The organism is Streptomyces sp. NPDC050418 (assembly GCF_044458745.1).
Classification (GTDB): Bacteria; Actinomycetota; Actinomycetes; order Streptomycetales; family Streptomycetaceae; genus Streptomyces.
In genome coordinates this window covers 172360-229267 of the sequence record NZ_JBITIG010000010.1, presented here as the reverse complement: position 1 = coordinate 229267, position 56908 = coordinate 172360, and the positions used below count along the sequence as shown (strand labels likewise).

At 71.9% G+C, this 56908-nt stretch carries 49 protein-coding genes (2 of these 49 running past the window's edge); 18 read left to right on the top strand and 31 right to left on the bottom strand.

Translation table 11 applies throughout. From position 1 onward, the window contains the following. The 4 genes from ACIBI4_RS25090 to ACIBI4_RS25075 all read left to right on the top strand — a co-directional run. Positions 1-2107, top strand: partial view of a GNAT family N-acetyltransferase gene (locus ACIBI4_RS25090; protein ID WP_399206272.1) — the 3' portion only. It extends 797 nt beyond the left edge of the window; only the last 2107 of its 2904 coding nucleotides appear in the window; its start codon lies off the left edge, out of view; the stop codon is at positions 2105-2107. A 99-nt stretch (positions 2108-2206) separates the two neighbouring features. Then, positions 2207-2794: a DUF5998 family protein gene (locus ACIBI4_RS25085; RefSeq protein WP_399206271.1), complete on the top strand. Its 588-nt coding sequence runs from the start codon at positions 2207-2209 to the stop codon at positions 2792-2794. After that, positions 2794-3987 carry an alkaline phosphatase family protein gene (locus ACIBI4_RS25080; RefSeq protein WP_399206270.1) on the top strand — a complete coding sequence of 398 codons (1194 nt, stop codon included), beginning with the start codon at positions 2794-2796 and terminating at the stop codon, positions 3985-3987. Before ACIBI4_RS25085 ends, ACIBI4_RS25080 begins: the two co-directional genes overlap by 1 nt. Before the next feature lie 42 nt (positions 3988-4029). Next, positions 4030-4680, top strand: coding sequence for a thymidine kinase (locus tag ACIBI4_RS25075; protein ID WP_399206269.1), 651 nt, complete (start codon positions 4030-4032; stop codon positions 4678-4680). A 33-nt stretch (positions 4681-4713) separates the two neighbouring features. Here the strand turns inward: ACIBI4_RS25075 and ACIBI4_RS25070 are convergent, their stop codons facing one another. Then, entirely contained in the window at positions 4714-5574 is an 861-nt protein-coding gene (locus ACIBI4_RS25070) for an AraC family transcriptional regulator (protein WP_399206268.1), read from the bottom strand. A gap of 146 nt (positions 5575-5720) precedes the next feature. On the opposite strand from ACIBI4_RS25070, the gene ACIBI4_RS25065 reads away from it, so the two are divergent. Continuing rightward, entirely contained in the window at positions 5721-6623 is a 903-nt protein-coding gene (locus tag ACIBI4_RS25065) for a phytanoyl-CoA dioxygenase family protein (RefSeq protein ID WP_399206267.1), read from the top strand. On the opposite strand, the gene ACIBI4_RS25060 is transcribed toward ACIBI4_RS25065, so the two are convergent. The 3 genes from ACIBI4_RS25060 to ACIBI4_RS25050 all read right to left on the bottom strand — a co-directional run bounded on the left by ACIBI4_RS25060 (position 6536) and on the right by ACIBI4_RS25050 (position 11624). Then, positions 6536-7552, bottom strand: coding sequence for a formylglycine-generating enzyme family protein (locus ACIBI4_RS25060; protein ID WP_399206266.1), 1017 nt, complete (start codon positions 7550-7552; stop codon positions 6536-6538). The genes ACIBI4_RS25065 and ACIBI4_RS25060 overlap by 88 nt on opposite strands. Beyond that, positions 7549-9369 carry a DUF2264 domain-containing protein gene (locus tag ACIBI4_RS25055; RefSeq protein ID WP_399206265.1) on the bottom strand — a complete coding sequence of 607 codons (1821 nt, stop codon included), beginning with the start codon at positions 9367-9369 and terminating at the stop codon, positions 7549-7551. Before ACIBI4_RS25055 ends, ACIBI4_RS25060 begins: the two co-directional genes overlap by 4 nt. Positions 9370-9458: 89 nt before the next feature. Further along, complete coding sequence (locus tag ACIBI4_RS25050) at positions 9459-11624, bottom strand: glycoside hydrolase family 3 N-terminal domain-containing protein (protein WP_399206264.1); 2166 nt, start codon at positions 11622-11624, stop codon at positions 9459-9461. 193 nt (positions 11625-11817) lie between these two features. On the opposite strand from ACIBI4_RS25050, the gene ACIBI4_RS25045 reads away from it, so the two are divergent. Beyond that, a complete protein-coding gene (locus tag ACIBI4_RS25045) occupies positions 11818-12624 on the top strand; it encodes an endonuclease/exonuclease/phosphatase family protein (protein WP_399206263.1) in 807 nt (268 codons plus the stop codon). Positions 12625-12825: 201 nt separating this feature from the next. Next, the gene (locus ACIBI4_RS25040) at positions 12826-14454 is read left to right on the top strand and encodes an alpha-amylase family glycosyl hydrolase (protein ID WP_399206262.1); all 1629 of its coding nucleotides are present in this window, start codon (positions 12826-12828) and stop codon (positions 14452-14454) included. 58 nt (positions 14455-14512) lie between these two features. Here the strand turns inward: ACIBI4_RS25040 and ACIBI4_RS25035 are convergent, their stop codons facing one another. The 14 genes from ACIBI4_RS25035 to ACIBI4_RS24970 all read right to left on the bottom strand — a co-directional run bounded on the left by ACIBI4_RS25035 (position 14513) and on the right by ACIBI4_RS24970 (position 31603). Further along, positions 14513-17068 (bottom strand): beta-galactosidase, encoded by a 2556-nt coding sequence (locus ACIBI4_RS25035; RefSeq protein ID WP_399206261.1) that lies wholly within the window; start codon positions 17066-17068, stop codon positions 14513-14515. 130 nt (positions 17069-17198) lie between these two features. Continuing rightward, positions 17199-18617: a sulfatase gene (locus ACIBI4_RS25030; protein WP_399206260.1), complete on the bottom strand. Its 1419-nt coding sequence runs from the start codon at positions 18615-18617 to the stop codon at positions 17199-17201. Beyond that, on the bottom strand, positions 18614-20068 hold the full coding sequence (locus ACIBI4_RS25025; RefSeq protein WP_399206259.1) for a glucoamylase family protein: 1455 nt from the start codon (positions 20066-20068) through the stop codon (positions 18614-18616). Before ACIBI4_RS25025 ends, ACIBI4_RS25030 begins: the two co-directional genes overlap by 4 nt. 69 nt (positions 20069-20137) lie before the next feature. Beyond that, the gene (locus ACIBI4_RS25020) at positions 20138-20773 is read right to left on the bottom strand and encodes a hypothetical protein (RefSeq protein WP_399206258.1); all 636 of its coding nucleotides are present in this window, start codon (positions 20771-20773) and stop codon (positions 20138-20140) included. A gap of 34 nt (positions 20774-20807) precedes the next feature. Next, positions 20808-21716: a carbohydrate ABC transporter permease gene (locus ACIBI4_RS25015; RefSeq protein ID WP_399206257.1), complete on the bottom strand. Its 909-nt coding sequence runs from the start codon at positions 21714-21716 to the stop codon at positions 20808-20810. Continuing rightward, the gene (locus ACIBI4_RS25010; RefSeq protein ID WP_399206256.1) at positions 21713-22717 is read right to left on the bottom strand and encodes a carbohydrate ABC transporter permease; all 1005 of its coding nucleotides are present in this window, start codon (positions 22715-22717) and stop codon (positions 21713-21715) included. The genes ACIBI4_RS25015 and ACIBI4_RS25010 overlap by 4 nt, the downstream gene beginning before the upstream one ends. Beyond that, a complete protein-coding gene (locus ACIBI4_RS25005) occupies positions 22714-23970 on the bottom strand; it encodes a sugar ABC transporter substrate-binding protein (RefSeq protein ID WP_399206255.1) in 1257 nt (418 codons plus the stop codon). Before ACIBI4_RS25005 ends, ACIBI4_RS25010 begins: the two co-directional genes overlap by 4 nt. Positions 23971-24164: 194 nt before the next feature. Beyond that, the gene (locus tag ACIBI4_RS25000; protein WP_399206254.1) at positions 24165-25226 is read right to left on the bottom strand and encodes a LacI family DNA-binding transcriptional regulator; all 1062 of its coding nucleotides are present in this window, start codon (positions 25224-25226) and stop codon (positions 24165-24167) included. A 172-nt stretch (positions 25227-25398) separates the two neighbouring features. Then, entirely contained in the window at positions 25399-27012 is a 1614-nt protein-coding gene (locus ACIBI4_RS24995; RefSeq protein ID WP_399206253.1) for a sensor histidine kinase, read from the bottom strand. 40 nt (positions 27013-27052) lie between these two features. Next, entirely contained in the window at positions 27053-27736 is a 684-nt protein-coding gene (locus ACIBI4_RS24990; protein ID WP_399206252.1) for a response regulator transcription factor, read from the bottom strand. A gap of 71 nt (positions 27737-27807) precedes the next feature. Continuing rightward, positions 27808-28998, bottom strand: coding sequence for an ABC transporter permease (locus ACIBI4_RS24985; protein ID WP_399206251.1), 1191 nt, complete (start codon positions 28996-28998; stop codon positions 27808-27810). After that, positions 28995-29807 carry an ABC transporter ATP-binding protein gene (locus ACIBI4_RS24980; protein ID WP_399206250.1) on the bottom strand — a complete coding sequence of 271 codons (813 nt, stop codon included), beginning with the start codon at positions 29805-29807 and terminating at the stop codon, positions 28995-28997. Before ACIBI4_RS24980 ends, ACIBI4_RS24985 begins: the two co-directional genes overlap by 4 nt. Then, positions 29804-31015 (bottom strand): peptidoglycan-binding protein, encoded by a 1212-nt coding sequence (locus ACIBI4_RS24975; RefSeq protein WP_399206249.1) that lies wholly within the window; start codon positions 31013-31015, stop codon positions 29804-29806. Before ACIBI4_RS24975 ends, ACIBI4_RS24980 begins: the two co-directional genes overlap by 4 nt. Positions 31016-31021: 6 nt before the next feature. Beyond that, entirely contained in the window at positions 31022-31603 is a 582-nt protein-coding gene (locus ACIBI4_RS24970) for a hypothetical protein (RefSeq protein WP_399206248.1), read from the bottom strand. 375 nt (positions 31604-31978) lie between these two features. On the opposite strand from ACIBI4_RS24970, the gene ACIBI4_RS24965 reads away from it, so the two are divergent. Beyond that, entirely contained in the window at positions 31979-32323 is a 345-nt protein-coding gene (locus tag ACIBI4_RS24965; protein WP_399206247.1) for a GNAT family N-acetyltransferase, read from the top strand. Here the strand turns inward: ACIBI4_RS24965 and ACIBI4_RS24960 are convergent. The 3 genes from ACIBI4_RS24960 to ACIBI4_RS24950 form a co-directional block, all read right to left on the bottom strand. Further along, the gene (locus tag ACIBI4_RS24960) at positions 32320-32760 is read right to left on the bottom strand and encodes a MarR family transcriptional regulator (protein WP_399206246.1); all 441 of its coding nucleotides are present in this window, start codon (positions 32758-32760) and stop codon (positions 32320-32322) included. The genes ACIBI4_RS24965 and ACIBI4_RS24960 overlap by 4 nt on opposite strands. After that, positions 32757-33242, bottom strand: coding sequence for a MarR family winged helix-turn-helix transcriptional regulator (locus ACIBI4_RS24955; protein ID WP_399206245.1), 486 nt, complete (start codon positions 33240-33242; stop codon positions 32757-32759). Before ACIBI4_RS24955 ends, ACIBI4_RS24960 begins: the two co-directional genes overlap by 4 nt. Positions 33243-33323: 81 nt before the next feature. After that, a complete protein-coding gene (locus tag ACIBI4_RS24950) occupies positions 33324-34325 on the bottom strand; it encodes an ArsR/SmtB family transcription factor (protein ID WP_399206244.1) in 1002 nt (333 codons plus the stop codon). Between the two features lie 242 nt (positions 34326-34567). Between ACIBI4_RS24950 and ACIBI4_RS24945 the strand changes: the two genes are divergently transcribed. Beyond that, entirely contained in the window at positions 34568-35077 is a 510-nt protein-coding gene (locus tag ACIBI4_RS24945; protein WP_399206243.1) for a hypothetical protein, read from the top strand. A gap of 103 nt (positions 35078-35180) precedes the next feature. Here the strand turns inward: ACIBI4_RS24945 and ACIBI4_RS24940 are convergent, their stop codons facing one another. The 5 genes from ACIBI4_RS24940 to ACIBI4_RS24920 all read right to left on the bottom strand — a co-directional run bounded on the left by ACIBI4_RS24940 (position 35181) and on the right by ACIBI4_RS24920 (position 40433). Beyond that, complete coding sequence (locus tag ACIBI4_RS24940) at positions 35181-36269, bottom strand: SPFH domain-containing protein (protein WP_399206242.1); 1089 nt, start codon at positions 36267-36269, stop codon at positions 35181-35183. Between the two features lie 85 nt (positions 36270-36354). Next, the gene (locus tag ACIBI4_RS24935) at positions 36355-36792 is read right to left on the bottom strand and encodes an NfeD family protein (protein ID WP_399206241.1); all 438 of its coding nucleotides are present in this window, start codon (positions 36790-36792) and stop codon (positions 36355-36357) included. 251 nt (positions 36793-37043) lie between these two features. Beyond that, a complete protein-coding gene (locus tag ACIBI4_RS24930) occupies positions 37044-39017 on the bottom strand; it encodes an ABC transporter permease (protein WP_399206240.1) in 1974 nt (657 codons plus the stop codon). An 81-nt stretch (positions 39018-39098) separates the two neighbouring features. Continuing rightward, positions 39099-39899, bottom strand: a complete 801-nt coding sequence (modA, locus tag ACIBI4_RS24925) for a molybdate ABC transporter substrate-binding protein (RefSeq protein WP_399206239.1) — start codon at positions 39897-39899, stop codon at positions 39099-39101. 138 nt (positions 39900-40037) lie between these two features. Beyond that, entirely contained in the window at positions 40038-40433 is a 396-nt protein-coding gene (locus ACIBI4_RS24920) for a molybdopterin-binding protein (protein WP_399206238.1), read from the bottom strand. A gap of 203 nt (positions 40434-40636) precedes the next feature. On the opposite strand from ACIBI4_RS24920, the gene ACIBI4_RS24915 reads away from it, so the two are divergent. The 7 genes from ACIBI4_RS24915 to ACIBI4_RS24885 all read left to right on the top strand — a co-directional run bounded on the left by ACIBI4_RS24915 (position 40637) and on the right by ACIBI4_RS24885 (position 47938). After that, positions 40637-41122 carry a BlaI/MecI/CopY family transcriptional regulator gene (locus tag ACIBI4_RS24915; RefSeq protein ID WP_399206236.1) on the top strand — a complete coding sequence of 162 codons (486 nt, stop codon included), beginning with the start codon at positions 40637-40639 and terminating at the stop codon, positions 41120-41122. 4 nt (positions 41123-41126) lie between these two features. Beyond that, positions 41127-42068 (top strand): M56 family metallopeptidase, encoded by a 942-nt coding sequence (locus ACIBI4_RS24910; RefSeq protein WP_399206235.1) that lies wholly within the window; start codon positions 41127-41129, stop codon positions 42066-42068. Positions 42069-42342: 274 nt separating this feature from the next. Further along, on the top strand, positions 42343-43734 hold the full coding sequence (locus tag ACIBI4_RS24905) for a hemolysin family protein (RefSeq protein WP_399206234.1): 1392 nt from the start codon (positions 42343-42345) through the stop codon (positions 43732-43734). Further along, complete coding sequence (locus ACIBI4_RS24900; RefSeq protein WP_399206233.1) at positions 43731-44753, top strand: hemolysin family protein; 1023 nt, start codon at positions 43731-43733, stop codon at positions 44751-44753. The genes ACIBI4_RS24905 and ACIBI4_RS24900 overlap by 4 nt, the downstream gene beginning before the upstream one ends. 175 nt (positions 44754-44928) lie before the next feature. After that, a complete protein-coding gene (locus ACIBI4_RS24895; protein ID WP_399206232.1) occupies positions 44929-46269 on the top strand; it encodes a hemolysin family protein in 1341 nt (446 codons plus the stop codon). Beyond that, the gene (locus ACIBI4_RS24890) at positions 46266-47285 is read left to right on the top strand and encodes a hemolysin family protein (RefSeq protein WP_399206231.1); all 1020 of its coding nucleotides are present in this window, start codon (positions 46266-46268) and stop codon (positions 47283-47285) included. Before ACIBI4_RS24895 ends, ACIBI4_RS24890 begins: the two co-directional genes overlap by 4 nt. A gap of 164 nt (positions 47286-47449) precedes the next feature. After that, on the top strand, positions 47450-47938 hold the full coding sequence (locus ACIBI4_RS24885) for a DUF664 domain-containing protein (protein WP_399206230.1): 489 nt from the start codon (positions 47450-47452) through the stop codon (positions 47936-47938). A 7-nt stretch (positions 47939-47945) separates the two neighbouring features. Here the strand turns inward: ACIBI4_RS24885 and ACIBI4_RS24880 are convergent, their stop codons facing one another. Continuing rightward, entirely contained in the window at positions 47946-49817 is a 1872-nt protein-coding gene (locus ACIBI4_RS24880; RefSeq protein WP_399206386.1) for a potassium channel family protein, read from the bottom strand. Between the two features lie 271 nt (positions 49818-50088). Between ACIBI4_RS24880 and ACIBI4_RS24875 the strand changes: the two genes are divergently transcribed. Then, positions 50089-50385, top strand: a complete 297-nt coding sequence (locus tag ACIBI4_RS24875; protein ID WP_399206229.1) for a hypothetical protein — start codon at positions 50089-50091, stop codon at positions 50383-50385. Between the two features lie 89 nt (positions 50386-50474). Here the strand turns inward: ACIBI4_RS24875 and ACIBI4_RS24870 are convergent, their stop codons facing one another. From ACIBI4_RS24870 to ACIBI4_RS24860, 3 genes are all read right to left on the bottom strand, one after another. Then, the gene (locus tag ACIBI4_RS24870) at positions 50475-52367 is read right to left on the bottom strand and encodes a DUF2264 domain-containing protein (protein ID WP_399206228.1); all 1893 of its coding nucleotides are present in this window, start codon (positions 52365-52367) and stop codon (positions 50475-50477) included. Beyond that, complete coding sequence (locus tag ACIBI4_RS24865; RefSeq protein ID WP_399206227.1) at positions 52364-53389, bottom strand: hydroxyacid dehydrogenase; 1026 nt, start codon at positions 53387-53389, stop codon at positions 52364-52366. The genes ACIBI4_RS24870 and ACIBI4_RS24865 overlap by 4 nt, the downstream gene beginning before the upstream one ends. Before the next feature lie 98 nt (positions 53390-53487). Beyond that, positions 53488-54594 carry a substrate-binding domain-containing protein gene (locus tag ACIBI4_RS24860; RefSeq protein WP_399206226.1) on the bottom strand — a complete coding sequence of 369 codons (1107 nt, stop codon included), beginning with the start codon at positions 54592-54594 and terminating at the stop codon, positions 53488-53490. A 139-nt stretch (positions 54595-54733) separates the two neighbouring features. Here ACIBI4_RS24860 and ACIBI4_RS24855 point away from each other — a divergent pair, with 139 nt between their 5' ends. Beyond that, complete coding sequence (locus tag ACIBI4_RS24855) at positions 54734-55207, top strand: SRPBCC family protein (protein ID WP_399206225.1); 474 nt, start codon at positions 54734-54736, stop codon at positions 55205-55207. Between the two features lie 73 nt (positions 55208-55280). On the opposite strand, the gene ACIBI4_RS24850 is transcribed toward ACIBI4_RS24855, so the two are convergent. After that, positions 55281-56908 carry the 3' portion of a tetratricopeptide repeat protein gene (locus tag ACIBI4_RS24850; RefSeq protein ID WP_399206224.1) on the bottom strand. Its footprint extends 874 nt past the window's final position, so only the last 1628 of its 2502 coding nucleotides appear in the window; its start codon lies off the right edge, out of view; the stop codon is at positions 55281-55283.

The window sequence follows — 56908 nt, the reverse complement described above, 5'->3', positions numbered from 1 at the left end:
CGGCACCGCCACCGAGCCCTCCGCGCTCGAGGGCGTCCCCGCGGTCGCCTCCCTCGACGCCGTCGACGAGCCCATCGACCTCGCCGTGATCGCCGTACCGGCCGGACAGGTCCCCGCCACCGTCGCCCAGTGCGGCGAGAAGGGCGTACGGGGCCTCGTGGTCCTCTCCGCCGGCTATGCCGAGTCCGGGCCCGAAGGCCGCGAGCGGCAGCGGGAGTTGGTGCGCCAGGCCCGCTCGTACGGCATGCGGCTGATCGGGCCGAACGCCTTCGGCGTCCTCAACACCGCCCCCGACCTGCGGCTCAACGCCTCGCTCGCGCCAGAACTGCCCGCCGCCGGGCGGATCGGCCTCTTCACCCAGTCGGGTGGGATCGGGATCGCGCTGCTCGCCGGGCTGCACCGCCGCGGCGCCGGGCTCTCGTCGTTCGTGAGCGCGGGCAACCGCTCGGACGTCTCGGGCAACGACGTCCTGCAGTACTGGTACGACGATCCGCGCACCGACGTCGTCCTCATGTACCTGGAGTCCATCGGCAACCCGCGCAAGTTCACCCGCCTCGCCCGCCGCACCGCCCTCGCCAAGCCACTCGTCGTCGTGCAGGGCGCCCGGCACGGCGGCGTCGCACCCGCCGGGCATGCGGTACCGGGCACCCGTCTGCCGCATGCCACCGTGTCCGCGCTCCTGCGCCAGGCCGGGGTCATCCGCGTCGACACCGTCACCGAACTCGTCGACGTCGGACTGCTCCTCGCCGGCCAGCCGCTGCCCACCGGGCCGCGCGTCGGCATCCTCGGCAACTCCGAATCGCTCGGCCTCCTCACGTACGACGCCTGCCTCGCCCAGGGCCTGCGCCCACAGCGCCCGCTCGACCTCACCACCTCGGCCACCCCCGCCGACTTCCGCGCCGCGCTCGCCCGGGCGCTCGCGGACGACCGGTGCGACGCCGTCGTGGTCACGGCCATTCCGTGGGTACGCGAGGGCGGCGCCGCGAGCCGCGAGGACCTGGCCGCCGCGCTGCGCGAGGCGACCGCCGCGGGCCCCGCGAAGCCGGTGGTCGTCGTGGCCGTGGAACTCGGCGGACTCGCGGAGGCGCTGTCGGCAGCCACACGTACGGCGCCGGGGCGCGAGCAAGCGGGTCCGCGTACGGAGCCCGGGCACCCCGATGCGCGTACGGAGCCGGGGCAGGAGCACACAGCCCCCGTACCGCAGCCGGAACCGTCCGCGGGTGAGCCCACCGCCGACCTCGCGATCCCCACCTACCCGGCGGCCGAGCGCGCCGCCCGCGCGCTCGGCGAGGCCTGGGCCTATGCCCAGTGGCGGCGGGAGGCCGCCGAGCCGGGGAAGGTGCCCGAGCTGGAACGGATCGACGAGAAGGCCGCGGACGAACTCATCGAGGCGGCAGGTCGAGCCCACACCGAGTCCGGCGGCTTCGAACTGGACGCCGCCACAACGGCCGCGCTGCTCGGCCGCTACGGAATCGAGGTGACCGGCTCACACCCCGCGGGCGAGGAGTCCGCCACCGTCGAGGCCGCCGCGCACATGGGCTACCCCGTGGCGCTCAAGGCCACCGCCCCGCATCTGCGGCACCGGCCCGACCTCGGCGCCGTCCGCCTCGACCTCGCGAACGAGGAGCAACTGCGCGCCGCGCACCGCGAGCTCACCGTCCACTTCGGCAAGGGCGAGGAATCACGGCTCGTCGTCCAGCCGATGGTGCCGCGCGGCGTGGACACCGTCCTGCGGGCCGCGGTGGACCCCGGCGTCGGCGCGGTCCTCTCCTTCGGGCTCGCGGGCGCGCCCTCCCAGCTGCTCGGCGACACCGCGCACCGCCTCATCCCGGTCACGGACCGTGACGCCGCAGCCCTCATCCGCTCGATCCGCACCGCACCGCTGCTCTTCGGCTGGCGCGGCTCGGACCCCGTGGACACCCGCGCCCTGGAGGAACTCCTCCAGCGGCTCTCACGGCTGCTCGACGACCATCCGCAGATCGTCGCGGTCGACCTGGAGCCCGTGATCGTCGCCCACGAGGGCGCCCACGTCCTGAGCGCCCGCGTCCGGCTGGCCCCGCCGCCGGTCCGCGACGACCTGGGACCCCGGACACTGCCCCCGTACTGACCTGCGACGATGCCGACCACCCCGGCCACCTGGCGTCCCCCGGATCTCCTCCCTCACCGGAGGGGCCAGGACGTCACCTCACCCCCGTAAGATGAGCCCATGGCGAAGACCGGTACGACGACCCAGGGCCTGCGCGCGGCGATCGAGCGCAGTGGCTATTACCCGGCCCTCGTGGCCGAGGCGGTGGAGGCCGCCGTCGGCGGGGAGCCGATCGTCTCGTACCTCGTGCACCAGGAGACCACCTTCGATGCCAACGAGGTCCGCCGCCATGTCACGGTCCTCGTCCTGACCGGCACGCGCTTCATCGTCAGCCACACCGACGAGCAGGCCGCCGACAGCAGCTCCCCGACGCCGTACGCCACCACCTCCACGGAGTCCGTGAAGATCGGCCGGATCTCCTCCGTCGTGGTCAGCCGCGTCGTCGCCAACCCGGAGAAGTACCAGCCCGGCACCCTGCCCCGCGAGGTCCTCCTCACCATCGGCTGGGGCGCCGTCTCCCGTATCGACCTGGAGCCCGCCGCCTGCGGCGACCCCAACTGCGAGGCCGACCACGGCTACACGGGCAACTCGACCGCCGACGACCTGAGCCTGCGCGTCAGCGAGGCGGGCGACGGTCCCGACACCGTGCGCCAGACGCTCGTCTTCGCGCAGGCGCTGTCCGAGGCCACCGCGGCGACCCAGCGCTGATGGCCGAGCCCGCCTGGCAGGACCCGGAGCTCCTCCCGGTCGAGAGCGCACCCGTCCCCGCGTACGGCAGCGGTTCGCTGGCCGATCTGCTGCCGACCCTCGCGGCCGGTATGGAGGTCCCCGGCTTCGAGCCGCGGATCGCGGAACTGGAGCCCGCCGACCGCAACTGCGTCTTCCTCATCGACGGCCTCGGCTGGGAGCAGCTGCTCGCACACCCCGACGAGGCCCCGTATCTGACCTCGCTCATCGCGAGCTCGCGCGGCGGCACCGGCCGTCCCATCACGGTCGGCTTCCCGGCCACGACCGCGACCTCGCTCGCCTCCGTCGGCACCGGCCTCCCGCCGTGCAACCACGGCCTCCCCGGCTATACGGCACGCAACCCGGAGACGGGCGAGCTGATGAACCAGCTCCGCTGGACCCCGTGGACGTCCCCGCAGGCCTGGCAGCCGTATCCGACCGTCTTCCAGCAGGCCGACCGTGCGGGTGTGCACACCGCCCAGGTCTCGTCCCCGCACTTCCAGAACACCCCGCTGACGAAGATCGCCCTCAGCGGCGGCACCTTCCACGGCCGTCTCTCCGGCGAGGACCGCATGGACCTCGCGGCCGAGCAGCTCGCCGCCGGTGACCGCTCGCTCGTCTACACGTACTACGCCGAGGTCGACGGCAAGGGCCACCGCTACGGCGTGGACTCCGACGCCTGGCGCGGCCAGCTGATGTACGTCGACCGCCTCGTCCAGCGCCTGGCCGAACAACTCCCGCCGCGCAGCGCCCTGTACGTGACGGCGGACCACGGCATGCTCGACATCCCCTTCGACGACGAGCACCGCATCGACTTCGACCACGACTGGGAACTGCGCGCCGGCGTCGCCCTGCTCGGCGGCGAGGGCCGCGCCCGCCACGTCTACGCCGTGCCCGGCGCCGAGGCGGACGTCCTGACCTGCTGGCGCGAGGTACTCGGCGAACAGTTCTGGGTGGCCTCCCGCGAGGAGGCCCTGGCCGCCGGCTGGTTCGGCCCGCCGGGAGCGTACGACCCCCGCGTGTACGACCGCCTCGGTGACGTGATCGCCGCGGCCCGCGACGACGTCCTGATCATCGCGTCGGAACGCGAGCCGAAGGAGTCCCTGATGACGGGCAACCACGGCTCGATGACCCCGGTCGAACAACTGGTCCCGCTCCTCCAGTCCCGCTCGTAACCCCTCCCTTCCCCCTCCCCACTGAAAGGCGCTCACCTCCCCATGCCCGAGCTGGTGTTCTTCTCCGGAACGATGGACTGCGGAAAGAGCACCCTCGCTCTCCAGATCGAGCACAACCGCTCGGCCCGCGGCCTGCAGGGCATGATCTTCACGCGTGACGACCGCGCGGGCGAGGGCAAGCTGTCCTCCCGGCTCGGCCTGGTGACGGACGCCGTCGAGGCCGGAGCCGGCTTCGACCTGTACGCGCACGTGGTGGCGGAGCTCTCGCAGGGCGGCAAGGTCGACTACGTGATCGTGGACGAGGCCCAGTTCCTCGCCCCGGACCAGATCGACCAACTGGCCCGGATCGTCGACGACTTGGACCTAGACGTCTTCGCGTTCGGCATCACGACGGACTTCCGCACGAAGCTCTTCCCCGGTTCGCAGCGCCTGATCGAACTGGCCGACCGCATAGAGACCCTGCAGGTCGAGGCGATGTGCTGGTGCGGGGCACGGGCCACGCACAACGCCCGTACGGTCGGCGGCGAGATGGTCGTGGACGGCGAGCAGGTCGTGGTGGGCGACGTGAACCGCTCCCCGGAGGAGATCAGCTACGAGGTGCTGTGCCGTCGGCATCATCGGCGGCGGATGACGGCTGCAGGGGCTCGGGCGGGTGCGCTTTCGCCGGATGTGCTGCCGGTCGGCACTGCCTGAGCCGAAGCCGGACCGGCTCCTCGCCTCGGTTTGTCACGAGGCCGGCTTCGGCCAGTGCGCCGCACGGTATTCGCGTGGGCGCATGGCTTTGAGCTCCAGGAAGCGGCGGTTGAAGTTGGCGAGGTTCTGATAGCCGCTGCGGGATGCCACATCGGTGATGGGGAGTTCGGTGGTGGTGAGCAGGCGGCACGCTGTTTCGATCCGCAGCTGGTTGACGTACTCGGTCAGGGTGCGGCCCATGGTGCGCCGGAAGAAGCGGCTGAACGACGTCGGGGCCATGTGCGCGATCGCGGCGATGCCGGAGAGCGTGACCGGGCGGGTGTGGGCTTGCTGCAGGTGGCGGCAGACGTCGTCGATGCGGCGCCGGGCGTCGGTGTCCGGGGTGGGCGCGTAGCCCTGGCCGGTGATCGGAACTGCGCCGGTGTCCTTGGCGAGGTGGCTGAGGACGTCGAGCAAGGTGATGGTGGCGGCGGCGCTGTCGGCTGCCTGCGGCAGACGGGCGAGCTGTCCGCGCGCCGTCTCGGCGCAGGTGCTGAACAGCAGTCCTCGCGCAGAGCGGTCCAACATGTGGCCTGTCGCGCGGAATTGAGGCAGGCGGAAGAAGTCGGGCCCGAGGCAGTCGTGGCGGAACTGCAGGACCGTCGCCCGGGCCGGCCCGTCGTCCGGCTCGGACGTGAAGGTGTGCGGCAGGTCGGGCCCGATCAGCATCAGGTCACCTGGTCGATAGGGCTCCACAGTGGTACCCACATAGCGGGTGCCGGCTCCCTCGGTGATCAGGACGAGCTCGTACTCGGCGTGGTGGTGCCAGCCGAACTCGAAGGACGGCTCGCTGCGGTTGAAGCATTTGAACGTGGTGTCCGGAGGCAGACCCCACTGCTCATGGCGTGGTCTCACCCGAGGCAGGCTACTTCCGGGGGAGAGCCGTCGTACGGGCCAACTGAGTACCGGAACCGGCCAGCGCAGGCGTGGTCCCTTCGGCCCGCTCGCGCGACTGTTGCTGATGGCAATCCGTAAGCATCCAGACCAAGGAGAAGGCAAGCATGACCGCGATCGCCGATTCCCGCGCCTGCGAGTTGGATCTCCCCTATGAGGGCCTGCCCGAGACCGCGACCGCCGACTTCCACCGCGACGGTTTCATCCATCTGTCCCGGGTGCTGTCGCCGGAGACGATCGCGGAGTACGAGCCGACGATCACCTCCGAGGTGATCCGGCTGAATACCCAGCACCTTCCGCTCGCCGAACGGGATACGTACGGAAAGGCATTTCTGCAGGTCACGAATCTGTGGCAGCAGAACGAGCAGGTCAGGCAACTGGTGTTCTCGCGGCGGCTGGCGAAGATCGCCGCAGATCTGCTCGGGGTGCACGCCGTCCGGATCTACCACGACCAGGCGCTCTACAAGGAGCCCTCCGGCGGCATCACGCCCTGGCACGCCGACCAGTACTACTGGCCGCTGGCGAGCGACCGCTGCCTGACGATCTGGCTTCCCCTGCAGGAGACCCCGCTGGAGATGGGCCCGCTGGCCTTCGCCCGGGGCAGCCACAATTTCGCGTACGGCCGCGACCTGCCGATCTCGGACGAATCGGAGGAGCAACTGCAACGTGCAGTGGCGGAGCAGCACTTCGACGACGTGGTCGAGCCCTTCGCCCTGGGAGACGCCAGTTTCCACCGGGGGTGGACCTTCCATCACGCGGGTCCGAACCGGGGGACGGTGCCACGACGCGTGATGACTGTCATCTACATGGACGCGGACATCCGGGTCGGCGAACCCACCAATGACCACCAGCTCGCCGACCGCAACTGGATGCCTGGCGCCGAGATCGGTCAGGTCCCGGACACCCCGCTCAATCCTGTGCTCTACGACGGCAGTCGGAGCACCACGCGAAAGCCGGTGTTGCCGCTGGAGCTGTCCGGGGTGTTTCCCATGCGGGCCGAGGTGCGGTAGCGCAGGCAGTACGACTCGTGGCACATGTGTGAGCCGCCCTTGAGCACGCGGGCCTGTCCGAACTCCGGGCCGGTCGGGTCGATGCGCGGGCCCTGCTTGTGGGAGTCCGGGCTGAACCAGTCGGCACACCACTCCCATACGTTCCCGGTGGTGTTGAACAGTCCGTAGGCGTTGGGCTCGAATGCGTCGACCGGGCAAGTGCCGGCATAGCCGTCGGCCGCGGTGTTGCGGCCCGGGAAGGTGCCGCGCCAGATGTTCATCCGGTAGCCGCCGCCCGGGTCGCGCTCCTGGCCCCAGGGATACGGCATCGCGGTCAGGCCGCCACGGGACGCGTACTCCCACTCGGCCTCCGTCGGCAGCCGCGCGCCGGCCCAGCGGCAGTAGGCGAGGGCATCGGCGTGCGAGACATGCACCACAGGGTGGTCCCACCGGCCGGAGCGGTGGCCGCGGCTGTCCAGATCCGAGCCAGGGCCTTCCGGCCGGCGCCAGTGTGCGCCATGTACCTGCCGCCACCACGGGGTTCCCACCGCCGCCCGCGTCGGCGGGAAGTCGCGGGGCAGGAAGCCGGCGAAGACGAAGGACCAGCCGAACCGTTCGGCGTCCGTCGTGTGGCCGGTGGCGTCCACGAAGGCGGCGAACTCCGCATTGCTGACCGCAGTGGCGCTGATCGTGAACGGGCTGACGGTGACGTCACGCACCGGCCCTTCGCCGTCCGCCGCGTACGGGCCGTCTGCGCAGCCCATCAGAAACGTGCCGCCCTCCAGCGCACACCAGCCCCTGTGCGGCCCCTTGTCAGCGGGCGTCGCAGCGCGGGTGGACAGGCCCAGGAGCGGTGCGGATACGACGACTGCGTCGGTGGCGATCCCGCCTCCGGGATCGCGCTGCGGTGCGCAGCAAGCAGGCCGGTCCTCGGGTTCGATGGCGCTCATATTCCTCTCGCAGGAGAAACGGTGGCGGCGACGGTGGTCAGGTGCGCGATCTGTACCTCTCCGCCGGGCCAGGTGATGTGCACCGCCGGGCCGTTCACCTGCACATCGGGGAGGGCTGGGGCCGTACCGTGCCCCGGTTCCGACAGGGAGGCGCAGTACACGAACAGGCCGTCGCCGACCGTGCCTTCGGCGACGGGCATGCGGGTTGCCTCCGCGTAGGCCGTGCGGCCGACGGGGACAGAGGCCGCGGGGCCCTCGAAGCCGTGCACAGGGTGCAGGGCGGAGACCGCACGGTCGCCGTCGACGGCCCAGCCGGACGCGCGCACACGGGTGCCGGGAACGGCACCCTCGACGCGGTGGATGCGCACCTCCGCCGCCCCCCGTGCAAGGGTCATCGAGGCGATGCGCGCGCTGCCTGCAGGAGCCCGCTGGACCGAGGCCGCCCAGCCGTCCCCCGAGCCGAGCGGTGTGATCCGGCCGCGCCGTGTGATGCCCCCGTCCTCGACGAGGCCGAAGTGATTGTCCGGTGCGGCATCCGGCTCGGTGGGTCCGCTGTGGGTGGAGTACGCGAGCCGGGCGTACAGCGGGTCATCGCACTCGGGGCGGACGATCTGCCCGTCGCTGCCGTGGTTGTGCACCCGCACGACACCGTCGGCCGCCGTCGACTGCACCAGCCAGCCGGGTGCGGACAGTGCGGTGACCGAGTCCTCGGCCTCGACGGGAGCGGGGCGCTCGACGGCCGTCCACTCGGGGTGGTCCGCCGGCAGGAGCAGACCGATGAACGCCTTGGCGGCCCAGTACGGTGACGCGGGCCCCGAGTACTCCTGCAGGACCGCCGGGTACGGGCCGTGCCAGCCCAGGGAGAGCAGCCCGTCGGCGACTGCTCCCCGGTCGGTGAAGTAGCGCAGCGCGCCCGAGGAGATCCGCCGGGTGGCGCCGGTGGCGAGCGGGGTGTGCCCGGTCAGGGCGCCCGCCCAGAGCGCGGACGTGGTCGCGAAACGGTAGGTCAGCGAGCGCCCGATGGCGAGGGGCGAGCCGTCCGCGCCGAACAGGCGGGAGTAGTCCGCCAGAAACTCGTGCAGCCGGCCTCCGTACCGTGCGAGCAGTTCCTCGTCGCCGCTCAGCCGTGCGTGCAGCACCGGGTAGAGGTGCATCGCCCAGCCGTTGTAGTGGTCGAAGGACCGCTCCGGGCCGTCGGTGTACCAGCCGCCTCCCACGTACCACTGCTCGATGTGCGCCAGACCGCGCCGGATCGCGGCGCGGGATGCCTTTTCGTGGTGGCCGGCCTCGGCGAGGAAGCCGCCGACGGTGAGCGGGAAGAGCCACCAGTTGTTGTTGACCGGGGGAGTGCCGAGCACCTCCGACAGCCAGTCGGCGGCGCGCGTCTGTACGTCCTCGGCCAGGTGGTCCCAGAGCCACGGTCGGGTCAGACGCAGGCCGAGCGCGACCGACGCCGCCTCCACCCAGGCCTGGCCGCACTCCGAGGGACGCGGCCAGGACTCGGCGTCGTCCCGTCCCGGAGTACGGGTGCCCGCGGCGAGGCCGTCCGCGTAATGCGGCAGCATCCCGTGCGGATCGGCGCCGCCGGCACCGGCGACACGGAACGCGGCCATCAAGAACGTACGGGCGTAGCCCTCGAGACCGTCCGAGCGCGGGCCCGACGAACTGGCCCGCCCCGGAAGGGAGATCAGCGCGCCACCGGGCGAGGCGTACCCGCGCACTGCCGTGAGCAGACCGTCGGCGACGGCCTCCCAGTGGGCGCGGGTCCAGCCGGTGTGCGGACTCGTCGTGCGGTCCTCGGGCGGCAGTTGCCACATGGGGTCACTCCGGGAACGGGGGCGGGTTCCGGCCAGGTCGTACGGGAGAGGTGCCGTCCATCCGCAACGGTGGCGGGCGGCCCTCGTGTTCAGACCAGGCGCAGGCTCGCGCGGGACTGCGCCTGGCTGCTGGTGCCGGCGTACACGTCGATACGGCCGCGCTCGACCAGGTAGGTACCGGACGGGTCGTTGGTCCAGAAGCCCAGGTCCTCGGCGCCGAGACGGAAGCGTACGAGGCACTCCTCGCCCGGCTCCAGCGCCACCCGCTCGAAGCCGCGCAGCTTCCGCACCGGCTGCGCGACGCTCGCCGCGACGTCGTGGACATACACCTGGACCACCTCGTCGCCGGCCAGCGAACCGGTGTTGGCGAGGCTCACCGTGACCTCGACGCTCTCGCCGCGCTCCAGTGCGTCCACCGGGATCTCCTCGTGGCTCAGCTCCGGCGCGCCGGTTGCGAACGTGGTGTAGCTGAGCCCGTGGCCGAAGGCGAACTGCGGGCCGTCGGGCAGGTCCAGGTACTTCGACACGTACTTCTCGACCTGGTCGTACGGCCGGCCCGTGGACTCGTGGTTGTAGTAGATGGGGATCTGACCGACGTTCCTCGGGAAGGAGACCGGCAGTTTGCCGCCGGGGTTGACCTTGCCGAAGAGCACATCCGCCACGGCGTGGCCGGCCTCGATGCCCGCGTGCCAGGCCTCGAGGATCGCGGGCGCGCGGTCGACCCAGCTGCCGATGGTGAGCGGGCGGCCGTTGACCAGCACGACCACGAAGGGCTTGCCGGTCGCGGCGACGGCCTCGATCAGCTGCTGCTGTCCCGCGGGCAGGTCGATGTCGCTGCGGGCGGCGGCCTCACCGCTGATCGCCGAGTCCTCGCCGACCACGACGACGGTGAGGTCGGCGGCATTTGCGGCGGCCGCCGCCATGGCCGGATCGGAGCCCGAGTGAAGGATGTCGGCGTCCGGTGCCGCTTCGCGGACAGCGGCCAGGATGCTGACCGACTCGAAGTGGAGCCGGCCGGGACCGGCCCAGGTCCCGTGCTGGTCGACGGAGTCGGCGTGCGGCCCGACGACCGCGATCGAAGCGGTGGCGGGGCTGATCGGCAGCACGGCGCCGTCGTTCCCCGGGAAGTCGTCGTTCTTCAGGAGCACCATCGAGCGGGCGGCGGCGTCCCGCGCGGCCGCCCGGGCCTCGGCGGTGGGCTCCGTGATCTCCTGTGCCATGTCGGTGTACGGGTCGTCGAAGAGACCGAGCGCGAACTTGAGGCGCAGGATGCGGCTGACGGCGTCGTCGAGGCGGTCCATGGAGATCCGGCCCGCGGCGAGCAGTTCCTTGCCGTGGTCGAAGATGTGGGTGGAGACCATCTCCATGTCCAGGCCGTGGTTCAGGGACAGTTCGGCGGCGTGCGCGGCGTCCTCGGCGAAGCCGTGCGCGACAAGTTCCATGACGCCGGTGTAGTCGCTGACCACGAACCCTTCGAAGCCCCACTCCTCTTTGAGGATGGTGTTCATGGTGTGGTTGTTGGCATGCGCGGGTACGCCGCCGACGGTGTTGAACGCGGCCATCACCGTGGTCGCACCGGCGTCGAGCGCGGCCTTGAACGGCGGCAGGTAGTGGTTGCGGAGCCGCTGCTCGGATACGTCCACGGTGTTGTAGTCGCGGCCGCCCTCGGCCCCGCCGTACGCCACGAAGTGCTTGGCGCAGGCGGCGACATGGTGCTTGGAGGCGAGGCCGGAACCGTCGGGCGGACCCTGGTAGCCGAGCACCTTGGCCACCGCGAGTGCGGCGTTGAGGTACGGGTCCTCGCCACAGGACTCGGCGATCCGGCCCCAGCGCGGCTCATGGGTGACGTCCATCATCGGCGAGAAGGTCCAGCGCACACCCTGCGAACGGGTTTCGACGGCGGAGACCCGCGCGTCGGCCTCGGCCACGGCCGGGTCGAAGGCCGCGGCCTGCGCGAGCGGGATCGGGAAGGTCGTCCAGAAGCCGTGGATGACATCGAAGCCGAAGAGTAGCGGGATGCCGAGCCGGGACTCCTCGACCGCGAGGCGCTGGAGGTCGTTGGTCCACTTCGCACCGTGCAGGTTGAGGACCGAACCGAGCTTGCCCGCGCGGGCCGCCGCCTCGATCTCGGCGGTCTGGCCGCCGCCCGGACCGGTGGCTCCGGACCATGTCAACTGCTGGACCTGGCCGAGCTTCTCCTCGGTCGTCATCCGGCCGAGGAGTTCCTTGACCTTGTCGTCGTGCGTGCGAAGCATGTCGCGTCCTTCTGGGGCCGGGGTGCAGGGGGCCGGTGGGGTCATTGCCGGACGGGGACCGTGGCGGTTAGTGTCTCCGCAGCAAAATGTAAGCGCATTCAGATCAGGGATCAAGGGTACGTCGCCACCTCGTCGCTCAATCCGGCCCGGGCCGGCAGACGGGAGTTCGAAGACCGGACCCAGGAGGTGCCCCATGGGCTCAGACGCCGGACACGGCAGCGCGCTACGGATCATGAGCTTCAACCTGCAGGTCGACTGGGAGGGGGCACCGCACCCGTGGAGCACGCGCAGGGAGGCGGCCGTTGCCCTCCTGCGTCACGAGCGGCCCCATCTGCTGGGCACTCAGGAGGGGTTGCACTCGCAGGTCGGCGACGTCCAGGAAGGACTCGGTCCCGACTACGCCTTGATCGGTGAGGGCCGTGAAGGCGGCGAGAGAGGAGAGCACATGGCCGTCCTCTACGACCGGAACCGCCTCGAATCCCTGGACCACGGTCACTTCTGGCTCTCGGACACCCCGCACGCATCGGGTTCCGAGACCTGGGGCGGCGGCTGTCCACGCATGGTCACCTGGGTCCGTATGCGTGACCTTGCCACCGGCGGCGAACTCCTCGCCGCCAATACACACCTCGACCATGAGAGCGCTTACGTGCGGGCGCGTTCGGCGGCTCTTCTCGCTGAGCGCCTGGACGTCCTGGCCGTGGACGTTCCCCGCCTGATCACCGGTGACTTCAATACGCCGGCAGGCGACCCGGAGGTGCACGGTGTGCTCCGCGCGCGGGCCGGCCTGGAGGACACCTGGGACACCGCCGAGCGCCGCGGCCGGACGTACGGCACCTTCCACGACTACGGCCCGCTCCGCCCCGACGGCGCGCGCATCGACTGGATCCTTGCCTCGCGCGGCACGCGCGTACAGGAGACGTCCGTCGTGCTGCCCGCGCCGAACGCCGCCCGACCCAGTGATCACCTTCCGGTACGGGCAGTCGTCGAGCTGCCCCGCTGACCACACTGTCCGGTGGAACGAGGTCGTCCCGCCGGACGAGACCGACCCACCGGACGAGACCGACCCACCGGACGAAACCGACCCGCCGGACGAGACAGACCCACCGGACCTGTAGGACCCGTCGGCCCGGCCTGCCCTTGTAGCGCCGTCAGCCCTGTGTCCCGCAGCCGGTCCCCTGGATCACCCGCCTCAAGGAGTCCCATGCCGACCCGCCGTCCCGCCACCGAGTGGCTCGCCGACGCCGTGCTCTACCAGATCTATCCGCAGTCCTTCGCCGATTCCGACGGTGACGGCATCGGCGACTTCGCCGGTATCGAGGCGAAGCTCGACCACCTTCAGTGGCTCGGTGTGAACACCGTCTGGTTCAACCCGTGTTTCGCCTCACCGTTCGACGACGCGGGCTACGACGTGGCCGACTACCTCAACGTCGCCCCGCGCTACGGCACCAACGAGGATCTCGCCCGGCTCACCGAGGCCGCCGGACGCCGCGGCATCCGGGTCCTCCTCGACCTGGTCGCGGGCCACACCTCCGACCAGCACCCCTGGTTCAAGGCTTCCGCGAACGACCCGTCCGACCAGCGCTTCATCTGGGCCGCGACCGACGAGGCCCCGGAGGGCTTCGTCGCCTCGCCCGGCAGCCGCCCCGGCTTCTACCAGCCGAACTTCTTCGAGTCCCAGCCCGCCCTCAACTTCGGCCACGCGCGCATGGATCCGGCGGAGCCCTGGCGTCTTCCTGTCGACGCAGACGGTCCTCGCGCCAACCGTCAGGCGCTGCGCGACATCATGGACCACTGGCTGGGCCTCGGCCTGTCCGGCTTCCGCGTCGACATGGCCGCCTCGCTGGTCAAGGACGATCCGGGCCACGTCGAGACCGCCAAGCTGTGGCGCGAACTGCGCGACTGGCTGGACGAGCGGCACCCGCAGGCCGCCCTGCTCTCCGAGTGGGGCGACCCGCAGGTCTCCGTCCCGGCCGGCTTCCACGGCGACTTCTTCCTCCAGTTCGGCCCGCGCGATGACGGGGCCGCGCTGAAGTCCCTCTGGAACAACGGGGAGGGCACCGTTCACGAGGCATGGGAGCCCCTTGAGCCGTACTTCGGCGCCAAGGGCGAGGGCACCATGGCCGTCTTCCTCGATGCCTGGCGCGAGGCGACGGAGATCATCGGTGACGCGGGCTTCATCTCGCTCCCGACCGCCAACCATGACTTCTCGCGCCTGGCCACCGGCCCCCGCACCGCCGAACAACTTCCCGCCGCCTTCGCCTTCCAGCTGACCTGGCCGACGCTCCCCGCGATCTATTACGGCGACGAGATCGGCATGCGTTACGTCCCGGACACTCCCACCCACGAGGGCAGCCGCCTCGGCCCCCGCTACGACCGTGCGGGCTCGCGCACCCCCATGCAGTGGGACGACACCGTCAACGCGGGCTTCTCCACCGCCCCCGCCGAGGACCTCTACCTCCCCCTCGACCCGGACCCGTCCCGCCCGAACGTCGCCGCCCAGCGCGCCGACGAAGGCTCCCTGCTCCACCTCGTCCGCCGTCTGATCGCCCTCCGGAAGGCCACGCCCGAACTCGGCTCGTCCGGCAGCACGGAGATCCTGCATGAGGGCTATCCCCTGGCCTACATCCGCGGAGGCCGCTACCTGGTCGTCGTGAACCCGCGCCGCGAAGCTGCGCGGATCGCCGCACCGGAAGGCGTCGTCGCCACCCCGCTGGAAGCCGCGGGCGTCACGGTCGCCGACGGCCACATCAGCGCCGAGGGCTTCGGCTACGGCGTCTTCACCCTCGACCACCCGACGCGTACCGACCCCGCCGAGCGCCACTCCGCGTAAGAACGGACGTAAGGGGCCCTCCCGCAGCCGCGGGAGGGCCCCTTCGCCGTGTGCCGGATCAGCCCTTGCGGACCGTGAACTCCCGGCGCCTGACCCGCAGTACGGTCCGGCCGCCCTCGGACCTGGCCTTCGCGCCCTCCGCTCGGGCCGGCCCGTCGATCGCGACGACCGCCTCGTCACCGAGCGTGCGGAAGGTGACCTCGCCGTCCTCGGCCCCGACGATCTCGGCTGTCGCGTACGCGATCCGCATGCCGCCTGCTTCGAGGCCGAGCGGCAGGACGGCCGAGCTGCGGCCCGCCAGGTGGAGCCGCTCGCCGCCGAAGAGCGCCTTGCCCTTCTCGGTCGCGGTGAAGGACTCGCCGTACCCGGAGGTCAGGTTGAAGGCGTGCATCACGCGGCCGTGCTTGCCCTTGCTGGTGAGCAGCAGGACGGCGGGCCGGGTGGCGGAGTGGGTGATGGCCGGCCTGGCGTCGAGCGCGGCCATCGCCTTGCCCCAGAACTCCAGGTCACCGCGGTAGTTGCAGGTCACCACCACAGCCCGGCCCTTTCCGACGGGGATGTCGAAGCCGCAGCCCTTCTTCGTCGTGTACTCGCGCAGGACGGTGGTGCCGCGCTCGGCCGTGCACAACTGGGTCTTGTCGAGGCGGATCTCGGCGATGCCGTCCGCCCAGCCGTGCGCGGTGACGGAGAGCCGGAAGCGCTCGGCGCCGGTCAGGACCTTCTCGGGCCGCAGACCGAGGGCGTCGCGCAGAGCGGTGTACTCCGAGCCGTCCATGTCCTTGCCGGGGACCAGGCCGGACAGGAGCAGCTTGCCGCCCGCCTTCAGGTACGCGACCAAGCGGTCCTGAACCTTACGGCCCAGGTACTCGCCGGTGGCCAAGGCGATGAGGGGCCGCTTCGCCGGGTCGAGCTCCGTGGCCTGCAGGTCGACGCTGTCGTAGCGGAAACCGCTGAAGAGCAGCGAGCGGGACAGGGCCGCGCGCGGGCCGAAGCCGCGGATGCTCTGCACGTCGGCGAGTACGGCGTCGACGGACTCGCGGCCCGGCGGGTGGTACTCGGTGAGGTAGTGGTCGGGGACGAAGCCCAGGGTGACCGGGTCGTGTTCGGGCCTCATCGTCGCGAGCAGCGGCGCGAGCGCCCGCACCGCGTGCGCGCTCGCCTTCGTCGGCTCGAAGCTGACGCCCCGCCGTCCCTCGGGATCGACGGGCGCGGCGAACCCGTGCCGCTCGCCCGTGTGCCCGATGCGGTCGTTGCCGTTGCCGACGGGCTTGTCGAACTTCGGGTTGAAGCCCCCGGCGAACAGGTAGTAGTTGAACATCTTGACGCCTTGGGCCAGACACAGGCTCGTCTTGAGCCAGGTGCTCTCGGCGTCCGTCTGGTTGGCGTTGTCGTTGCCGTAGTCCGCGTGACCGGCGTCGAACTCCAGGACGGACAGCGGCTGTTCGCTGCCGCTGACGGCCGTGGTGAACGCGTTGATGAGGTAGAGGTCGGTGACGTTCTTGACGTCGAGGCTGCCGAGGTAGAAGTCGGATCCGGGGATGATGTCCGGCTTGCCGGCGAAGGTCTCCATCAGCTGGCTGACGCCGATGGGGTACTGCAGGGCGTTGTTGCTGCCGGTGCCGTGGATGTTGATCAGGAACGGGATGCCGGTCACGCCGGCGGCCTCCGCGTACCCCTTCAACTCGGCGGTGTAGCGGGCGAACCGGCCGCGCATGAAGGTGCCAAGGTCATGCATCAGGGCGGCGGCGTACGCGTTCTCGGGCTTGCGTATCGCCGCGTTGCGGTTCTCGGCGGCCTTGCCCGCGAAGGGGTAGCGGTCACCGAGCTTGTCGCCGTAGGTCTTCTCCAGCCAGGAGTTGAAGTCGCCGAGGAGGTGGTCGGTGAGGTCGGGTCCGTTGCTCACCCAGGCCAGCATGCCGATCTCGTTGCACAGCTGGTAGGCGATGACGCCGGGCTTGTCCTTGGTGTGCAGGCGTTCGGCGATCACCGGGTTCACGGCGTCGTACCAGCGCTTTGTCTCTTCGAGGAAGGCGGGCGCGAGGTAGTCGACCGTGGGGGTGGTGGCCTTGCGGCCGTCCCAGCCGGTCGCGTTGATCTCCGGGTGTTCCTCGCGGACCCGCTCGGGCACACCCTCGCCCTCCAGCTCGCCCATCGTGAACGGGCCGGGGCGGGCGATGATCATGAAGCCGTTCTCGCGGCACAGATCGAGGAAGGCGCCCAGGTCGCGCTCGGGGCGGGTCTTCCCGGTGAGGTCGATGTCGCCGTCGGAGGTCTCGTGCCACATCCACGGTATGTACGTGGCGATGGTGTCGAGGCCGGCCTCCTTGGCGCGGTCGAGCCGGGACTGCCAGTCGGCCTTCTTCAGGCGGAAGTAGTGGATCTCGCCGGCCATGACGACGCTCGGCTCGCCGTCGATGAGGATCTGGCGGTCCCGGAAGGTGACGGCGGGACGGGCGGCGGGCCCGGCCGGTGCACCGGCGGGCGTGGCGGGTACGGCGGCGGTGGCGGGCTGCGCAGCGCCGAGGACGCTGCCTGCTGCGGCCAGGGCGCTGCCGGCCGCGAGCACGGTTCTGCGGCTCGCGCCGCTCGGGATGGATGTGGCCTCGTGCGTCATGTGCGGCTCCAGACGTCAGGTGTGAGGGGGATCCGGATACGGCTCACCCGCCCCGGTCGCGGCGGACCGGGGCGGGGAGGTGCGTGCAGTGATGCCGGGGTGCGAAGGGGAGCGGTGGTGCCGGGGTGGCTCAGACGTGCTCGGGCTTGTCCCCGTAGTGCAGTTGGAGCGCGGTGAGCTGCTCGGTCAGCTCCTTGACGAGCTCCGCGTACGCCGGATCCGCGTACCGGTTGTGCAGCTCGTCGGGGTCGGCGACCAGGTCGAACAGCTCCCACTCGGGCGTGCGTGTCTCGTCCTTGGCGCCGACCTGACCCGAGCCGTGGCCCGGGTAGTGGATCAGCTTGTGCGTGTGGGTGCGGATGCCGTAGCTGGCCTGGACGTTGTGGCACACGTCGAGGTGCTCGAAGTAGCGGTAGTACATCGCCTTCCGCCAGTCCTGCGGCCGCTCGCCCGAGAGCAGTGGCTTGAGGCTGCTGCCCTGCATCCGTGGATGCGCTTCCACACCCGCCATGTCGAGGAAGGTCTGCGCGTAGTCGACGTTGACGACGAGTTCGTCGCAGGAGCTGCCGGGCGGTGTGACGTCCGGCCAGCGCACGACGAGGGGGATACGGAGCGACGGGTCGTACATGAACCGCTTGTCGAACCAGCCGTGTTCACCCAGGTAGAACCCGTGGTCCGAGGTGTAGACGACAGCCGTGTCGGACTCGAGCCCGGTGACGTCGAGGTAGTGGAGCACCCGGCCGACGTTCTCGTCGAGCGCCGCGATGACCCGGAGGTACTCCTTGATGTAGCGCTGGTAGCGCCACTCGCGCTCCTCGCGCTCGCTCAACCCCTCGGGGACCGGCGCCTTGAGGTCGTGCGGCTGAAGATCGCGCATCCGCATCTCTGCTTCGGCGGCGGCGTGGGCACGGTCGCTGTAGTCGTCGTGGAGGGTGGCAGGGGCCGGAATCTCCACGTTCTCGTACAGGTTGCGGTGCCGCTCGGCGGGTTCGAACGCGCGGTGCGGGGCCTTGTGCTGGATGAGCAGCGCGAACGGCCGGTCGGGGTCGCGCTTGTCGAGCCAGTTCAGGGCCAGGTCGGTGATGAGGTCGGTGACGTAGCCGGTGTACTGCTTCTCGCCGTCCCGCGTCACGAAGGACGGGTCGTGGTAGACGCCGTGTTCCGGCAGGACCTCCCAGTAGTCGAAGCCGACCGGGTCGGACTTCCCACCGTGGCCCAGGTGCCACTTGCCCACGATCGCGGTCTGGTAGCCGTCCGCCTGGAGCATCTCGGGGAAGGATGGCTGGGTGGCGTCGAACTTCTGGCCCTGCTGCTCCAGCGTCGTCATCCCGTTGACGTGGCTGTAGGTCCCGGTCAGGAGCGACGCGCGGGCGGGCGAGCAGATCGAGTTGGTGCAGAAGGCGTTGTCGAAGCGCATGCCTTCGGCGGCAAGGCGGTCCACGGCGGGCGTCTTGTTGATGACGCTGCCATAGGCGCCGATGGCCGGCACGGCATGGTCGTCGGTCATGAAGAAGACCAGGTTGGGGCGCTGGTCGCGGGCCGCACTCACAGACCGAAGTCCTCCTTGGCGAGCGTGGTGTTCAGGCGGCGGGCACCCGCGCCCCGCAGGAAGGGGCGCTGCAGCAGACCCGGCTTGAGCACCTGCGCGAAGGCGGCAGCGGCCATGCCCTGGTCGAGCGAGAGCATGCGGTCGCTGACCTTGCCCGTGCTCACGTTGACGGAGTCGTAGAAGCCCATGCCGTCCTCGTAGGAGTCGAAGTCACGGGCGATACGGCGCAGGTTGTCCATCGCGTCCTTGGGCCGGATCATCAGCGCCATCGCGCCGGCGTGCGGGGTGACGACGCCGTTCGTGTACGCGGAGGGGTCCGGCATCGGCTCGCCGTACGGGACGTAGGTCCGGTCGGTGTTGGAGCAGTAGCCCTCGGGCGAGATGCCGAGGAACTGCACGCCGTACTCCTGGTAGCCGCCCTCGGGGACGTTGCACGGGGAGAAGCCCCAGTAGCCGTACTCGGTGTCGATCAGACCGTGGTCGCGCTGGCCGAGCACATGGTGGGTGAGTGTGGTGCGCCAGGAGGAGCTGAGCTTCGCGGAAGGGACGAACAGCTCGGGCATCAGCTGGCCGAACATGTCGCCGCCCCAGCCGGGGACGACGTTGCGGCCGCGGTAGGTGTAGTGGCCGTTGAAGTAGCGCACGCCGTCGCGTGTGACCCACTCGCCCTTGGGCGGCATCTCCTGCTTCTGGTCAGGGGCGAACGTGCGCAGCATGTGCCAGTAGTGGCTGGTCGGAGCGGTGCCGTCGGTGATGGCGAGATAGCCGGCCATACGGGTCTCGGAGACCAGGGCGCCGTAGTGGTACGGAGTGAGCGTGTTCTCCTCGACCTTGAAGCCGGTGTGCATGAGACCCGGGTGGGCGACCGGGTCGGCGGCGTCATAGGCGTTGTAGAAGAAGGACCAGTCGATGCCGGCGCGCAGCTTGCGGATGCGGGCGGCGAGGGCGGGCTCGGCGGCGTCCTCGGCGATCCGAAGGCCGACGTCGAGCCAGGCGTTGTCGACGGTCGAGAGCAGCAGGTTGACCTTGGCGCCGCTGCCGGGCCACTCGCGCAGCACCTCACCGGTGAACGTGTTGTACCAGTTCACCCAGAAGCCGTGGAAACGTTCCAGCTTCTCGACGGTCGTGATCGTACGGGTGAGGCGGCGCTGCATCTCGCGTTCGGTGATCACGCCGAGTCCCGCGGCGGCGACGGTCGACCACATCCAGCAGCCGATGTTCGTCGTCGAGGTGTTCTCGGTGAGCACCGGCTTGTCGCCGCCGAGGTTGATGTTGTCGGCGGGCAGTCCGCTCTCGGGGACCATCGCTTCGAGGGAGCGGTACGTGTCGGCGAACCAGCGGCGCAGCTGCGCCTCGGTGTCCAGGCCGCGCGCGGAGGCCATGGAAGGGGAGCCCAGGGCGAGGGCGGCCGAGGTGCCCGCGGTGGCGGCAAGGAACGAGCGTCGTTTCACGGCTGTTCAACTCCTGTGGTGGGAGGAAGGGTTCGTGGGGGGACGGGATCGTGCGGGAGGGCGGGATGGTCAGACGCGGGTCAGGCGCAAGGTGCGGCGGCCCGGCATGGGCAGGACGAGAGAGGTGCGGCAGACGCCGTCGTCGGCGGCGCGCAGGGTGTGTTCGCGCGCTGCGTCACCGGCGTGCACGCGATAGGGCGCGCCCGGCTCGAGTCCGCGGACCTCGACGGTCGCCTGTCGTTCGAGCAGAGGGTCCGGCGAAGCCCCCGTACGGTCCGGGGCCGTGTTCACGAGGAGCACTTCGATCGCGTCCTCGCAGCCGCCGGCAGTCGCCCTCACCAGGGCACGTGCCCCGTCTCCTGTGACGCGGACCGTGTGCGGGTCACCGGCGTCGACGGCGACCCGCACGGCAGCCGGCCTGCTGCCCCGCGCGAGCGCGCAGCCGCGCACGGTGTCCGGCAGCGGCGGCTGCGTGCCGCGAGCGGTCCGGGGCGCGACCCGGTACCAGTAGCCGTGGCCCGCCTCGACGCGTGTGTCCGCGTACGGCGGGCGGTCCACGCCTGCCGGGTGCAGTGGTGCGTACGGGCCCTCGTACTGGTCGGCGCGGTGCACGAGATAGCCGAGCGCGCCGTCCACCGGCTCCCAGTCGAGCAGCACGTGACCGATGCCGTCACGTGAGCGCAGCACCGTGCGATACGGGGGCATGGTCAGCCTTTCCAGAGCCGGTGTCGGACGGGCTTCACTTGAGGCCGGAGGTGGCGATTCCCTGGGTGAAGTGGCGCTGGAGGAGGACGAAGACCGCGATCACCGGGAGCACCACCAGGAAGGCGCCGGCCATCATCACGCCGTTGGAGCCGTCGGCCAGGGTGGGGTCCGTCGCGAAGGTCGCGAGGGAGACCGGCAGCGTGTACTTGTCCGGGTCGTTGGTGACGACCAACGGCCACAGGAAGTTGTTCCACGAACCGAGGAAGACGAAGATCGTGAGCGTGGCGAGGGCCGGCTTGACCAGCGGCATCACGATCCGCCAGAAGATGTACCACTCGCGGGCACCATCGATCCGGGCCGCTTCGAGCAGCTCGTCGGGGATGGCCATCATGAACTGCCGCATCAGGAACACCCCGAACGCGCCTGCCGCGAACGGCAGGATGAGCGCCGCGTAGGAGTCGATCAGCTCCATCTTGCTCATCATCACGAACTTCGGCAGCAGCATCAGATTGCCGGGCACCATCAGGGCGCCGAGCACCACGGCCAGTACGTACCGCTTGCCCGCGAAGTTCAGCTTGGCGAGCGCGTAGCCCAGCATCGAGCAGAACACCACATTGCAGACGGTGACGGCGGTCGCGACGATCGCCGAGTTGGCGAACGCCTGACCGAAGTCCATGAGGTCGAGCAGCTTGCGGAAGTTCGCGAGCGTCCACTCGGTCGGGATCCACACCGGCGGGCTCGCGCCCAGATCCTTCTGTGTCTTGAAGGCGGAGACCGCCATCCACAGGAAGGGGGCGGACATCACGAGCAGGCCGATGGTCAGCAGCGTGTACGTGAGGGCGGAAGAGCCCGGCGTGCGCGAGGTGGCCGTCCGCCCCTTCCGGGGCGCGCGGGAGTCCGCGTCCGCCTGCTCGCGCGCGTCTTCGAGCTCGGTGGCGCTCATCGGGTCTTGTCCTTCAGCAGGCGGAACTGGAGCAGCGTGACGGCCAGGACGATCGTGAACAGGACGTACGCCATGGCGCTTGCGGAGCCCATATGGAAGAAGCTGAAGCCCTGCTCGTACATGTGCAGCGACACGGTCAGGGTGCTGTCGCCGGGGCCGCCGTTGGTCATCACGAACGGTTCCTCGAAGACGTTCAGGAAGCCGATCGTGGTCATGACGGAGACGTAGAGCATCGTCGGGCGGAGCAGCGGGACCGTGATCCGGCGGAACTCCTGGAACGCTCCCGCGCCGTCGAGCTTGGCGGCCTCGCGGACCTCGGTCGGGATGGCCTGCAGGCCGGCCAGGAAGAGAACCATCGCGGTGCCCATGTTGCGCCAGACGGCCATCACGATCAGGGACGGCATGGCGAGCGTCTCGGAGCCGAGGAAGTCCGGGGTGGAGAAGCCCAGTTGAGCGCCGAGCCCGGCGATCAGACCCTCCGAAGGGTCGAGCACGAACCGCCAGATGACAGCCACCGCGACGATCGCGGTGACCACCGGGACGTAGAAGCCGACCCGGAAGAACGTCCGGAAGCGCTCGATGCCCGAATTGAGCAGGACGGCTGCGACCAGGCCGCTGCCGATGGTCAGCGGTACGCCGAGCACCACGAAGTACGCCGTGTTGAACATGGCCTTGACGAACTTCTCGTCGTCGGCGAGCGCGGTGTAGTTCTCCAGACCGACGAACTCGGCGTCGAGCGGATTGGTGACGTTGCGCAGGCCGAAGTCCGTGAAGCTCATCAGGAGAGTGGCCACGATGGGGAACGCCATGAAGGTCAGGAAGAAGACCAGGAACGGCGTGGAGTAGAGCCAGCCCGCGAGGTTCTGCCGGGAGAGCCGGTCGGGGCGGAACTTGTGGCCCGCACCGGCCTGCTTCCCGTCGGAGCCGCCGGCCGGGGCCGCGGCCCCGGCCGGGCGCCGGGCCCGGTCCTGGGCCGCGGCCTTGGTGGCGGCGTTGCTCACTTGGAGATCAGCCCTTCGGTGGTCTTCTGGAGCTTCTTCGCCTCGGTGGCCGGGTCGCCGCCCTGGGCGATCTTCTCCAGGGTGGCCTCGATCTGCGCGGCGATCTCGTTCCACTTCTCGAGCGCGGGGACGGCCTTGCCGGTGTCGAGCGTCCTGCGGAACACCTCGAGGCTCTCGGCTTCCTTGCTGTCCGTGAGCTGAGGCTGGTCGAAGGCGGCCTTGTTGGCCGGGATCGACTTGGCCATCTCGTACCACTTGCCCTGCATCTCGGGCGTGGTCAGGTACTTGGTGAACGCCTCGGCCGCGGCCTTGTGCTCACTGTCCTTGAAGGTCACGAGCGAGGCGCCGCCGACCCAGGAGACCGAGCCCTCGGGCCCGGCCGGCAGCGGGGCGACCTTCCACTTGCCCTTGATCTGCGGCTGCTGGTCGTTGAGGTTCTGGACCATCCACGGGCCGGACATGAACGTCGGTTCGTCGCCCGACGCGAAGGTCTTGGCCACGTCGGCGCCGACCTGGAAGTTCTTCTTGGCGAGGCCGTCGGCGAAGTAGCTGCCCCACTTCTCGAAGGCCTTCACGGCCTCGGGGGAGCCGAGTGCGGACTTGCCGTCCTTGTCGACGATGTCGCCGCCTTCGCCGTACAGGAACTGCAGGAAGCCCTGCCAGGCGCCGGTGTTGCCGGGCTGGAGGGCGGTGCCCCACTTGGAGCCGCCCTTCTTGTACGCCTCGGCGAGCTTGTGGTGGTCCTCCCACGTGGTGGGGGCCTCCTTGACGCCCGCCTTCTCGGCGAGGTCGGTGCGGTAGTAGAGGCCGCGTACATCGGCGTACCACGGCACGCCGTAGGCGACGCCGTCCGCCACGTTGTTGTTCCAGGTGGCCGGGAAGAAGTCGGACTTCTTGAAGGTCTTCTCGTCCACCGGCTCCAGCGAGTCGAGCGCGATGAACTGGCCCATCATCGTGGAGCCCATCTGCGCCATGTCCGGGAGGGTCCCGGCCGCCGCGGCGGAGGTCATCTTCTGACCCACGACGTCCCAGCCGACCGGGGTCACCTTCACGGTGATGTTCGGATTGTCCTTCTCGAAGTCCTTGGCGACCTCGGAGAGCCGCTTGGCTTCCTCGCCCATGCCCCAGACGGTCAGCGTCTGCTTCGCGTCGGCGGTCTTCTGTTCGCCGCTGCTGCCGCCGCAGGCGGTCAGGCTGAGAGCGGTCACCACCGTGACGGCTATGCCGACAACGGGCTTGGCCAGGCGTGCCATACGGCTCCTCCTAGAGCTCATGTATGCGCTCCCTGAAAGCGCATACATGACTTTGCAGCACGCAATGGTTCCGCTCAAGGGGAGTGCGCGTAACGCTTGCGTAACGCGCGGGTGGCGCAGCTGTTTTGGTGCGGTCGGCCTGGTTGTCGGCGTCGTACGGCGGGTTCAGAGGCCGCCCGTACCCCGGGAGCTGTCTACGCCGCCGGGCTCGGCGGGCACCCGCAGCTCTCCCGGTACGTCGCCGACACCGGCAACACCCTTGCTTCCGTGGGGCGTTCGCGCTGCTCGAGCCGTGCCACGAGCAGCTCGACGGCCGCCACACCCAGCTGTCCCATGGGCTGGCGCACCGTCGTGAGGGTCGGTCGCACCAGGCGGCTCAGCGGAATCCCGTCGAATCCGGTCAGGGCGAGATCGCCGGGTACGGAGAGGCCGCGTTCCTGGAGGGCGTGCAGCGCCCCCACGGCCATCTGGTCGTTGGCGCACACCAACCCCTGTGGCCGCGGCTCGCGTCCAGGCGCACCGAACAGTTCCTCGACCGCCTTGCGCCCTGCCGCCTGTGTCAGGTCGCCGCGCGCGTCGGGGCGCTCGGGCAGCGGGAGACCGGCCTCCAGGTGCGCCGCCTGGAAACCGCGGAACCGGGCCTCGCCGTCCGGGGAGTCGGGCGGTCCGCCGATGAACGCGAGACGCTGCAGCCGGTGGGTGGTGAGGAGATGCCTGGTGATCTCCAGCAGGCCGTCGAAGTTGGCCACCTCGACGTGGTCGAGACCCTCGAGGCGGTGGCCCGCGAGCAGGGTCACCGGCAATCGGCGCGCCACCATGTCCAAGGCCTCGTCGGGCATGGACTGGGCGAGGACGGCGAGCCCGTCCACGCGACCGGCGACCTCCGCGAGGCGCGTTCCCGCGTCGTCGGCGTGGGCGGCGGCGATGAGCAGGGCGTAGCCGTGCCGGCGCGCCGCCCGCTCCATGCCCCTGATGACCTCGTCGGAGTAGAGCGTCACCTCGCCGGGGTCGGCCTCGGGCGCGCTGTCGGCTTCCGAGTCGTGGAAGTCGGGATAGCACAGGCCGAGGACGCCCGTGCTGCGGCTGGCCAGACCGCGTGCGTTCCCGCTGGGGACGTAACCGAGCTCCCGCGCGCTGGAAAGCACTCGCTCCCGCGTCTGTTCGCGGACCGAGTCGGGGCTGCGGTAGACACGCGACACTGTCGCGATGGAGACACCCGCTCGCTCGGCGACGTCGTACACCGTGGGCGCGCTCATCGCGTCGCAGCACCTCTTCCTCTGATGTGGTGATGCGCCCAGGCGAGCGCATTCATGGTGAAAGCGCATTCAGCGTAGGTGGCGACCACGTGCCGCGGCAAGGCTGTGCCGTGAGAGCGGGGCAGAGCGTGGACCGCCCTGGTGAGAGCGTGTTTCGCGGGACACCCTAACGTCACACCGTGGCCAGCACGATGGTGAACGTCGTGCCCTCGCCCACCGTGCTCTCCACGTCGAGCGTGGCCCGGTGGTCGCGCAGGATCTGGCGGGCGATCGACAGGCCGAGGCCGCTGCCGCCGGTGTCCCGGCCGCGGGCCGCGTCCGCGCGCCAGAAGCGGTCGAAGAGGTGCGGGAGGTGTTCGGGCGGGATGCCCGAACCGGTGTCCTCCACCCGGACGATGACCAGTTCGCCGTGCGGTACCAGGCGCAGCGTCACCGTGCCGCCGGCCGGGGTGTGGCGCAGGGCGTTGCCGACGAGGTTGCCGAGGGCCTGCCGCAGCCGGCCTGCGTCGGCGAGGACGGTCGCCCGGCCCTCCGTCTCGGCTCGCAGCGTGATCTCCGCGGCCCCCGCCTGCGCCGCGTAGGCCGCGCGGCAGGCTTCGAGGAGCTCACCGAGTTCCACCTCGGAACGGTGGTACGTGAGGGCGCCCGCCTCGGCGAGGGCCAGATCCTGGAGGTCGTCGACGATCCGCTGCTGCAGCATGGCCTCCTCGTGGAGGGAGTCGAGGAGTTCCGGTGTCGGCTCCACGACACCGTCCCGCAGCGCCTCCAGATAGCCCCGCAAATTGGCCAGCGGGGTGCGCAGCTCGTGGGCGATGTCGCCGGTGAGGCGGCGCTGGCTCTCTTCGCCGGACTGGATGGAGCCGGCCATCCGGTTGAAGGTGCGCCCGAGTTCGGCGATCTCGTCCCGGCCGGAGACGGGGACCCGCTGGCCGAGATCGCCCTCGCCGAGCTGCCGGGCGGCGGCCGTCATCGCCCGGATCGGGCGCAGCACGGCCCGGCTGAGCAGCAGCGCGCCGAGGATCGCGGCGAGGGCGACGCCCGCGGCGACGGCCACCGTGGGGGCGACGTTCAAGGTGGGCGGTGCCTGGTCGCGTACGCCGAGGCTGACCTGGAGCCGGGGCGGTGCGGTGCCAGCGATCCGTTCGTCGAAGGCTCGTTGCAGACAGGGCTGGGGGGCCGGCTCCTTCATACAGGGGTCGAGCGCGGCGAGGTCCGCCTCGACGAGGGACGGCTGCTCGTTCCAGACGCGCCGGCAGCCCGGCGCCTTCCCGTTCGCGGTGACCTCGGGCATCCCCATCTTGCCGGTCACGGTGGTGACACCTGCGCCCGCCTCGGTGAGGCAGGCCGCGTACGGCGTGGTCGAGCGGTAGTTGAGGATCGCGCTCGATGCGAGCTTCGGCCAGGACTGCGGCTGTACGTCCGCCGGCAGGTCGAGGCGGGGCCGCGGATCCACGGACAGCGGCGGGCGGCTGCTCACCGGGCGGGGTTCGCGGCCCGTCAACGCGTCGGAGTCCGCGAGGAGTGCGCCGTCCTCCGTGGCCACCCGGATCCGCTGCCCGGTGTCGCGGGCCAGCCCGGCGACCGTCGCTGAGACGCCCTCCCAGGTGCCGTGCGTCCAGCCGTACTGCCTCAGCTCCCCGGTGATCCGGGTCTCCTCCTGCTGCCCCGCGGCCACGGAGTCGCGGACCTGGCGGTTGACCTGGCGCAGAGTGAGCCAGGCGGTCGCTGCGGTGGCGGTCAGGGCGACGAGCATGAGCAGGGCGAGCGCCCGCAGGCGGAAGCTCACCGCGCAACCTTTTCGGCAGGCCTCATCGTGGAGGTCGCGGTCACGAGGCGGCCGTCCCGTCAGAGAGCCGGTAGCCGCGTCCGTACACCGTCTCCACGTACGCGGTGGTCCCCAGCTTCTTGCGCAGGTTCATCACATGCGCGTCCACCGTCCGCTCCAGTACGTTCCGGTCGAAGCCGAAGACGCGGTCGATGATCTGCGCCCGGGTGAAGACCCGGCCCGGCTCCTGCGCCAGCGTCGTGAGGATCTCGAACTCCTTGCCCGTCAGGACCACCGGCTCCCCGGACACCCGCACCTCGAAGCGCGCGGTGTCGATCTCCAGGCCGCCCACCCGCAGGACGGCCGGCGCCGCCGTGGACGGCTTGGTGCGGCGCAGCAGCACCCGCACCCTGGCGGTCAGTTCGCGGGGGCTGTACGGCTTGGTGAGGTAGTCGTCGGCGCCGAGGTCCAGGCCGAGCAGCATGTCCTCCTCGGTGGCGCGGGCGGTGAGCAGAAGGATCGGCACCTCGGACTCGGCGCGCAGGATGCGGGTCACGTCGAGGCCGTCGACGTGCGGCATCATCACGTCGAGCACGATGAGGTCGGGCCGCGCGCCGCGTGCCCGCTCGAGGGCGGAGCGGCCGTCGGCGACAAGTTGCACCTCGTGGCCCTCGCGCTCGAGGTAGATCCGGATCAGCCGGGCCTGCTTGACGTCGTCCTCGGCGACCAGGATGCGGGCACTCACAGGTCTCCCCTCATACGTTCTTGCGTCCGGCTCGTACGTCCGCTGCTTCCCGTGGGCAACCTAACCCCCCGCTATGGCGCCGCCAGCGCTTCGGTAGGCGCAAGCCGTCCGGCCCGCAGCGCCGGATAGAGCCCGGCGACCGCCCCGATCACCAGTGTGACGGCGATCCCGGCCGCCGCGGCCCACAGCGGTACGGCGGTGGGCCAGCCGCGCATCGACGCATAGCCGCCTGTGATCGCCGTGCCGAGTACCGTCCCGCCGAGGCCGCCGAGTGCCGAGAGCAGCAGTGACTCGGCGACGAACTGGCCGCGGATCTGGCCGCTGGTGGCGCCCAGCGCGCGGCGCAGGCCGATCTCGGGGCGGCGTTCGAGGACGGAGATGACCATGGTGTTGCCGACGCCCACTCCGCCGACAAGGAGCGCCACCCCGCCGAGGCCGAGCAGCAGTCCGGTCAGTGCCGACTCGGCGGCCTGCCGGGCGGCCAGGGCGTCGGAGGGCCGGGACACGGCGACACCGCTGGGATGGGCGGGGTTGGCGGTCGCCGCCAGGACATCCCGTACCGCCTGTACCCGGTCCTCGCGGGCCCGTACGTAGACGGTCGAGGCGTGCCCGTCGAAGCGCTGGTACGTGGTGGCCGCCTGCCGGCCGATCAGTGCGGAGGTGTCGATCTCCGGTGCGAGCGGCACCGGTTCGAGCACGCCGACCAGGGCGAACCACCTGCCGCCGAGCCACAGCCGCTGCCCCGGTTCGTGCACGTCCAGGCGTTGGGCGGCCTTCGCGCCGAGGACGACGGCCGGGTATCGCGTGGTGGCCTCGGTCAGCCAGCGGCCCTCGCGCACCCCGGCGCCGAGCGTCTTGAGCAGCCCGGCGTCGGCGGCGGCGACCTGGATGCTGCCGGAGCGGCCTGCGGGGATGTGCTCGTTGCGGTACACGCGGGCCTCTGGCAGGACACCGATGGCGGCCGCCCGCTCGACCGGGCCGACGCGTTCGATCATCGGCACGGCCTCCTCCGGGAGCCGGGTGAGCTGACCGTCCGCGGTCTCGCCCGGGGCGACGCGGAGCAGGTTGGTGCCCAACGCGTCCAGGCGCCGGTCCACTTCGGCCCGGCCGGAGCCGGAGATCCCGACGACTGCCACCATGGCGGCGACGCCGATCGCGATCCCCAGGGCGGAGAGGAAGACCCGCAGCGGGCGCGTGCGCAGGCCCGTACTGCCGAGGCGGAACAGGTCCGCCGGGGTGAGGCGGGCAGGGCGGAGGGTCATCGGGGGAGCTCCTGGGCGTGCTGTGCGACCTGTGCTTCGGGTGTGTCCTGGAAGGACGGGGCCGTGGCCTGGTCCAGAGCCGCGCCCGGCGGGCGGCTGTCCGCCACGATCCGGCCGTCGCGCAGTTCCACCCGCCGGTCGAAGGACCGGGCCATGTCACGGTCGTGGGTGATGACGACGACCGTGGTCCCGGCCTCGTGCAGCTCGTTGAGCAGCTGCAGTACGGCGGCTCCGGAGGCCGAGTCGAGATTGCCGGTCGGCTCGTCGGCGAGCAGCAGTGCCGGTTCGCCGACCACGGCACGGGCGACCGCGGCACGCTGGCGCTCGCCGCCGGAGAGCTGGTGCGGCAGATGGCCGAGTCGGTGCGCGAGCCCGACCCGGGTCAGTGCCGCCTCCGCCCGGCGACGCCGCTCCTTCACCGGCACGCCCGCGTACAGCAGTCCGTCCGCGACGGTGTCGAGGACCCGGACGCCGACCGCGAGGTGGAACTGCTGGAACACGAAGCCGATGTGCTGGGCCCGCAGGGCGGAGACCGCACGGTCCGAGAGCTCGTCGACCGCGTGACCGGCGACCGTGACACGGCCGCCGGACGGCCGGTCGAGGGTGCCCATGAGGTGCAGCATCGTGGACTTGCCGGAGCCGGAGTGGCCGACCACACAGACCAGTTCACCGTGCTCGATGACAAGGTCGGTGTGGTCGAGTGCGGTGACGCGGCCGGGGTAGGTCTTGGTGACGGACTCGAAGCGGACCACGGGGCCGGTGGCTGTCCGCAGGGCCGTGGCGTCGTGCGGGCGGCGGCGGTGCCTCACTTCGGGATCCTCACCTTCAGGCCTTCGCGTACGCCGGGCCCGCTCACCTCGACCTTGCCGTCCGCGAAGAGCCCCGTCTCGACGGCCACGAAGCGGTCCCCGTCGGCGAGTTCGAGTCCGTGCCCGCCCTCCGCGAGTGCGACGAGGGCGGCGACGGGGACGGCGAGGACGTTCTCGCGCTCCTTCACGACGTGGCGGACCGTGACCGGTCCCGACTGCAGCCGGCCGAGCTTCTTCTGCGCGGCGAAGGTGATCGTGACGGAGACCTCGGCGGCGGACTTGCCGCCGTCTTCCTCCGCGCCGCCGCTCGTCTCCCCGCCTCCGTCGGGCGCGGTGGCGTCCTTGCCCACCGCGCCCACCTCGCCGCGGACCGTACGCCCGTCGGGCAGCTCGACGTCCACCTCGGTGCCCCGCCTCGCCCAGCCGGTCTCCGCCGCGGAAGCGGAGACCGTCACCATGCGCTTGGTGCTCGTATGGCTGAGCGGTGTGCCCGCGGCCTCCGCTCCGACGCGCACCGCGCTGCCGGAGATCCGGACGGCGCCCGGTGCGTACAGGATGTCCCCGACGCCGACCCGGCCGGTCCGCGGCAGGCCGAGGTCCTCCTGCCACTGCTTGACGGCCCGGGCGGTCAGCTCGGAGTAGGTGTCGTCGACCGTGAAGCCGGTGTAGCCGAGGGCGGCGAGGTTGGTCTCGAACTGCTTGACGTCCATGCCGCGCATCGGTGCCGAGGTCCTTGGGGTCGTGGGTGTACCGGTGGTGCCACCGGCCTCGGTGCCACCGGTTCCCTTGCCTCCCGTCCCCGCACCTCCTGTGTCCGTGCCACGCGGCTCCCGCGGCGGGGTGACGCCGAGCTCCCGGTACACGGGCAGGGCGCCGTACATCAGCACGACGGGCTTGTCGTCGACCCGCAGCACGGCCTGCCCGCGCTTCACCTCGGCCCCGGTCCCCGGCAGCCAGGTCACCGTTCCGGCGGCCTTCACGAGAAAGGGCACCTCCGGTCCGTGCCCCAGGTTCCCCGCCAACTCGGCCTGGTCGGTGAGGGTGGTACGGGCCACGGCAACCGTCCTGCCGGCGCGCTGCTGTGCGGCGGCTTCCCCCTCGCTGCCGTCGCTGCCGAGGCCGAGCGCCCCGACACCGCTGACGGTCGCGACGAGGACGACGCCGATGCCTATCCAGAGCGGGCCGCGCCTGCGCTTCGTCTTCTCCACCGCCGCTCAGCCCTTCGGGACGACGGTGGAGGTGTCGACTCCGTACACGGACTTGTCGCATGTACGGGAGGCGCGCTTCGCGCCCGCGGACGTCTGGTTCCAGTTCTCCTCGACGAAATAGCCGTCATCGCCCACGTCGGGGAAATCGGGAGTGCCGTTCTCCTGCATGCAGGAGGCGTACTCGCGCCGCTTGGCGATCTCCTCCTTGGTCGGCTCGGGCTGCATCGCCTTCTCCAGGGCATCGGGCAGCGTGGGGTGCTCGTCGGCGCAGTTCATCTGCGCCTCCGTGTACTTCGGGTCGCTCTTCCACTCCTTGGGCGGGATGTCGATCTCGACCTGCCCCTTGGCATCGGGGTCGGGCAGATCGACCCCGGCCTCACGCATGCAGGCCACCCACGCGCGCATGCCCCCGACGTACTCCTCGAGCTCCGACTCGATCTGCTGCGCGGAGGACGTGGCCGACGGCTTACCGCCCGCGTCGGCGACCTCCTCGCGCGCGGTGTCCCCCGAGCTCCCGGAACACCCGGTCACAGCCGCTGCCAGGGCCACCGCCGCAAGCGCCTTCCGTCCCCATCGCCGTACGCGCATCAACCCGGCTCCTCACGCCCCACTGCCCCGCCCGGCCCTTCGCCGGACGGCGGCAGGCTGCGAAGGTAGGTGCGAGCCGATGAAGAACCGATGAAGAAGCCGTCAAGAACCGTTCCCTCCTTCCCGCGTTCGCTCCTTCCCGCGATACCTCCTTCCCGCGATCCCATGAGGACGTGGGTGGTGACACCCATGGACAACCCGCCCCCGCGGGAGTGAGGTGGGGGTTCGGTACCGCGGACGTCAGGAGTGGAGCCGGTGGCGGATGCTTCGTGGAGAGCGGGAGGGGTGCGTGGGCCGGCCCTGGGGGCGGGTCGGTCGGCGAGGGCGTTTCTCGCGGGTGTGGTGCGTCGGTGCAGTGGCGCGCCGTCCGCCGATGTGACGTACCGCAGGGAGGCGTCGGGGCGCAGTCAGGTGATCGTCGTGGTGGGCCCGGGCGGCCGCGTCGTCGGTCAGCTCGTGTACGAGGTCTGCCACGAGTGCCGTACGGGCCACATCCACAGCGTCGCCATAGTTTCCCCGTGGCAGCGGCGGGGCCTGGGGCGTGAGGCCGTCCACCGCACTGTCCTGCCCTTCGCCCACTACACGTGGACGACGTCCCGGCAGTCGGCGGCCGGAAGGCGGTTCTTCGCCGTGCTGGAGGGGGAGTTGGATGTGCGGTTCGGGGTGGGGCGGGGTGAGTGCGGGCCTGCGGGCGGCGCGTGCCCGCCCAAGGACCGCTAGCCGTCCAGCTCCGCGTTCGCCCGCGATGTGACCGTCGCCAGCACCCGCCCCGCCGTCGCCAGCTCCTCAGGCGTGAAGCCCTCGTAGAGGCGCGCCGCGATCGTGGGGCCGAGGGGGCTGGTCTCCTGCTGGAGGGATGCGCCGCGCGGAGTCAGATGGACCGTGGACGGGTCGGTGGCGTCCGGTGCGAGCAGGCCCGCCGTGAGGAGTTCGGTGACCGGGGTCAGCGCTGCCTCGTGGTCGATTTTGAAGGCCTCCTGCAGGCGGTCGGTGATCTGGGTGCGGGTTACGGAACCGCCTTGTGCTGCCGCGAAGTTCAGGGTCAGCGACTGGAGGTAGGTGAGGCCCGTCGGTGCGAGGGCCTTTTCGAGGACGGCCTTGGTGGCGTAGTGGGCCAGGGCGACGGTCTGGCCGTTCACTGCGGGGGCTGTGGTCATGGTGAGGGCTCCTTGGTGGGAGGGGTGAGAGGGACGTCGAGGAGGGTGCGGAGGTCGCGCGTGAAGGCCGCGGTCCCGGGGCCCGTGAGGCCGCCGAGCGGGGTCAGCAGGTCGTCGAGCAGGGCTTGCACGACGGTGATGGCCTCGGTGGCCGTCGTACGGCCCTGTGCGGTGAGTGCGAGTCGGACCGCGCGGCTGTCCGTGGGGTCCTTGGTGCGTTCGAGCAGGCCCGAGGTCTCCAGGCTCCGGACGAGTTTGGAGACGTAGAGCGCTTCGAGTCCGGTGTGGTCCGCGAGCTGGCGCTGGCTCGGGGTGCTGCCGCCCGCGGTCATGCCGTACAGGGAGGCGAGCAGTGCGTACTTGGCGTGGGTCAGGTCGAGGGGTGCCAGCGCCCGGTCCACCGCCACGCGCCACTTCATGGACAGCCGCCATACGAGGAAGCCGGGGGTGGGGCCTGACATCTCGGGTGGTTTCGCGCTCATGGAAGTACAGTACATGGCGATAGTTGCCATGGCTAGTAAATAAGGGAGGTCAACTCCCGGACCGGGCGCGCGACTTGAGGTCTAGCGCCCCATGGCACCGCTGAGCAGTGCGTCCCCCAGTGCCGTCCGGCGGTGGCGTACCTCGTTCGCCCGTCGTTCCGACGTGATCAAGCCCGCCTCGCGCAGCACCGACGCGTGGCGGCTCGCGGAGGAGAGGGCCAGGTCCAGGTGGTGGGCCAGGCCCGTGGTGGTGAGCGGGTGGTCGAGGGCCTCCAGGGCCAGCGCGCGGGCCGGGCCGATGAGTTGGCCGACGGGGAGGCGGGCGGCGTCCTGGGGTGTGGCCGCCTGGGAGTGGGCCAGCCAGCCCGGTGCGGGAGTGAGGGGCTGGACCAGGACCGGCGGCAGGGCGGCGTCGGCGAGCGTGACCGGGTAGCGGACACAGAAGAAGGACGGGACGATCGTCAACCCGCGGCCGCGGAGGGCGAGTCCGCGGTCGAGGGGGTAGGGGACCTCGGTGGTGCCGAGGTCGTGCGTCGTGGCGCCGTAGCTGGTCAACAGGCCCATCGGGCCGTGGCGCAGGGATGCTTCCGCCCGGATCGCGCGGTCCGTCGTCACCGCTCGGTGCACCGCCGTCGCGTACGGCGCCACGGCCACCGCGTGGTAGCGGCGCAAAGCCTCCCCGAGCCGGCGCAGCGCACCCGGCTCGCCGTCCGCGAGGCGGCGGGACGCGGCGCAGGGTGTGGCGTGCGCGTACAGCCGGGTGAAGTCCGCGCGGAGCCGGCGGCGCGGTGTGCGCAGGACGCGCTCGATGCTCGTGTCGAGGCAGTCGCCGCCCGCGCCGGGTGTGAGGAAGTCGGGGAAGTACGCGGCCCAGGGGGCCAGCCGTTTCAACGTACGGACCAGCGGGAGCAGTTGCTCCTTTGCGAGCGCGCGGTGGACCGCGCGGCGCCACGGGTCGAACCGCACCGCCTCCTCGCGGTTCTGCAGGAGGTGCAGGCTGAGCACGGTCTCCCACATCGGATCGGGGCCGTCGGCCAGTCGTAGCCGGGTGAGATCCCCGAGGTCATAGTTGAGCAGCAGCACAGACGCCCCCCGCGTGTGTTCCCCCGAACACTGCCTCTTCAAAGTAGCGAGGGCGGTCCGCGTGTGCACAGTGTTTGCGGCGTGGCCGAAAGTTCCGCCCGCGCGCGTACCGCATGGGGGGCGGGTTCGCCGGTCCTTGCAGCAGGGGCGAAGCAGTTGGCGGGGCGGGCCGGTTGGGCCCAGAGTTCACCGGAGTACACAGGAGCGGCGCACCAAGGCCGCTCGGAAACGGGGGAAACGACATGCGATTCGCACGCAAACCGGCCATGGCGGCCATGGGTGTCGCGCTCGCCACCGGGGCGATGCTGGGCACCGCGGGGACGGCGCACGCCGCCGGGATGAGCATGACCAGCCCGCAGTACAAGTCGACGAGCGGATGTCCTTGCACCATCGGGGACTACCACGACGGTACGCACTACAAGCACGACGCGGGCGGCAAGGGCGGCCGCGCGTACTTCAAGAAGAGCGGGGTCTCGGGCTATACGGGGAAGGTCGAGTTCCACCCGTACAACGAGGAGATCTGGCTGTACGACACCCGCAACGACAACGACACCGTCTACGTCCGGTACATGTACTACCGGATCATCGACGGTGTCGCGCGGCCGTACTGGAGCGGTTGGGCCGAGCCCAAGAACGGCCGCGGCCCGGCCATCGACGCCTCCATCTCCGAGGGCAAGCCCGTGACGGTCGTCGTGTACGACACCAGGGGCGATACGTCGAGCAGCATCGGCTCTCTCAAGGTCACGGCCTGACCGAGGGCTGTCCGACCCCGGCCGACAGAGGGTCGCCGGCCGGCCGGCGGGTCCCGTCGCCGTCGCACTCGGCGGGACCCGCCACGTCCGGCCCGGCCCGCGCCTACTCGTCCGCCGCACGCTCCGGCAACTGACCCGCCCGCTCCGGCAGCTGTCCCGTCCGCGCCGCCTCCGCCTCGGCCTTGGCGTCGTCGACCACGGCGGCCGCCTGGCGGGCGACCTCGTCGGCGGCGGCCGCGGCGCCGAGCGCCAGGGTGGAGCCCGGCTCCAGTTCGGGGTCGGGCGAGGGGGCCTCGGTGGTGGGGGAGGCGGGGGCGGCGTCCTTCTGGTCGCCGAACGCCGAGGTCACCGTACGGATCGCCTCGGTGAGCTCGCCGGGGATCACCCAGAACGTGTTGTTGTCGCTGCGCGCCAAGTGCGGCAGCGTTTCCAGGTACTTGTACGCGAGGACCTTGGCGTCGGCGTTGTTGCGGTGCACCGCCTGGAAGACGCGCTCCACCGCCTTCGCCTCGCCGTCGGCCCGCAGGATCATGGCCTGCTGGGTGCCCTGCGCCTCCAGGATGTCCTTCTGCTTCGTGCCTTCCGCCGTGAGGATCTTGGCCTGGCGCTCGCCCTCCGCGTGCAGGATCGCCGCGCGCTTGTCGCGCTCGGCCCGCATCTGCTTCTCCATCGCCTCCTTGATGGTGTGCGGCGGGTCGATGGCCTTGATCTCGACGCGGTTGACGCGGATGCCCCACTTGCCGGTGGCGTCGTCGAGCACCGTGCGCAGCCGGGTGTTGATCTCCTCGCGAGAGGTGAGCGTCTCCTCCAGGTCCATGCTGCCGATGACGTTGCGCAGCGTCGTGACGGTGAGCTGGTCGATGGCCTGCAGATAGTCAGCGACCTCGTACGCCGCCGCCCGCGGGTCGGTGATCTGGTAGTAGAGGACGGTGTCGATGTTCACGACGAGGTTGTCCTCGGTGATCACCGGCTTGGGGTCGGAGGAATACACCTGCTCGCGGACGTCGAGCTTGGTGTTGATGCGGTCCGCCACCGGCAGCACGAAGTTCAGGCCGGGCTGCAGCGTGCGCCGGTAGCGGCCGAAGCGCTCGATGTTGTAGCGGCGTGCCTGCGGGACGATCCGTACCGTCGCGGCCACCAGGAAGATCACGACGAGAGCTGCCACGAGAATCGGGATGACGAGCGGGTCCATGGTTCCCTCCGTAGCTCTGGAGTCGGCAGGTGGCGTCGGCGGGGAAAGGCCGGTGGCGCGGGGCGCCGTCAGTCGGCGGGCCCCGTCACGGCAGCAGCTCCCGCGGGTAGACGACGGCGGTGGCCCCCTGGATCTCCATCACGTCCACCAGCGACCCCACCGGGATCACATGGGTCTCGTCGAAGGCGCGGGCCGACCACTCCTCGCCCGAGATCTTGATCAGTCCGTGGGTCGCCGTGACCTCGCGCGTGACCTCGCCGCGCTTGCCGATCAGCGCGTCGCTGCCCTCGTACGTGAGCGGCTGCCGCTGCATGGCCCGCAGCACGATGGGGCGGCCGATGACAAGCCCGGCCGCCGCGGCCGCCGCGAGCGCCACCAGCTGTCCCAGCAGCCCGACCCCCACCCCGGACACGACGGCGGCGACCAGCGCCGCGCCGGCCAGCAGTCCGAACACCAGCGTCAGCGTGAAGAACTCCGCCGCGCCGAGCACCCCGGCTGCGAGCAGCCACACGAACCACGGCATGGGATCAGCCTCCTCCCGGCTCCCGCGGGGGACTTATCCACCACGCTACGCCGCGGAACCCGGACAGAACAGACTGATCGCACCCCCACGGTGCCCACGGACCACCGGAATCACGGCCTCCGGCCCCGTCGGTCCCGCGTGCCCCGTCCCAGTGGCCTCACGGGCCCCAGCAGACCCGGGCCTGCCACGGCACCGGCAGGCCCGGCAGGCCCGGCAGGCCTGGCAGCCCCGGCCGTCCGAGGCAGGCCCGCTCAGGTCGTGACCAGCGTGACCTCGGTCGCCTTGACGCTGGTGAAGACGGACGTGCCGTCCGCGAGCCCCAGCTCGGCCGCCGCCTGCGGGGTGATCTCGGCGACGAGGTCCGGTGACGTGTCCCCGGCGACGAGGACCCGCAGCCGGCTGCCCACCGCGGTGATCTCGCGGACCGTGCCCGGCCACACGTTGCGCGGGCTGCCCTCGGGGTGCGTACGGTGCAGCGAGACGGCCTCGGGGGCGATGATCGCCAGCGCTTCCGTGCCCGCGGGCAGCGGATCCGCGGCCACCAGACGTCCGCCGTCGGCCAGTTGGAGCTGACCGTCCGAAGTGCCGGTTCCGGCCAGGGCGTTGCGGCCCAGCATCCTGGCCACCCATGGCGAGCGGGGGTGGCGGGTGACCTCGGCGGGCGGCGCGTCCTGGAGGGTGCGGCCGTCGGCGAGGACGAGGACGCGGTCGGCCAGCGAGACCGCCTCGACCGGGTCGTGCGTGACGATCAGGCAGACCCCGCCGAAGCCCGCGAGGTGTGTACGGAGGGTGTGGCGGACATGTGCGCGGGTGGTCTGGTCGAGGGCCGCGAGGGGTTCGTCGAGGAGGAGAAGGCGGGGGCTGGGCGCCAACGCGCGGGCGAGCGCGACGCGTTGGGCCTGTCCGCCGGAGAGCTGGTGTGGTCTGCGCTGGGCGAGGTGGCCGACACCGAGCCGGTCCAGCCACTGGCGGGCGCGTCGGCGGGCCTCTGCGCGCGGGACGCCGTGCGCACGCAGCCCGTACGCGGTGTTGGACAGGGCGCTCAGGTGCGGGAAGAGCGCGCCGTCCTGCGGCACCCAGGCGACGCCGCGCCTGTGCGGCGGCAGTGCTGTCACGTCGGTATCGCCCAGCTTCAGTCCGGCGTGGGCGCGCGGGGTGAGGCCGAGGAGGGCCCGGAGCAGGGTGGTCTTGCCCGCGCCGTTCTCGCCGACGACCGCGATGGTGGTGCCCGGCTCGGCGTCCAGGGTCAGCTCGGTGAAGCCGGTGAGATCCGCGTGCAGGGGCCAGCGGTCGGTGGCCCGAGGCGGCTGCGCGGCTGCGGACCCCGCCTCCGCCGGAACCGCGGTGGTCTCATCTGGCTCGGGCACGTGACCCGCAGGGTCCGCGGACGCCCGACGCCCCGTGCGGTCCGCCGCACCCCCCGTCCATCGTCCTCGCAGCGCGATGAGGACGCCCATCGCGATGACGAGCAGCAGCAGCGATACGGAGGTCGCGGCCTCGGGCTGGTCCTGCATCAGCAGATAGACCTGGAGCGGCAGGGTCTGTGTGGTGCCGGGCAGATTGCCCGCGAAGGTGATCGTCGCGCCGAACTCGCCGAGCGCCCGCGCCCAGGTCAGGGCCGCACCGGCGGCGAGTCCGGGCGCGACGATGGGCAGGGTCACGGTGAAGAACACCCGCACGGGTGAGGCGCCGAGCGAGGCGGCGGTTTCCTCGTAGGAGGGGCGCAGCCCGGCGAGCGCGCCTTCCAGGCTGATCACCAGGAACGGCATCGCCACGAACGTGGCCGCGATGACCGCGCCCGCCGTGCTGAACGGAAGCACGATGCCGAAGGTGTCCTCCAGCCACGGCCCGAGCAGCCCGCGCCGCCCGAAGCCGAGCAGCAGCGCCACACCGCCGACCGTCGGCGGAAGCACCATCGGCAGCAGTACGAGGGAGCGGACCAGCGCCTTGCCCGGGAAGTCCACCCGGGCCAGGAGCCAGGCCAGCGGGACGCCGAGGACCAGCGCCAGACCGAGCGCCCAGAAGGACACGTACAGCGAGAGCTTGAGCGCCTCCGTGGTGCCCGGGCTGGTCAGATGGCCGCCGAGCTCGCCCCAGTCGGTGCGGGCGAGGATCCCGAGCAGCGGCAGCAGCAGGAACGCGACGGCGAGCACCGCCGGGACGGCCAGGGCCACAGGGGTACGGGGGCCGGGCCGTCGGGGTGTGCGCCTGGTGGTGCTCTTCATCGCGGGGTTCCTGCCGGTTCGTACGGGGCGATCAACCGGGAACGTATACGGGGGACTTGCCCGTACCCTCCCGCCACACTGTTACGGCTGCTGGAAGCCGGCGTCCGCGAGGATCTTCCGCGCCTCGGCCGAGGACAGCCACTTCACGAACTCGGCCGCGGCGTCGGTGTTCCTGGATGCCTTGAGGGTGGCGGCCGGGTAGGCGGCGATGGCGTTCTGGTCGTCGGGGATGTCGACGCCCTCGGCCTTGCCGTCGGCGGCGGTGATGTCGGTCTTGTAGACGATGCCCGCGTCGGCCTCACCGAGTTCGACCTTCGACAGGACGGCCCGCACGTTCGGCTCCTGCGAGACCGGCTTGACGGTCAGCTTCCGCGCGTCGAGTACCTGCTGGCTGTAGCGGCCGACCGGCACCTCGGGCGCGGCGAGCACGACCTTCAGCCCGCTCTTCTCGAGGTCCTTCAGGTCCTTCACGTTCTCCGGGTTGCCCTTGCCGACCGCGATGACCAGGCGGTTCCTGGCGATGACGGCGGGGGTGCCGGTGTCGTCCTTGAGGCCGTCCATGGTCTTCTCGTCCGCGGTGACCAGCACGTCGGCGGGGGAGCCCTGCTTGACCTGCGCGGCGAGCTCCTGCGAGCCGGCGAAGGAGAACGTCACGGTGGTGCCGGGATGCGCCTTCTCGTACGCGGCGCCCGCGGTCTTGAACACATCGGTGAGCGAGGCGGCGGCGAGCACCGTCAGCTCGGTCTTCTGTCCGTCCTTCTTCGTGCCGGCGGTGTCGCTGCCGTTGTCCTTCGTGCCGTTGCCGCAGGCGGCCAGCGGGACGAGGACGGCCGCGGTGAGCGCGGCGGCGGTGATACGGCGACGGGTGAACAGCGGGGACATGGCGGAACTCCTCGGATCCGCACGCCGGACGAGCGGCGCGCGAGCGACAGGGCCCGAAGGCCGGAGGGACCAGCCGTGCCGGGGGACGGGCGGCGCGACAAGGACGTGACTGCGGCGGTGCGACGACGCAGGTGGTGCTCAGGTGCGGTCGATGTGCACGCTGGTCGACTTCACGCGGGCGGTGGCCCGCATGCCGACCTCGAGACCGAGCTCCTCGACCGCCTCACGGGTCAGCAGCGACACGAGCCGGTGCGGGCCCGCCTGGATCTCGACCTGGGCGGCCACGTCGCCGAGCTTCACGGCGGTGACGATCCCGGGGAACGCGTTGCGGGCGGAGGTGTACGACGCGTCCTCCTCCTCGCTGCCGCTCTGTGCGACCTCGATGGAGAAGGCGGCCAGATCCCGCCCGTCGATCATGCGCCGGCCGCTCTCGTCGCGATGGGTGGCGACCCGGCCGGCGTCGGCCCAGCGCCGCGCGGTGTCCGGGCTGACGCCCAGCAGACGTGCGGCCTGGCCGATCGTGTAGGACTGCATGTGCGCCACGTTAGAGCCATCAGCCTCGCATTTACAACTCTCCGGCGGAATCTCCATGGCAGGTGCCAGGCTCCTGGATGATCGCCCCACGATTGAGAGCTCGCTCGCGCCGCGGCCCGCGCGGCTCCGGCCGTACACCCCCTGATCAGTACGATGTGGGCTTGCACGCCGCGCAGGGGCGGACCGGTCGGAGGGAGGCGGGGATGGGGGCCAGGGGTGAGAGCGGTGATCGTTCCCGGCGACGGGGGCAGGGGGAGCTCGAAGGCCAGGTGCTGGCCGTGCTCGGGACCGCCGGAAAGCCCGTTTCCGCCGGGTGGGTCCAGGAGCGGCTCGGCGGGGACCTCGCCTACACGACCGTCCTGACGATCCTGGCGCGGCTGATGGCGAAGGACGCCGTCACGCGTGAGCGCGACGGACGGTCGTTCGTCTGGACCTCCGCCGCCGACGAGGCGGGACTCGCCGCACTGCGGATGCGCAAAGTGCTCGACGGCGAGAACGACCGCGAGGCGGTGCTCGCCAGCTTCGTCACCGCACTGCCGCCGGGCGACGAGCGGCTGCTGCGGGAGCTGCTCGGCCAGGCGGAGGCGGACGAAGAGCCGGACCTGGGGGAGGGCCTGGATCCGGAGGCGGACGCCGACGCCCACGACGAGCCCGGTGGGGACGGACCGGGCCGGGAGGCGGGCGGCTGACGCCATGGGAGTCTTCGTCTTCCTGCCGCTGGTCCTGCCGCTGTCGGCCTGGCCGGTCGCCCGGCTCGCCGAGCACCATCTGCACCCGCGCACCGCGACCCGGCTGCTCACCGCCGTCGCCGCCGTCATGGCGCTGTGCAGCACGCTGTGCCTGGGGCTCCTGATGGTCGTCGGCACCGCACAGCTGCCCGGCAACCCGCTGCCCGACGGCTGGTCCGACCCCGAGGTGCGCCAGGCCGTCCCGTACGACGAGATCGCGGGCAAGGCGGCCATCCCCGCGCTGCTCGCCGTCGCGCTGGTCTGCGGCCGGCTGGCATGGCGGCACCGCCGTGTCCGCCGGCGCGCGCAGGCCGCACTCGGCGAGCTGCCCGGCCGCGGCGTCGCGGTGCTGCCCGACGCCGAACCGTACGCGTACGCGTTGCCCGGGGGCGGGCGCGCGGGAAGGGGCCGGATCGTCGTCACCACCGGGCTGCTGCGGCAGCTCGCGGCGGGGGAGCGGCGGGCCCTGTTCGCGCACGAGCGCGCGCATCTCGCGGCGGGTCACCACCGGTACCTGCTGGCGGTCCAGCTCGCCGCGCGCGCCAACCCGTTCCTGCGGCCGCTGCGGACGGCGGTCGCCTACACCGCCGAGCGCTGGGCCGACGAGGAGTCGGCCCGCGTGGTGGGTGAGCGCAGGGTCGTGGCCCGCGCGATCGGCAAGGCCGCGCTGCTCTCGCGCGGCGCCCCGGTGCCGAGCCTCGCGGGCTTCGCCGCGCCCGGCCCCGTACCGCGTCGAGTTGCCGCCCTGCTCGGGCCCGCGCCGGCGCTCCGGGTCCGGCCGCCCGCGTTCACCGCGATGGGCCTCGCCCTGTGGGCCGCGGCGGCGGGCACCCTGCTCTCGGCGATGTCCTCCGCGAACTCGGCGGTCACGATGGTGCTGATCCTGCGGGCCGCGACGCCGTTGTAGGACGGGCGGCCGTGCCGCCTCGCGCGCACCCGTCGCACCCGCCCCAACCTCTACGGTGATGTAGAAATCAGCAGGCCGGGAACATCCAGCAGGCCCCGTGCGTTTTCTACACCTGCGTAGAACAATGGTGGCCCGCCGCCGCACCGCGCGGTCCCGAGTGCCGCGCCGACCCGAGAAGGAGTGAACGACCCGCGATGGGTGAACCTCCCAGTACCAGCTGTGCCCTGCCCTGCCCGTCCACCGGATCGAGCCAATGGGGATCGGGGGTGGCGCGGTGAGTGAAGTGCTGTTGCTGGTGCTCGCGGTCGTGCTCACGCTGGCCTGCGCGGTCTTCGTCGCGGCCGAGTTCTCGCTGACCACCGTCGAACGCGGCGCCCTGGAACAGGCGGCCGAGGCGGGCGAGCGGGGCGCGGGCGGTGCGCTGCGCGCCGTACGGTCGCTGACGCTCCAGCTCTCCGGCGCGCAGCTCGGCATCACCGTCACCTCGCTGGTGATCGGCATGCTCGCCGAGCCTTCCCTGGCCTCGCTGCTGCGCGGCCCCCTGACGGCGCTCGGCCTCGGCGGCGCGGCCTCCACCGTCGCCACGGTGCTCGGGGTGGCGCTCTCCACCGTCGTCCTGATGGTCGTCGGCGAGCTGGTCCCGAAGAACTGGGCGATCTCCCGCCCGCTCGCCGTCGCCAAGGTCGTCGCGGGCCCGCAGCGCGGATTCACCACGGCGTTCGGCCCGTTCATCCGCCATCTCAACGGCACCGCGAACCGTTTCGTACGCCGCCTCGGCCTCGAACCCGCCGAGGAACTTGCCTCCGTCCGCACCCCCGACGAGCTCATCGCCCTCGCCAGGCACTCCGCGGCCGAAGGCGCCCTCGAAGAGGACGCGGCCGAACTGTTCGTGCGCACCCTGCACTTGAGCGAGCTCAGCGCGGAGAACGTGATGACGCCGCGCGTGGACGTCCGCGCGCTGGAGGCGCACACCACGGCCGCCGACGCCGCGAACCTCACGTACGCCACCGGCCTGTCCCGCTTCCCCGTCTACCGGGGCGGCCTCGACGAGGTCATCGGCACCGTGCACATCCGCGACGTCCTCGCCCTCGAACCGGCCGAGCGCGCCACCACCCCGATCACCGCCCTGGTCACCGACCCGCTCCTGGTCCCCGACAGCCTGCCCGCCGACCGGCTCCTGGAGCGGCTGCGGGCGACCCGCACGATGGCGATCGTCATCGACGAGTACGGAGGGACGGCCGGGGTCGCCACGGTCGAGGACATCGTCGAGGAGGTCGTCGGCGAGGTCCGCGACGAGCACGACCCCGTCGAGACCCCTGATCTGCGCCCCGCCGGCACGGACGCCACGGGCCGTGTGCAGTGGGAGGCCGAGGGCGGCGCCCGGATGGACCAGCTCGCCGGGATCGGACTGCGCGCCCCGGAGGGGCCGTACGAGACCGTGGCCGGTCTGGTCGCCACCCGTCTGTCGCGCATCCCCGACCAGGGGGACGCCCTGGACGTCGGCGGCTGGCGCGTGGACGTGCTCGCGGTCGAGCACCACCGGGCCGGCCGCGTGCGGATCACCGCACCGGCCATGTCACCTGATGCCGCCGCGGCGGCCGCCGTGCCGGCACCGGACGCACCGGACACACCGGACGCCCCGATGGCCCAGGAGGCCCTGCGATGACCACCCTCCAGCTGGCCATCGGCGCCCTCACCCTCCTCACCAACGCGTTCTTCGTCGGCGCCGAGTTCGCGCTGATCTCCGTGCGCCGCAGCCAGATCGAGCCGTACGCGCACGACGGCAACAAGCGCGCCCGGCTCACGCTGTGGGGCCTCGAACACCTCTCGGCCCTGATGGCCACCGCCCAACTGGGCATCACCGTCTCGTCGCTGGTCCTCGGCGCCGTCGCCGAACCCGCCATCGCGCACCTCATGGAGCCCGTCTTCGAGGCGGCGCACGTGCCCGGTGCGCTCGTCCACCCGATCGCGTTCGTGCTCGCCCTGACCGTGGCCACGTATCTGCACATGCTGATCGGCGAGATGATCCCGAAGAACATCGCGCTGGCCGCCCCCGCCCGCACCGCGCTGCTGCTCGGCCCGCCGCTCGTCGCGCTCACCCGCACGCTGCGTCCGGTGGTCTTCGGCATCAACGCCTTCGCCAACGCGCTGCTGCGGCTGCTCCGGGTCGAGCCCAAGGACGAGGTCGAGTCGGTGTTCACCGACGACCAGCTCGCCCGCATGGTGGCCGACTCCAGCGAGGCGGGGCTGCTCGCGCCCGCCGACGGCGAGCGGCTGCGCGACGCCCTGGAGCTGGGCACGCGCCCGGTCGGCGAGATCCTGGTGCCGGCCGGCAGGTTCCTGACGGTCGGCGCGGAGATCACCCCCGCGCGCCTGGAGCGGGTGGCCGCCGGTGCCGGGTTCTCGCGCTTCCCGGTGACCGGCGCCGGCGGTGCGCTGCTCGGCTATCTGCACATCAAGGACACCCTCGGCGCCGCCGACCGCGACCTGCCGTTCCCGCCCGACGCCTTCCACGCCGTGACCCGCGTCCGCATCGACACCCCGCTGGACGACACGCTCACGGCGCTGCGCGCGGAGGGCAGCCATCTGGCCGCGGTGACCGGCGACAAGGGCACCGTCCTCGGCTTCGTCACGATGGAGGACGTGCTGTCCGAGCTGGTCGGCCCGGCGCCCGCCCTGGCGTGAGCCCCGCCCCTGATCCGCTCGCCGGCCCCCAGGCCCGGCGAGCGGAGGCGCCGCACGCCGAGGGCGCCGAGAATCGATCCCACGAGCCACCCGTCCCGCCCCCGTCACCCACGTATCGGAGAGACTCCTTGTCCGCCAGACCGACGGACCTCGCCCCCGCCCACCGGGGCACCCCATGCTGAGCGCCGCCCTCGGACTGCTCGCCGTGCTCGTCCTGACCGCCGGCACCGGCTACTTCGTCGCCCAGGAATTCGCGTACGTCGCCGCCGACCGTCTCGCGCTCGCCCGGGAGGCCGAGGCGGGGGACAAGCGGGCGGCCCGGGCCCTGAAGGTCCTCGCCCGCCTGTCGTTCATGCTGTCCGGCGCCCAGCTGGGCATCACCGTGACCGGTCTGGTCGTCGGCTTCCTCGCCGAACCCTCCGTGTCCGGGCTCCTGAAACCCCTGCTCGACGGCAGCGGACTCTCCGCCGGCACGATCTCCGTGATCTCCGTCGTCGTGGGCTTCGTGGTGGCGACCGTGCTGCAGATGGTGCTCGGCGAACTGGCGCCCAAGAACCTCGCGCTCGCGGTCCCGGAGCGTCTCGCCAAGGCGCTGGCCGCCTCCACGCTCGCGTATCTCAAGGTCGTCGGCCCCGTCGTGCATGTCTTCGACTCGGTGGCGAACCGGCTGCTCCGCAAGGTCGGCATCGAGCCCGTCGAGGAGCTCCACCACGGCGCCACCCTGGAGGAGCTCGGCCATCTCATCGGCGAGTCCCACGAGGAGGGCCATCTGCCCCGGCACACGGCCGAACTCCTCGACCACGCCCTGGAGTTCTCCGAGCGCACCCTGGGCGAGGTCCTCATCCCGCGCGCCGATGTCACCTTCGTCCGCAAGGACGCCACCGCCGACGAGGCGGTCGGCCTGATCGCGGCGCACGGGCACTCCAACTACCCGGTCATGGGCGACCACCCCGACGACGTGGCGGGTGTGCTCGGCGTACGGGAGCTGATGCGGCTGCCCGCCGCCCGCTTCGAGCGGGTCACGGCCGGCGAACTGGCCCGCCGCCCCCTCCTGCTGCCCGACACCCTGCCGCTGCCGGACGCGGTGACGCGGATGCGGGAGCGCGACGACGAGTTCGCCGTCGTGCTGGACGAGCACGGTGGAGTCGCGGGCATCGTCACCTACGAGGACATCGCGGAGGAACTCGTCGGCGACATCGCCGACGAGTCCGACCGGGTCGTCGAGATCGCCGTCGCCGACGGACCCGGCTGGCTGGTCGACGCGGGCCGCCGCCTCGACGAGGTCGCCGAGGCCACCGGCATCGAGCTGCCCGAGGAGGAGGACTACGACACCGTGGCCGGCCTGATCATCGACCGCCTCGGCCGCTTCCCGGCCATCGGCGACCACCTCAGCGTCGAACTGCCGGACGGCGGGCGCGCCGCGGTCGACGTCCTCACACTCGACCGCCACGTACCCGAGACGGTGCGCCTGCGTACGGAACCCGCGGCGGCCGCCGGCGAGGAGGACCCGGCATGAGCTTCCCCATGGCCCTCTTCGTGACGCTGCTGCTCCTGGTCGGCAGCGGCTTCTTCGTCGCCGCCGAGTTCGCCCTCGTCGCCGCCAGGCGGCACCGCGTCGAACAGGCGGCGGCCGCCGGGCAGCGCGGCGCCAAGGCCGCGCTCGCCGGGATGCGCGAGCTGTCCCTGATGCTGGCGGGCGCCCAGCTCGGCATCACGCTCTGCACCCTGGGTCTCGGCGCGGTCTCCAAACCGGCCATCTCCCACGAGCTCGACCCGCTCCTTGCGGACCTCGGGCTGCCCGCGGGGCTGAGCTACGGCATCGCGTTCGCCGTCGCCATGATCCTTGTCGTGTTCCTGCACATGGTGGTCGGTGAGATGGCGCCCAAGTCGTGGGCCATCGCCCACCCGGAGCGCTCGGCGATGCTGCTCACCCCGGCCTTCCGCGCGATCGTCAAGGCCGTACGGCCCCTGCTCTGGGTCCTCAACAAGGTGAGCAACGCGCTGGTACGGCTGTGCCGCGTCACCCCGCGCGACGAGCTGGCCTCCGTGCACAACCGCGAGCAGCTCACCCACCTCGTCGAGGAGTCGGAGCGCCTCGGCCTCATCAGCGAGGCCGACTCGGGCCTCCTGACCCGCTCGCTCACCGCACCCCAGACACCCATCTCCGCGCTGCTGGTGCCGACGGCCGCGATCACCTGGGCACCCGCCGCGGCGGACGCCGAGGAGATCCTGCGGATCGCCGCGGACAGCGACCGCACTCGGCTTCTCGTGCGGGGCGACGGCGGCGTCCTCGGTTCCGTGCACGCCCGCGACGTCCTGGTCGCCCGGGCCCGCGGCCGCTCGGCCACGGCGGGCGCACTGGCCCGCCCGGTCGCGGAGTTGAAGCCCACGGACACGGTCGCCCACGCGGTGGAGGAACTCCGCCGCCACCGCGCCACCCTCGCAGTGGTCCGCGACCCCGCGGGCCACCTCTCGGGCCTCGTCAGCCTGGACGACCTGCTGGCGCGGCTGTTGCATCAGGATGCGGTGTGAGGGTGGCGGCGTGGGGCGGCTCGGTGTCCGCCGTCTGCTGAAGCGTGCGGCGGTGTATCGAGAGCCGTCGTGCGGGCGGTTTGCCGGAACGGCAAGTCCGTTGGCCGGGGCCGCCGCCCGCTGCCGACACTGGGGGTCCACCGCCGCTGAAGGAGGCGCACCCCATGCCCCGCACCACCCGGCGCGACCAGCCACCGCCCCGTACCGCCGACAGCGAAGCCGACGTCCTGCGCGGATTCCTCGACTACCTGCGCAGCTCGGTCGCCGCGAAGGTCGCCGGCGCGCCCGAACCCGAGGTCCGCGGCGCCCAGGTGCCCTCGGGCACCAACCTCCTCGGGCTGCTGCACCACCTCGACCACGTGGAGCGCGCGACGTTCCTCGGCGAACGGATCACGAACTGGCAGGCGACCTTCCAGGCGCCGCCGCAGGACACCGTCGAGGACGTCGTCGCCCGCTACGAGGAGACGGTCCGCCGCGCCAACGCGGTCCTCGACCGCTGCACCGACCTCGCCGCCCCCGTCCCCACCGCCCCCGCCGGCCGCCGCGCCCCCAGCGCCCGCTGGGCTCTGGTGCACCTCATCGAGGAGACCGGCCGCCATGCGGGCCACGCGGACATCCTGCGCGAACGGATCGACGGCGCGACCGGACGCTGAAGGCGCCCTACTGCGGACCGGCCGTGCGCGGCGCCGCCACCCGGCCCGACTCCTGCCGGTGCCCGAGCAGTTCGGCCAGGCCACGCCGCGTCGCCGCGACCACCACACGGTCCTGCGCGGTGAGCATCTGCCCGGGATGCAGATCCCATACGAGGCCCGAGGCATGGCCCTGGGAGTACGGGGACGGGCCGGCGGAGAGGTCGGGCAGGCGCTGCGCGGGGGCCGAGGTGTCCAGGGCGACCACGCGCCACGCGCCGGGCCGGAAGGCCTCGGCGACCGTACGGTCCCGCAGTTCGGCGTGGTCGGCGACATCCAGCGCGGCGAACAGCAGCACCTTGCGCTCCACCGGGATCGCGCCCAGGATCGAGCGTCCCATCATCGCCCCGGCGAACGCGGGCGCGGCCAGCGTCGTGACGCTGCGGCTGCGGGTGTTGGCGCCGGGGTGCGCGGCGCGCAGGGTGCGGAAGACGGCCGTGGCGAACTCGTCGTCGTACAGCCGCAGGACGACCCCCAGATCCGGCTTGACCGACCGTGCGTACAGGGACGCCTCCAGGTTCGTCGTGTCGACGCTGGTCAGCGCGAGCAGGGCGTGCGCGCGGTGGATCTTCGCCGCCTCCAGGACGCCCTCCTCGGTCACGTCACCGAGCACCACCGGCACGCGGAGACGCCGTGCGTGCGGGATGCCGCGCGCCTCCGGGTCCTCCTCGACGCAGACGACGGGGATGTCGAGCTCCCGCAGCCGGGTCAGGACACGGGTGCCGATCTTGCCGAGGCCGAGCAGCACGACATGGCCGGAGAGTCCGCGCGGCGGGCGCCGCAGCGCCGAGGCCGTACGGAACGTGCCGAACGCCTCCAGGGCGGCGGCCAGCAGGACCGGGAGCAGCAGCAACCCGGCCAGCGCGGCGAGCAGTTGGAGGATCTGGCGGCTGTGCGGCTGGTCCGTCGCGGGATCGTTGAGCGCGAACAGGTCGAGCAGCGTCAGATACGTGGCGTGCAGCGGGTGGTCTTTCGTGGTGATCCACGACGCGACCGCGAGGCCGAGCACCGCGGCCAGGAGACCGGCCAGCGACCAGCGCAGCCGTCGCGAGAACAGTTCCCGCAGCGGAGCGCTGCGCCCGGCGAGGCGGCCCGGCGCGACCGGCGGCGCGAGGTGGCGGACGGCCTGCAGGACGACGGTGCCGCGCCCGGCCGCCGCCTCCACCGCCGCGTCATCGGGCAGCAGTTGGGGCCCGTCCTCGCCTCGCGTGCCGGACAGCAGCGCCAGCGTGCACAGTCCGTCGGAGGCCGTCCCGTCGCGGCCCGGCTGCTGCTCGACGGCCTGCAGCAGCAGCCCGTCGGCCTGCAGCACCTTGCGTGTGCCGGCCACCGCGGCGGCGGCCAGGGCGGGGGCGGCGGTGTCGGCATCGGAGAGCACCGTCGTCGACACGTCCCGCGTGGCGAGCTCCGGATCCGCCAGCAACGCCGCCTGATCCAGCAGCTCGGCCAGATGCTGGCCCAGCTTCCGGTTGTACAGCCGGATCACGAGCCGCAGTCGCGGGTTGAGCCGGCGGGCGGCGAGCGCCGCGCGGATATTGGTCTCGTCGTCGTCGTTCACCAGCGCGAGCGCGGCCGCCCGCGCGACGCCCGCCTCGGCGAGCACCTCGTCCGTGAGCTCGGCGGCCTCGAGGAGCCGCTCCCCGTTCGCCGTCTGGGGCGCCCCGCCGCGCCCGAGCGCCGCCGAGAACCGCCCGAGCAGCGCCCCGGCCCGCTCCCGCCCGGTGAGCGGCAGTGGCGCCCGGCTCCCCGCGGGCGGCACCACAAGCGTCACCCGCTCCCGGTACACCTCCCGCAACTCCCCGGCCAGCCGCTGGGCCAGCGCATCATCACCGCACACAACCATGCGGCCGGGCACGTCGGTTGGGGCCTCAGGAAGATCGGACACGTTGCTGAAGGGTGCCGTATGGGGGGTGGTGCTGCCAAGGGTGGGCGGGGTGGGCGGAGTGTCGGGCTCCTGCCGGCCGCCCGCCCTTGCCGACTCGCCCGAACGCGCCGAGGGCACGCCCTGCGCGGCCGCAGGGAGGCAGGATGCCTGGCGGCGGACACCTCTCGTGTTCCCGCCGCCGGGCACCCTGCCGCCCAGGGTTGCGACGCACACCCACCAGGAGCACCGCATGACCACCGCACACGCCCCCCACGCCGCCCACGCCCACCAGCACGGCGACGGCTGCGGGCACGTGGCGTTCCCGCACGGGGACCACATGGACTACGCGCACGACGGCCATCTGCACCGCGTCCACGAGGACCACATCGACGAGTGCGAACCGGCCGCCCACAGCACCCACACCGACCACGCCCACCAGCACGGCGCGGACTGCGGCCACGTCGCCGTACCGCACGGCGACCACGTCGACTACGTGCACGACGGCCACCGGCACGCGGGGCACGACGGGCACTGGGACGACCACTGAGCCCGAGTGATTCCCCCGACGGAGCACGTGGTGCGTGACGCGGCGTGAACTAGCCGGTGGGGGCGGGCCGTTGGCGGTCCGCCCCCTTGTCATGCGTGGGTGACGGTCACCGGGCCGAACGAGATCCGGGTGCGTGCGCCATCGGCCCAGCCGACCTGCACCTCCCGCGCGGACGCGGTGGTCTTCTCGACCACCCCGCCCAGGGCGACCGGCGTCCCCGTGAGCGCCGCGAGGCAGGCATACAGCCCGTTCCCGCCCTCCCCGCTCAGCCGCGGCACCACCGCCCACCGCGTGAACGCCGTCCCCTGCGGCGCCCGTTGCTCGTCCGCCGCCGACCATCCGTACAGCGGATGCAGTCCGGATCCGAGCCCCTCCTCCGGCCCGACCGCCCACCCCGTCTGCTCCACCCGCGCTCCGGGCGGTGCGCCGAGGACCCGGTGCACGCGCAGCTCGTACGGTCCGTACGCGACCGTCACCGACTCGACCCGCAGCCCGGGCACCATCGGCGGGCCCGACGGGAACACCGGCCGGTGCCACGAGGCCGCCCAGCCCCAGCCGTCCCCGCCGCCCGCGCCGAGCGGATGGATCCGGCGCCGGACGCTGCGTACTCCGTCACCAGACGTCGGGGCGAGCGAGACGGCGAAGTGGTTGTCGGCCGTGTTGGCGGCCGAAGTGGGGCCGGTGCGGGTCGAATAGTGCTGACGGCCGTAGAGCGGATCGTCCTGCGCCGCGGACTCGCCCTCCTCGGGCCGTACGTGATCACTGCCGTGGTTGTGCACGCGCACGATCCCGTCGGCCCGCGTGCTGTGCACCAGGAGGCCGGGGGCGGGCAGCGCGAGGCAGTGGTCCTCGCTCTCGCTGGGCGCGGGCTCCTCCTCGGCCGTCCACAGCGGATCGTCCTCGCCCGCGAGCAGACAGACGAACGCCTTCGAGGCCCAATAGGGCGAGGCGGGACCGGAGTAGCGCTGGAGCGAGGCCTCGTGCGCGCCGTGCCAGCCGAGAGTCAGCAGACCGTCCGCGTCCACCGAGCCGCGGTCGAGGAAGTAGCGCAACGAGCCGCTGATCAGGCGGCGGGAGGTGCCGGGGCTCCACGGGGTGTCGCCCGTGACCGCGCCGAGCCCCACGGCCGACGCGGCCGCGAACCGGTACGTGAGCGAACGGCCCATGTACAGCGGCGCCCCGTCCCCGCCGAACAGCAGCCCGAAGCCCGCCAGATGCTCCCGCAGCCGCTCCCCGTGCACCCCGGACCCCGACCCCGCCAGCTGCGCGTCGAGCAGCGGATACAGGTGCAGTGCCCAGCCGTTGTAGTGGTCGAAGGCCCGTCCGTCGCCGTCCGCGTACCAGCCGTCACCCCGGTACCAGCTCTCCAGGAGCTCGAGACCGCGCTCGCGCGCCCGCGCCGTCTCGGCGTCCCCGCGGCCCACGGACTCCAGGAACCCGGCGACCGTGAACGGGAAGAGGTACCAGTTGTTGGGCGCGGGGAGCCGGCGCAGCGCACCCCGCAGCCAGTCCTCGGCACGGTCCTGCACAGCGCCGTCCAGACGGTCCCACAGCCACGGCCGGGTCATCCGCAGTCCGAGTGCCACGGACGCGGACTCGACCATCGGCTGGCCCGCCACGTGGATGTCGCGGATGACCGGCCACGACTCCGTGTCGTCGCGCCCGGGCGTACGGGTACCGGCGGCGAGCCCTTCGGCGTACCGCTCCAACCAGCCGTGCGGATCGGCCCCTCGGGCCCCCGCGACGCGGAATCCGGCCGCCAGGAACGTACGGGCATACCCTTCCAGGCCGTCCGAGCGCACCCCGGACTGCGACGGTCTGCCCGGCAGATCGAGCAGCGCGCCGCCCGGAGTGGCCCACCGCCATGCCGAATCGACGAGACCGTCGGCGACGGCCTCCCAGTGCGCGCGCGTGCAGCCGGTGCGGGGGCTGAGGGTGCGGTCCTCCGGGGGCAGGGCGAATGCGGGCGTCGCAACGCTCATGCGAGGAAGGCCGATCGTTCACGTCCTACGGAATGGGCGAAGCCGTCGCCCGCGGCCCAGCGCCGCAGCTCCTCGACCGCGAGGTCGGTGAGGCGTGCCCACTCGTTGCCCTGGGAGCCGGCGAGATGGGGGGTGAGCGTGACGTTCGGGCAGGTCCAGAGCGGGTGCTCGGGGGGCAGCGGTTCGGGGTCGGTCACATCCAGTACGGCGCGTATCCGGCCGGCGAGAGCTGCCTCGGTGAGCGCGTCGTGGTCGACGACGGGACCGCGCGCGGTGTTGATCAGCACGGCGTCGTGCCGCAGCGCACCGATCAGCTCCCGGCTGACAAGGCCATGCGTCCCGGGCAGCAGCGGACTGTGCACGCTGACCGTGTCGCTGAGCGCGAACAGCTCGTCCAGGCCCATGAGTTCGGCGCCGAGCGCGGTCGCCTCGTCGGCCGTGACGAACGGGTCGTACAGGAGGATCCGCAGATCGTACGGGCGCAGCAGCTCGATCACGCGACGGCCGATCAGCGACGCGGACAGAATGCCGACCGTACGCCGGTAGTTGCCCACGCTGTACGGCACGAGCGACCAGTCGACCGCCGTGCGCGCGGTGCGGAAGCCGCTGGTGGTCTCCAGGACGCGTTTGCCGCTGAGCAGGATCATCGCGACCGTGTACTCGGCGACGGGCAGCGCGTTGGCCGCGGCGGCCGAGGTGATCTCGATCCCGCGCTCCCAGGCGGCGTCGGTCATCAGGCCGCGTACCGAACCGGCCGTGTGTACGACCGACCTGAGCCGGGGCGCGGCGGCGAGCACGTCCGAGTCGAGGGGCGGACAGCCCCAGCCGGTGATCAGTACCTCGGTCGTGCTCAGGACCTCCCTGGCCGCCGGACTGCCGAACTCGTGCAGGGGCTCCGGCGCGAGCGCACAGACCTCGTCGAAGGCCGCGACGGCCTCCGGGGTGAGGAGCGCACGGGCAGCGCCGGGGGAGAAGGCGAAGGCCGCGGAGGGCCTTTCCGGCGTACGGGGAATTGCAGGCATTCGGGATTCCCTTGGCTGCTGATGACGTACGGGAATCGTCGGTCGCTGCCGGGCCGGGGTCAATGCGGCGAAGATCCGAAAGGGAAACAGTCAAACGATCAGAGAGGGTCTGCGCAGAGCCCGGTCGACTCCCGTACCTCCAGCCGCGGCAGCAGCTCAAGGCGCTGCGTCGGCCAGACGCCCACGCCCGCCGCCACCTCCCCGATCCGCCGCAGCAGCAACTCGGCGGCCATCCGGCCCACTTCGGCCTTGGGCGGCGCGACGGCCGTCAGCGGGGGATCGGCGAGAGCAGCCACCACATCGTCGTACGCGATCATGGAGCAGTCCTCGGGGACCCGCACCCCTGCCCGTGTCAACTGACGCACAAGCACCAGGGCATCGGCGTCACTGTGGCCGATCACCCCGGTCGCACCCTGTCCGGCCAGTACGGCCGTGAGGTCGACCCCGCGCCCCGACGCGTGCGGGGCGGATCCCGCGTCGGGGGAGCTGAGGACCGTACCGGCGGACACGACCCCGGGCCGCTGCGCCACCACCGTGTCGAAGGCCGCGCGCACGGCCCGCGCGGTGGGGCTGTCGTCGCGCGCGGCGAGGAGGATCCGCCGGTGGCCGAGGGCGAGGAGGTGGCCGACCGCGAGCCCGATTCCGTACCGGTGGTCGGAACAGACCGAGTCGAGCGTGGCCAGCGGACTGTCCGGGCCGGGGCGGCGTTCGAGCAGCACGGTCGGTACGCCGGTGTCCGCGAGCCATGCCGCATCGGCCTCCTCGGCGGCTCTGCTGCGCCACCGCGGGGCGACGATCAGACCGCGCGCCCCTTCCGTGAGCGCCCGCTCGACCAGCTGCCGCTCGGTCCCCACGTCGGCGCGCGGCACGGTGTGCACGGCGATCCGCAGGCCCGCGCCTTCCAGCACGCGGCGCGCGCCGTACAGCGCTTCGTTGAGGTACGAGTGGAGCTCGGGGACGATGAGCGCGACGGTGGTGCCGGAAGGCAGGGCGGACTCGGAGACGGTGGCCGCCGGGCCGCCGATGGCCCGCACGACCCCGTGCGCCCTCCGGAGCTGCCCGGCCCTGGCCAGCTCCTCCGCGTCCCGTCGTGCGGTGACCACGGAGACGCCCAGTTCGGCGGCGAGTTCCCGCAGGCCGACCTCGCCGCGCGCAAGCACGGCGGCAAGCAGCCGGCGCCGCCGGCTCGCCACGGACTCCCGCATCGTTCTCCCCACCAGGCTGTGCGTCCGGCGAGCATACGGCGAGGCCAGGTGCAGAGGGGTGGCCGGTGCCGGGCGGATGCCCTGTCCCCGTGAAGATGGCCGGTGTCGTCGTCGCACACCCCGCCGCCTGGAGTCCCCCATGATCCGCTTCGAGACCGTCACCCGCATCGCCGCCCCACCGGAAGCCGTCTTCGACCTCTCCCTGGACGTCGATGTGCACACCGCGTCGATGGCCGACAGCTCCGAACGGATCGTCGGCGGGGTGGGCGCGGGCCGGATGCAACTGGGGGAGACCGTCACCTGGCGGGCCCGGCACTTCGGTGTGCCGTGGCGGATGACCTCGCGGATCAGCGCGTACGACCGCCCGTCGCACTTCGTGGACGAGCAGGTGGCGGGCCCGTTCGCACGATGGGTGCACACGCATGACTTCGCCCCGGACGAGGCGGGACAGGGCACGGTGATGCGCGACACCGTCGAATTCGCCGCCCCTTTCGGCCCGTTGGGCACCCTGGCCGAGGCCGCCGTCCTCGGCCGGTACATGCGGCGGCTCATCGAGCGCCGCAATGAGCACCTCCGGGAGCTGGCGGAAGCGCCACGCCCGCCCGCCTCCTGACAGCGGCACCCGCCCGTGCACCACCGCAGGCGCCTACGCCACCGCAGGAGCTCCTACACCACCGCAGGCGCCCCTACACCACCGCCAACTCCCCACGAAGCCCCTGCCCCGCCTCCCGATGCCGCCCTGCCGCTTCGGGATCCGTCTCCTCCAGGAGGAGGGACAGGCCCTCGTGGGCGAGTGCCTCCGCGTGGCGGTTGCCGGTGCGGGGGGCCAGGGCCAAGGCCTCCGTGTGGAGGGCCAGGGACTCCGTCAGGAGGCCCGCCAAGCGGCAGGTCTCCGCGTAGTCGTTGAGGAAGTGGATCTTCCAGTGGTGTTCGAAGAGGGCGTCGAGGAGCGCGAAGGCCTCGCGATGCGCCGCGAGGGCCTCCTCGTGGCGGCCCATGCGGCGCAGGGCCACGCCCAGGCAGTTGAGGGACCAGGCCTCGTTGTGCGGGTGGCGGTCCTCGCGGGCGACTGTGAGGGCGTGCTGCAGATGGTCCACGGCCTCGTCGGGGGAGTCCGGCGCGAGTGCGACGCCGAGCGTGATCCGGGCCGTCAGGGCCGGGGGCCAGGCGGGATCCGTGTGCGGTACGGCCAGGGCCTCGCGCGCGAGACGGGCCGCCTCCTCGTGATGCCCCAGCTGGAGCAGCGCCCACGCCTCGTACGCCCTGGCGTGAGCCGCCCCGGTCGCGGACCCTGCCTCCTCGTACAGGCCGGCCGCCTGCCGGAAGAGCCCGAGCGGCTCGGTGACCTGGCCCTCGTCCCACTTCAAGTAGCCGAGCCGCATCGTCAGTTCGGCGCGTGAGCGCAGATCGCCCGTCTCGGCCACGAGGGGGAGCGCCGAGGCGTACGCGGCATCCGCCTCCGCCATCCTCCCCGCGTTGTAGCGCGCGAACCCGAGGTCGCTGTGCGCCTCCGCGAGCTGCCACGGGTCGCCGAGCCGGCGGGCGGCGGTGAGCGAGCGCTCGAAGAGGAAGTTGAGGTGCGTGGTGCCGCAGCGGCGCGCGAAGTACGTCCGCATGAAGCGCGGCAGCTCGCACACATGCCGGTCGGCGCCCGTCGCGACCGCCGCCTCGAAGGCCGCGATCAGGTTCGTGTACTCGTTCATGTACCAGCCGAGCGCCGCCCGCTTGTCGGCGAACGAAGGCACCGAAGCGGGCGGTTCACCGGCCGACGGCCCCCGCGTACCCGCGAGGAACGGCATCGCCGCATCCGCCGCCGCGGCCGTGTGCACGTAGTGGTCGAGGACCCGCCGCAGCGCCTTCTCGCGCAGCGCCGCCGGATCCTGCACCGCACCGGCCCGCCGCGCGTGCTGGTGCACGAGGTCGTGCAGCCGGTAGCGGCCCGGCGAGCGCTCCTGCACGAGATGCGCGTCGAGCAGATCCTCCAGCATCTCCCGCGCCGCGCGCGGCGGCACATCGGCGAGCGCCCCCGCCACATACATGTCGAAGGTCTCCCCGGGCACGAGCCCAAGGAGACGGAACAGCCGCCCCGTCGCATGGTCCAACTGCCGTACGGACATGGCGAGCGCCGTGTCGAACTCGCCCGGCCCCTCCGCGAGCCGCTCCACGAGCACCCCGACCGTCCAGCCGGGCCGGTGCCGCAGCCGCGCCGCCGCGAGCCGCAGCGCCAGCGGCAACTGCCCGCACAGCCGCAGCACTTCGGCCGTCGCCCCCGGATCCCGGCCGAGCCGGCTCTCCGGCCCACCCGCGTCACCGC

Coding starts and splice junctions, on each gene's coding strand:
- ACIBI4_RS24940 (WP_399206242.1), bottom strand. CDS start 36,269: ATGGACCCGCTCGTCATCCCGATTCTCGTGGCAGCTCTCGTCGTGATC.
- ACIBI4_RS25000 (WP_399206254.1), bottom strand. CDS start 25,226: ATGAGCGCGCCCACGGTGTACGACGTCGCCGAGCGAGCGGGTGTCTCC.
- ACIBI4_RS24875 (WP_399206229.1), top strand. CDS start 50,089: ATGACCACCGCACACGCCCCCCACGCCGCCCACGCCCACCAGCACGGC.
- ACIBI4_RS25060 (WP_399206266.1), bottom strand. CDS start 7,552: ATGAGCGCCATCGAACCCGAGGACCGGCCTGCTTGCTGCGCACCGCAG.
- ACIBI4_RS25075 (WP_399206269.1), top strand. CDS start 4,030: ATGCCCGAGCTGGTGTTCTTCTCCGGAACGATGGACTGCGGAAAGAGC.
- ACIBI4_RS24955 (WP_399206245.1), bottom strand. CDS start 33,242: ATGAGCGCGAAACCACCCGAGATGTCAGGCCCCACCCCCGGCTTCCTC.
- ACIBI4_RS24935 (WP_399206241.1), bottom strand. CDS start 36,792: ATGCCGTGGTTCGTGTGGCTGCTCGCAGCCGGGGTGCTCGGCGCGGCG.
- ACIBI4_RS25040 (WP_399206262.1), top strand. CDS start 12,826: ATGCCGACCCGCCGTCCCGCCACCGAGTGGCTCGCCGACGCCGTGCTC.
- ACIBI4_RS25005 (WP_399206255.1), bottom strand. CDS start 23,970: ATGGCACGCCTGGCCAAGCCCGTTGTCGGCATAGCCGTCACGGTGGTG.
- ACIBI4_RS24890 (WP_399206231.1), top strand. CDS start 46,266: ATGAGCTTCCCCATGGCCCTCTTCGTGACGCTGCTGCTCCTGGTCGGC.
- modA (WP_399206239.1), bottom strand. CDS start 39,899: ATGTCCCCGCTGTTCACCCGTCGCCGTATCACCGCCGCCGCGCTCACC.
- ACIBI4_RS24865 (WP_399206227.1), bottom strand. CDS start 53,389: ATGCCTGCAATTCCCCGTACGCCGGAAAGGCCCTCCGCGGCCTTCGCC.
- ACIBI4_RS24895 (WP_399206232.1), top strand. CDS start 44,929: ATGCTGAGCGCCGCCCTCGGACTGCTCGCCGTGCTCGTCCTGACCGCC.
- ACIBI4_RS25055 (WP_399206265.1), bottom strand. CDS start 9,369: ATGTGGCAACTGCCGCCCGAGGACCGCACGACGAGTCCGCACACCGGC.
- ACIBI4_RS24860 (WP_399206226.1), bottom strand. CDS start 54,594: ATGCGGGAGTCCGTGGCGAGCCGGCGGCGCCGGCTGCTTGCCGCCGTG.
- ACIBI4_RS25080 (WP_399206270.1), top strand. CDS start 2,794: ATGGCCGAGCCCGCCTGGCAGGACCCGGAGCTCCTCCCGGTCGAGAGC.
- ACIBI4_RS24880 (WP_399206386.1), bottom strand. CDS start 49,817: ATGGTTGTGTGCGGTGATGATGCGCTGGCCCAGCGGCTGGCCGGGGAG.
- ACIBI4_RS25035 (WP_399206261.1), bottom strand. CDS start 17,068: ATGACGCACGAGGCCACATCCATCCCGAGCGGCGCGAGCCGCAGAACC.
- ACIBI4_RS24870 (WP_399206228.1), bottom strand. CDS start 52,367: ATGAGCGTTGCGACGCCCGCATTCGCCCTGCCCCCGGAGGACCGCACC.
- ACIBI4_RS25020 (WP_399206258.1), bottom strand. CDS start 20,773: ATGCCCCCGTATCGCACGGTGCTGCGCTCACGTGACGGCATCGGTCAC.
- ACIBI4_RS24920 (WP_399206238.1), bottom strand. CDS start 40,433: ATGCAGTCCTACACGATCGGCCAGGCCGCACGTCTGCTGGGCGTCAGC.
- ACIBI4_RS25045 (WP_399206263.1), top strand. CDS start 11,818: ATGGGCTCAGACGCCGGACACGGCAGCGCGCTACGGATCATGAGCTTC.
- ACIBI4_RS24945 (WP_399206243.1), top strand. CDS start 34,568: ATGCGATTCGCACGCAAACCGGCCATGGCGGCCATGGGTGTCGCGCTC.
- ACIBI4_RS25050 (WP_399206264.1), bottom strand. CDS start 11,624: ATGCTTCGCACGCACGACGACAAGGTCAAGGAACTCCTCGGCCGGATG.
- ACIBI4_RS25065 (WP_399206267.1), top strand. CDS start 5,721: ATGACCGCGATCGCCGATTCCCGCGCCTGCGAGTTGGATCTCCCCTAT.
- ACIBI4_RS25085 (WP_399206271.1), top strand. CDS start 2,207: ATGGCGAAGACCGGTACGACGACCCAGGGCCTGCGCGCGGCGATCGAG.
- ACIBI4_RS24930 (WP_399206240.1), bottom strand. CDS start 39,017: ATGAAGAGCACCACCAGGCGCACACCCCGACGGCCCGGCCCCCGTACC.
- ACIBI4_RS24885 (WP_399206230.1), top strand. CDS start 47,450: ATGCCCCGCACCACCCGGCGCGACCAGCCACCGCCCCGTACCGCCGAC.
- ACIBI4_RS24855 (WP_399206225.1), top strand. CDS start 54,734: ATGATCCGCTTCGAGACCGTCACCCGCATCGCCGCCCCACCGGAAGCC.
- ACIBI4_RS24970 (WP_399206248.1), bottom strand. CDS start 31,603: ATGCGCGTACGGCGATGGGGACGGAAGGCGCTTGCGGCGGTGGCCCTG.
- ACIBI4_RS24900 (WP_399206233.1), top strand. CDS start 43,731: ATGACCACCCTCCAGCTGGCCATCGGCGCCCTCACCCTCCTCACCAAC.
- ACIBI4_RS24960 (WP_399206246.1), bottom strand. CDS start 32,760: ATGACCACAGCCCCCGCAGTGAACGGCCAGACCGTCGCCCTGGCCCAC.
- ACIBI4_RS24985 (WP_399206251.1), bottom strand. CDS start 28,998: ATGACCCTCCGCCCTGCCCGCCTCACCCCGGCGGACCTGTTCCGCCTC.
- ACIBI4_RS25015 (WP_399206257.1), bottom strand. CDS start 21,716: ATGAGCGCCACCGAGCTCGAAGACGCGCGCGAGCAGGCGGACGCGGAC.
- ACIBI4_RS24910 (WP_399206235.1), top strand. CDS start 41,127: ATGGGAGTCTTCGTCTTCCTGCCGCTGGTCCTGCCGCTGTCGGCCTGG.
- ACIBI4_RS24915 (WP_399206236.1), top strand. CDS start 40,637: ATGGGGGCCAGGGGTGAGAGCGGTGATCGTTCCCGGCGACGGGGGCAG.